Here is a 56,279-nt window from a genome sequence, read left to right as displayed (position 1 = left end):
ACGCCGAAGAGACGCTCGAGCGCCGACTCGTCTCGTTCGCAAGGACCTACATGGACTTCGCGCTCCACAACGCTGAACTGCTGGACGTGATGCAGACCCGTAAGTACGACCCGAACGCCCCGGAGGAGCTGACCGCAGCCGTCGACCGCATCATGGCGGCCTTTCTGCGGATGATCGCGGACGGACAGGACCGGGGCGAGGCCATCCCGGGGGATCCCGCCCGGGTCTCCCTCGTCGCGGTCGCCACCCTGCAAGGCCTCGCGAGCCTCGTGGCACACCGCTCATTCCCAGACGGCGCCCTGGAGGACCTCGACGAAGTCGTCCATCACCTGGTCCACGGCCTCGCCCCCCGCTGAAGTCCGGCCCGGGCCAGCAGAACCGTTCCACCACGCTTGTGCCGTTCGGGGACATGACCGGGGACAGCTGCAACGACATTCTCGTCCACAAGACCAACGGTGAACTCTGGCTGTACGAGCCGAAGTGCGGCAGCGGCGCCACCCTCCCGACGGCTCCGTCGAAGCGGATCGGCACCGGGTGGACGGGATACGCGTTCGTCAGCAGCGGCGACCTGAACGGCGACGGCATCGCCGACCTCCTCGCGCGGAAGGACGCGACGGGCGAGCTGTTCCGGTACGCGGGTACTGCGTCCGGCGGGCTCACCAAGGCCGTGAAGATCGGTTCGGGCTGGGGCGGCTGCACCCTCATCGGCACGGGCGACCTGAACGGCGACGGCAAGAACGACCTGCTGGGCCGGGACGCCTTCGGCCGCCGGTACCGGTACGACGGCACCGGCACCGGCACGCTCGGCACGCGCACCCAGATCGGCACCGGCTGGAGCGGGCACAACCTGTACTGACCGCAGCCGCGTCCGGGCCCCGCACCTCACACCGGATAGCGCCAGCCCGTGACTGCGGCATCGTTGGCGCGTCGGCGGAGGTCGACCACGTCCGCCGCCCAGAGCACCGCATGAAGGGCTGAGCGCGCCCCGGGACATCCCGGGGCGCGCGCTCGGGCACATTGACCCAACCTAGTCCGCCCAGGTCAGGCAGTACTGCAACGACTAGCCCCCGCGACACCACGAGTTCAGCCTCAGTAAAGACCGGAATTTCCGGCCGCGTGTACTAGGATCCGCAGCCAGTATCACTCGATCGACCGTTGCTCACCCAATCGATAGGAGGCCCGGTGATCGGCGTGCTCGTGACTTTCACGCAGACCGACAAGTTCGATCATTCAACTCTCGTAAAGATTGCCGGCGAACTCCGCGGACCGTTCGAAGGCATGGCCGGCCTTCGCTTCAAGAGCTTCATGGTCGACGAAGACGGAGTTCAGGCAAGGAACTTCTACCTGTGGGATAACGAGGAGAAAGGCCGCTCCTTCTTCACGGAGGAGCTCATCGGCAAGGTGACGGGGATTTATGGAGTCCCGCCCAAAATCGAATTCCTCGATATCGTGGGGTTCGTCGACAACTCTGGCACCTGATTCTCGAAGAAGGCTGTCGAACAAACCTTTGCTGTCCAGGCTGTTTTGGACCATCTGGGCATGCCACAGAACTTCCTCGCATGCGATCGAGACCAACCGCTGCTGCACAAGCCCGTGCGTGTCGCGCGGTCATCGGCGCCGTCCACGACTGACGCATTCCCGCTCGGGTGACTGTGCGGCGGGTCAGTGCTACCAGGGCGAGGAGCACGAGTGCGGCGATGACGATGTGCATGCCGGAGAGTGCGATCGTGCTGGCCGTATCGAAACCGGCGGTGAACGTCTGCGCTGTCGTGGCCAAAGCAGCACCCACCCCCACGACCTGGGCCGCCCGCAGGACGGCACGCCGTTCTCCGGCCGCCGCCAGCAGCAGCTCGGCGACCTGCAGTCCGGCGACACTCTGGTGGTCCCCGACCTGCAGGAACCTCGCGCCTCCGGGCGTGTGCCGAACCAGCTCACCGCCGGCTGACCGCTACCGCCGCACTCCGGAACATGGAGTTGATACGCCCCCGGCGACCACACACGGTCATCCAGGGGCTGGGTTCCTCGGGCACTGGCGACAGTCGAATACGAGAGCTCACCAGTACCAAGGCCGGTCTCCCGCCCGAGGCAGGACCAGCCCATGTTCGACACCCCCGCCACCGGATGCGGAGCCGGCCGGCTACGAAGACGCGACGAGTCTCCTTGAGGAGCCGGCGGTGACGATGCCGAATTGAGCATCCGCACGAAATCCACAGACGGCCTGGTCGACAAAGTGAATTGAACGACAAAGGGGAGCGAGGCTCGAAAAACCCGCCCGGATTACAATGCCGGGCACGTCATCAGGGACATGAAGGTTCACCCTGACGAGCCGAAGTCAGTGACGGCACCCGAGTTTCCCGAAGACCCTGCAGACGCTGGCGGCTTCGGTGCGGGTGGTCCCTTCGGGCTCCCGAGTGGGAAGACGGCCCAGTCGGAGTATCCGCAGCGATCAACAACACAGCGGCGTGTCCCGTTCATCTGTCTTATAGGCCTGTTGAGCTGACGACCAAGCGTGTCTCTCAATGGTCCCCCGGGCACGACCGAACCATGGCCAGGGAAGTACCCCGGGAGCCTCGCGTGCTCCATCGACGGACTCACTTGACCCAGAGAGCGGTGCACTCATGCGTCCTGACCGCGGATTCGGACCACTTCCCCAACGCGCCAAGCTGGTCACCGGCGTCTCCATGGCGGCACTGTCCCTGATGATGCTCGGCCTTGCCGCGCCCACCCTGGCCAGCGCACCCGGCCCCGTGACGGCGGGGGTGAGCAAGGCACCGGTACCGGGGAGCGACAGGTGTGACAAGTACCCGTACGGCGACCAGGCGTTCGGCGACGCGGCAGGCGACAACGGCGGAGATCGATGCAAGGGCCAGACCGGACCTACTGGACCAACCGGGCCCACTGGCGACCCGGGCCCCACCGGGTCGACGGGGCCTGCCGGCAGTACTGGTGCTACCGGGGCGACGGGCCCTGCTGGTACCACCGGTGCTACTGGGCCGACGGGGCCTGCCGGCAGTACTGGTGCCACCGGGGCGACGGGCCCGGCCGGTCCGACGACCACCTACACGCGCCCCGGGCCGGAGCAAACAGCGCCCCCGGGGGTTGCCACCCAGTCCATCATCACGTGTGACCCCGGAGACGTTGCCACCGGCGGCGGGGAGACGATCGTCGGCCCATGGCCGGGTGATTACAGCAGTCTCCCGCTCACCAGCGCCGGCGTGGCAGTCGGCTGGGTCGTGTCGATTGTCAATGGTGCCGACGAGGACGTCTTCGTCCAGGCCACTGTGGTGTGCGCCGACATCGCCCCTTAGCAAGGCCGCAGTGGTGACACCCGCCCTCCGCAGCGCGGCAGGTGATACCGGCACCCCTACTGGCGGGCTACTTGTTCCCTGTCGTCCGGGCCAGGGCTCCGGGGCCCGATCGAGGAGTCCACGGCCGGCAACTCGTCCAGCTGACCCGTCAACGGATGCCGCACCCGCTGGAACGTTTCCCGCCCGGCCTCCGCCCGAGCCCGTCCATCGGGCACGCTCACGTGCGGGAAGCAGCCGTCGACGAGGACGTCGCCGGCTCACTGGTGTACGAGGTGCACGGCGCTGGTGTGTACGGCCGGTTCAGTGTCGGGCGGGCTGTCTACCGGCCGTAGCCGCTGCCTGAAGGCATCCGGGTCGCCTGCGGGCATGCTCGACAGCGCTGCCTGCCGCACGACTTGGGATCGGCGACGAGCTCCGGCCCGGCGAGGGGCGCCCGTCCACCTTCACCCTCAGCACACCGCCCGTCGCCGCTTCGCAGGCGGCCTCGGTGCCCCCCACGGGTTCGTGGTAGGGGCGATGGGCGACGCGGGAGGTGTCGAGCAGGGAGATCAACTGCCGATAGGTGTCGTGGTCGGGCATACGGGGTCCCCTTGGGTACGGGGTACTGCGTCCGACGTGTCAGTGCCGACGGCACGAGTGCGTGCCTCGGTGCCCGGCGGGCCGGCGGACAGAGACGTGGCGCGATGGGTCCGTTCCACCGCCTGCCCCCAATAGGTCCCGGCGACCATCAGCGCCGCACCCAGACCGGTCAGCGGGCCGAAATGCTCGCCGCCGAGGGCCACGCCGACCGCCGCGGCCCATACGGGCTCCGTGCCCAGCAATAGGCTGGCGCGGCTGGCGGAGGTGCGCTGTACCGCCCAGGTCTGGGCAAGGAAGGCGAAGACGCTGCAGAACAGGGCGAGATACAGCAGCTGGGCCCAGGTCGCGGCGTGGGCGCGGACGAGGCCGGGCAGGCCGGACGCGGCCGGCCCCAGGAACAGCACCGTGCCGACCAGCGTCTGCAGCGTCGTCAGGTGCAGTGGCCGGACGGCCCGGCGCGCGGTGAGCCGGCCGACGAGTGCCACGTGCACCGCGCGGATGCCTGCCGCGGCAAGCATCAGCAGGTCGCCGAGGCGGGGCGCGTGGAAGCCGTTGCCGGACATCAGCAGGCCGACGGCCAGGACGCAGACTCCGGCGGCGACGTAGAACGCGGGGGGCAGACCACCGGGATGGCCCGAGCGATCCAGGAGAGGCGTGAGCACGATGGTCAGGCTGATGATGAGCCCCGCGTTGGCGGCACTGGTGTGGGCGACGCCGTACGTCTCCACCACCAGGACGGCCGCCTGGGTCAGGCCCAGCGGCACACCGGCGCGGACCTCGTCGCGGGTCCAGCGGCGCGGACCGCGGCGGGTGGCGCCGACCAAGCCGAGACAGGCGAGGGAGGAGAGCGCGTACCGGGCGAACAGGACGGTCAGGACGGGCAGGGCGGAGACGGCGGTCTGGGCGGACAGATAGCTGGAACCCCAGACGAGCGCGACCAGGAGGAGTACCGCATCGGTACGGCGAGCGTCGGACACCCGCCTACGGTGCACCAGACCGTCCCTGAAGCACAGAACCAGTGTCTAAAACGAACCTTTAGTATCCCTACATCATTGCGTACTCTGCGGACATGGACGAACGACAGCTGCGGATCCTGCGGGAGCTGGGCGAACTCGGCAGCGTCACCGCGGTCGCCGAGGCGCTGCTGGTGACGCCGTCGGCCATCTCGCAGCAGCTGCGGCTACTGCAGCGCTCGATCCCAGTGCCGCTGACCGAGCGCGACGGCCGGCGCCTGGTGCTCACCGACGCCGGACAGGCACTGGCGGGCGCAGCGGCCGACGTGGAGACGGCGCTGGCCAGGGCTCGGAACGCAGTGGAGGAGTTCACCGGCAGGCCGGACGGCGAGGTGTCGGTGGCCGCGTTCCACAGCGCAGGCGCAGCCTTCTTCCCGCTGCTGCTGCGCGCCCTGGCCCGGCCCGGTGCGCCCCGACTGGCGCTCGCTGACGAGGACGTACCGCAGGAGGAGTTCCCGCGGCTGACCCGGGAGTACGACCTTGTACTCGCGCACCGCCTGGACCACGCCCCGCCGTGGCCGCGCCCGGTGACCGTGACCACGCTGCTGCGCGAGCCGCTCGACGTGGCGATGCCGGCCGGCCACCGGCTGGCCCTCAGGCAGCGGGTGACACCACGGGACCTGGCCGACGAGCCGTGGATCACCGTGCACGACGGCTTCCCGGTCATGGCGACCATCGAGGCGATCTCCGCCGCGGCCGGGCGCAGGCTGCGGTTGGTCCATCGCATCAATGAGTTCGCGGTGGCCGCGGAAGCCGTTGCCGCGGGCGGAGGCCTTGCGCTGATGCCCCGCTGGACCATGCGCTCCCATCCGGCCCTCGTCCTGCGCCCCCTCAGCGGCGTCCGGGCCAGACGCCACATCGACGCCCTTTGCCGCCCCGAACGCACCGCCCGCACGGCGGTCCGCACGGTCCTCACGGAACTGCGCCACGCGGCCCGGACGATCCAGAACCATGACATCGCCGGGGATGACACCCACCCAGAACGGGCGCGGGGAGCTGGGCTACCAGCCACCTGAACTGATTGAGTCTCACCTCGGCGTGGCACCGTTGTCGTCCCGCGCGCAGGGCTTCCAGGAGCTGATCACGGTGCTCGACCGCTGCGGTTTCGGGGAGGTGCCCGTTTCGTAGGAGAGGTGTCCGGCTCAGGCGGTGGGGGTAGTCACTGTCCGGGTTGGCGTCGCTCTGAATTTCGCACACCCGCCCGATGGCGGATCGCCTAGGGTATGTGGCATGACGCTGCAGCTTGTCCAGGTGAACTTCAAGGCCCGGGACGACTCGGCGCTCGGCCGGTTCTGGGCGGAGGCGCTCGGCTGGGGTGTTTCCAGCGAAGGGCCCGGCGTCACCAACCTGGAACCCGTGGGCTTCGCCTGGCCGGACCCGTCCGCCGTCTGCATCGATCTCGTCCGCGTCCCGGACCCGGAGACGGTGAAGTACCGTGTGCACATCGAGCTCGCCACCACCTCCGACGCCCATCAGGCGGAGTTGGTCGCACGTCTGAAGGAGCTCGGGGCGACGCCCGCCGATGTGGGCCAGGGCGACGTGCCGTGGACGGTGATGGCCGACCCGGAAGGCAACGTGTTCAGCGTCCTGGAGCCCCGGGAGCTCTACCGGGACACCGGGCCGATAGCCGCCGTGGTCGTCGACTGCGCCGACCCACGGGCCATGGTCCGGTTCTGGGGCGAAGCGATCGACTGGACCGTCCACGAGCTGACCGACGACCGCGCCCTGCTGCGCTCCGTCAAGGGCGTCGGGCCGTACCTGGAGTTCCGCCGTACGCCCGACGGCGAGGTCGTATGGCACCGTGTCCATCTCGACGTGATGTCCGACCCCGTCGAGGATCAGGCGAGGGAGGTCGCCCGGCTCGAAGGCCTCGGCGCGATACGTGCCGACGTGGGTCAGGGTGATGTCTCCTGGGTCGTCCTGGCCGACCCGGAGGGCAACGAGTTCTGCGTCCTCGGCCGGGGCTGACGCGGAACTCCGTCCGCTCCCTCATGGCCGTGCGGCAGGGCGCGGCTCCAGGCCCCACCCTCCCCGGCCGCCAACTCACGACAGCCTGACCCAACGCAAGACCACGGATGGTGCCGGCGTGACGGACGTAGTCCTTCGTGGACAGGGCCGTTCGGGACCCCGAGTGGACTGTTGGGCCCTGGTGACCGGCCGGGCAGGGTGCAGGAGGCCCGCGAGGTGGATCCGGAGAAGCGGCTCAGGCGTTCACCGGACGATCGGGACCCGCGAGAAGCGGATGGGCGGCAACCCCGTCTCCGAAGAGGTCACCACGAAAAACCCCGCGTGCGCCCCGGGCCGTTCTGCGGGCCGGAGCCGTGTCGTGGGCCCGACATCACCCGTTCGCTGCCTGCAGACAGCGCGGTCGCCGTATGCGTGCTTGGGTGGCCGTACCGGCGCCCCGGACGAACTCGTCCAGTCGTCGGATTCAACCCCTGATGTCTTTCGAACAGCCGGGAGTGTCACCGACATGAAGGCAACGTTCTTGGTACGCCGCCGTGCCGCTCTGACCGTCTCCGCGGTGACGGCTGCTCTTGCGCTGACCGCGTGCGGCGGCGCGGGCACCGGCAGGACGGACACACCCGGCGGCGCCGGCGCCTCGGCCGAGATGGCGGCGCGCCATCACAACAAGACGGACGTGACGTTCGCGCAGCACATGATCATGCACCATCGCATGGCCATCGCCCTGTGCGACATGGCCACGAGCCACGGTGCCTCCAGCGCGGTCAAAGCGCTGGCCGCGGAGATCAAGAAGGCGCAGCAGTCGGAGATCGAGACCATGTCCGGCTGGCTGAAGACCTGGGGCGAGAAGCCACCCCAGGGCATGGACACGGGGCACGGGACGGACGGCTCGTCCATGGCCAAGATGATGCAGCACATGCGGATGGAGGACCTCGACGGTGCCGCCGGCAAGGCCTTCGACACCATGTTCACGACCATGATGATCATGCACCACAGGGGCGCGATCGATGTGGCCGGGACGGAGCAGAAAGAAGGAGCGCACGAGCCCGCCAAGAAGCTCGCCGAAGAGATCGCCGCTGCTCAGACTGCTGAGATCACCCGGATGGAGAGGATGCTGGCGGCAGCTGCTTCGGCCGCCGAACCGGGTGGCAAGTAGCGCCGACCGGCCGGATGCCGACCCGGCCGAGGTCGGTTCAGGCTGCCGCCCAAACCAGCCGCGGTCAGGTCCCGCTCGCGCAATGGGGTGAAATCCACGTCCGGTTCGGGTCGTACTCTCCGGCCGGATGCCGAGCTCGTGGGTGGAGTATGCGCAGAACCGCTGGATGTGTTCGGTCAAGCAGGGGGAGACCTGGGCAGGTCCTCCGGGTCGATCTCCCATGGACGCCCTCGGACTCCATTCGTTGGTGCGACAGTCGAGTCCAGCCCTGTTCCGCGGCCGCGAACGCGGCAGGCGTGTCAATGCGGCGCCTGGTCGCTCATGCCACCGACGATGGCCGGAGCAGACCACTGTTCTCCGGCACGCGGTCGTGCAGACGCCGGCCCGACCTCAGGGGCTCGCGACGAATCAGCCGCGGCGGATTCGTCGGGCGTGAGGAAGCATGTCAATGAACCCGTTCGCGCGCGCGGCCGTCATCGGGATCGGCAACGAGTTCCGGCGCGACGACGCGGTGGGATGGGCCGTTGTCGCGCTGCTGAGGGACCGCGCCGCGCAGCAAGCGCTCCCTCCGGGCACCCTTCTCGCACAGTCCGACGGAGACCCCGGTCGACTGATCGCGCTCTGGGAGAACACCGGGCTCACAGTCGTCATCGATGCGTGTTTCCCCCGTTCGGCGTCGCATCCGGGCCGAACACACCGGTGGTCCGTGTCCTCGGACGACTCCCTGTGCTCGGCCGCTCCGGGAAGACACAGCACACACGGGTTCGGCCTCGTCGAGGCGTTGCGCCTCTCCGAGAGTCTCGGGCGCTGTCCTGGCCGCGTCGTCGTGTACGCGGTGGAGGGAGCGGACCGGTCACCGGGCATCGGGCTCACTCGGGCGGTGGCGTGCGCGGTGCCCGGCGTGGCCAGGCGGATCGAGCATGATGTCGAGGCGCACAGCCGGGCGTCCGCACAAGGACTGCCGACCGCAGGCCGAATCACCTCCGGACCGGCAGGCCCGGAAGGACACACCCCACTGGCTACGGGGACTTCAACCCGCGGACCTGACACGCTGTCCGTGACCGATTGCCCACCGTACGGCCGTCGTGCGGTGAACCATGGCGGCCGCTTCCCGTCCGCCGCAGGCCTTGGAACGCGGGGACCGAAGGGCAGAGGATGACCGACCCTCAAGACGCCTACGCGGTCCCCAGCGGCCGGACCGAGGCGGTTCTCGACCGCGATGGTCTGGGAGCGCTGGTGCGTGTCCTGCAGCGCCGCGGCCGTACGGTGATCGGCCCGACCGTGCGCGACGGTGCGATCGTGCTTGACGAGCTGGACTCGGCTGAAGCGCTGCCCCATGGGTGGGGGGTCGAGCTGGAGGCGGGGCGGTACCGGCTCCGCCGACGTGCAGACGAGGCCGTATTCGCGCACAGTGCGGGGCCCCAGTCGTGGAAGTCGTTCCTGCACCCCGAACGTGTCCGTCAGTGGACCGCCGACCGCCGTTCCGACGGCGGGCTGACCGTGCGGGAGGAAAGACCGAAGAGCATCTCGTACGCGTTCCTCGGCGTGCGACCCTGCGATCTGCGGGCCATTCAGATCCTGGACCGTGTGATGGTCGGCGGCCGCTACCGGGATCCCGCCTACCACTCCCGGCGGACGGGCGCCTTCCTGATCGCGGTCGAGTGCACCGAGCCGGGTGCGACCTGCTTCTGCGTGTCCATGGGGACAGGACCGGCCGCGGACGCCGGATACGATCTCGCGCTCACCGAGGTCGCGGACGCCGCCGGCCACCGCTTCCTGTGCCGGAGCGGCACCGAGGAGGGGGCCGCGGTACTCGCGGAAGTCCCGCACCGCGGCGCCGACGAGCCCACTCGAACGGCTGCCGCCCGGGCCGTGGGCGAGGCCGCCGACCACATGGGGCGGTCCATGCCGTTGGTGGACCTGCGCGCGCTGATGCGCGACACCCTGGAGGCGGAACGCTGGGACGATGTCACAGCCCGGTGTCTGAGCTGCGGCAACTGCACCATGGTCTGCCCCACCTGCTTCTGCACCACCACCGAGGACGTCACCGACCTGACCGGTGACCACGCCGAACGCTGGCGCCGCTGGGACTCCTGCTACGACCTGGATTTCTCGCTGCTCCAAGGAGGCCCGGTCCGGGCCACCCCGCGCAGCCGCTACCGCCAGTGGCTCACCCACAAGCTGGGCACCTGGCACGACCAGTTCGACAGCTCAGGCTGCGTCGGCTGCGGCCGCTGTATCGTCTGGTGCCCCACCGGAATCGACCTCACCGAGGAAGCCCACGCCCTGCACCGGGAGGCCGAGCAGCAGGAGATTCCGCAGTGAGCCCAGGCGCCGCCCACCTGCAGCCGGACGGTCCTCCCGGCCGGCAGATGCTCGCCGCCCTGCCCACGGAACACCGCGAGCAGTTGATGTCCCTCGCCCGCGGCGTCTCCTTCCCCGGATCCACACGGATCTTCGAGGAGGGCGGGGAGGCCGACCGCTTCTGGATCATTCGCTCGGGCACCGTGGCGCTCGATGTCCAGGTGCCCGGTCGCGGGCCCGCCACTGTCGAGACGATCGGCGGCGGCGACCTGCTCGGCTGGTCGTGGCTGTGCCCGCCGCGGAAGTGGCACCTGGGGGCCGAGTCCCGGGGCCCTGTCCGAGCGTGGGAGTTCGACGCCGCCGCGGTACGCGACCTTTGCGCCGAACACCCGGCGTTCGGCCTGGCTCTGGTCATTCTTGTCGTCGACACCGTCGGGGACCGTCTCAGAGCAACCCGCACCCGGCTGCTGGATCTGTACGGTCTCCAGGAGAAGGGGACGGCATGACCCTCACTCCACGTCCCTACCGAGTGGTGGACCGCCTGGAGGAGTCCCGCGACACCGTGACGATCACGCTGGCCCCGGACGGCGAGCCGCTGAACCCCTTCACGCCAGGTCAGTTCGCAATGGTGTACGCGTTCGATGTCGGCGAGATCCCGGTGTCCGTGTCCCGGCTTCCCGACCGGCATCGGCTGACGCACACGGTACGCGCGGTCGGAGCTGTCTCGCGTGCCTTGTGCGAACTGGGAGTCGGCGCGTCGGTCGGGGTGCGCGGCCCTTTCGGCACCAGCTGGGATGCGGCAGCCGCACGCAGCCACGATGTGCTCGCCATCGCCGGGGGCATCGGACTCGCTCCGTTGCGCCCATTGATCGACGTCATCCTGGCCGAGCCGCACGCGTACGGGCGGCTGAACGTCCTCGCGGGCGCCCGGACCCCCGAAGACCTGCTGTACCAGGACGAGTTCCCGGCCTGGGGCAGACCGTTCGGCGCCGTCACGGTCGACCGGCCCACCGACGACTGGACCGGCCGGGTCGGCGTGGTCACCACCCTGCTCGGCGAAGCCAGGTTCACCCCGGCGGACACCACCGCATTCGTCTGCGGGCCCGAAGTCATGATCCGCGCGACCGCCCGCGCGCTGATCCACCACGGCGTGCGCCCCCACCGCATCCGGGTCGCGCTCGAACGCAACATGCGCTGCGCAACCGGCCACTGCGGTCACTGCCAGCTGGGACCCCTCCTCCTTTGCCGGGACGGCTCCGTGGTCGGCTACGACCAGGCCGAGCCCCTGCTCGCCGTACGGGAGCTGTGACATGAGCACCCGAACCGCACTGCCGGCCCGCCCACGGCTCGGCGTGTTCAAATTCGCCTCGTGCGACGGCTGCCAGCTCACACTCCTCGACTGCGAGGAAGAACTCCTTGGTATCGCTGCCGAGCTGGAGATCGCCTATTTCCTGGAGGCGTCCAGCGCCGAAGCGCCCGGGCCCTACGACCTGTCGCTCGTCGAGGGGTCTGTGAGCACCCCCGCCGACGCGGAACGCATCCGGCAGCTCCGTGCAGATTCCCGGCACCTCGTCACCATCGGCGCCTGCGCCACAGCAGGAGGCGTCCAGGCGCTGCGCAACCACGCCGACGTCGAGGACTACCTGGCAACCGTCTACGCCCGGCCCGACTACATCCGAACGCTCGCAACCTCCACGCCCATCTCCGCGCACGTACCCGTCGACTTCGAACTGCGCGGCTGTCCCATCGACCGCGGCCAGCTCGTGGAGGTCATCACGGCCTTCCTCGCCGGGCGGAAGCCCGACATCCCGAACCATTCCGTCTGTTTCTCCTGCAAACGGCGCGGCAACGTCTGCGTCACCGTCGCCCACGGCACTCCATGCCTCGGCCCCGTCACCCACGCCGGCTGCGGAGCCCTGTGCCCGACCTACGGACGCGGCTGCTACGGCTGCTTCGGACCGGCAGGAACCACGAACCTGCCCGCGCTCGTCCCGCTCATGCACCGCGACGGGATGAGCGACGAGGACATCGGCAGGTTCCTGCACACCTTCAACGTCACCGCCTTCAGCGCCGTGGAGGAGAAAGGACCCGGATGAGCGAGCCCGCGACCCGGTCCAGGGTCCTGCGCATCCCCGCGCTGACCCGTGTCGAGGGTGAGACCGCGCTGCACGTGCGGATCCACGCCGACACCGTCACCGAGGCCCGGCTCAGCATCTACGAGCCGCCGCGGTTCTTCGAGGCCTTCCTCCGGGGCCGAGCCCACACCGAGCCCCCCGATCTCACCTCACGCGTCTGCGGCATCTGCCCGGTCGCCTACCAGTTGAGCGCCTGCCGCGCCGTCGAGGACGCGTGCGGCGCCGTCGTCGACGGACAACTCGCCGCCCTGCGCCGCCTGCTGTACTGCGGCGAGTGGATCGAGAGTCAGACCCTGCACATCCACATGCTGCACGCCCCCGACTTCCTCGGCCTCGACGACGTCATCGCGGTGTCCCGCACGCACCGGGCGCACGTCGAGCGCGGACTGCGCTTGAAGCAGACCGGCAATGCCGTCATCGAACTGCTCGGGGGGCGCGCGATTCACCCTGTCAACGTCCGTCTCGGCGGCTTCCACCGCACCCCGACCCGCGCCGAACTCCGCCCTCTCGAGGAACGGTTGCGCATCGCGCTCGACGACGCCTGGGACACCGTGCGCTGGGTCGCGGGATTCGACTTCCCCGACGCCGAGTGCCGAGCCGACCTCCTCGCCCTGGCCGAGCCCGGCACCTACGCCATCGACTCCGGTGTACCCACCGTGGTCCCCTACGACGACGCGGGCACCCCGCGCAGCTTCCCCCTCCGTGCCTTCCTCGACCACGTGGTCGAGGATCAGGTCCCCCACTCCACCGCCCTCCACTCCTGCCTGGACGGCCGAACACACCTCACTGGATCTCTCGCCCGCTACGCCGTCAGCGGCCACCTTCTCTCCCCACTGGCCCTGGAAGCAGCCAGGGAGGCCGGACTCGGTGACCCCCCGCAGCCGACGGGCGCGAAACACGCCGGGCGGGGCGAGGCCTGCAGGAATCCCTACCGGAGCATCCTCGTCCGCGCGGTGGAGGTCGTCTACGCCGTGGAGGAGGCTCTCCGGATCGTCGCGGCCTATGAGCGACCGCCCCGTCCTCACGTGCAGGTGCCCGCCGGGGCCGGCGTCGGGCACGGTGCCACGGAGGCGCCGCGAGGCCTGCTCTACCACCGGTACGCGTTCGATGCAGAAGGCCGTGTGACCGACGCCCGTATCGTTCCGCCGACTGCCCAGAACCAAGGCGCCATCGAGCAGGACCTGCACCGGCTTGTCCAGGCCGCGCTCGACCGCGGAGAGGACTCCGATACCGAGCTCACCGAGCTGTGCGAGCGGGCCATCCGCAACCACGACCCCTGTATCTCGTGCGCGGCCCACTTCCTGGATCTGGACATCGTGCGGGCCCCGGGCATAACCATGGCCGAGCCCGACGGGTCGTAGGCACCGCTCCTGGCGGTTCTGACCTCCACCTCGCTGCCGACGGCGACCGCGCCGCCATGCTCGCGGCCATCTGCCGCGCGGAGCGAGATCTCTCCCGTGCCGACGACGACGCCCCCAGCCGTGTCGGCTTTCCGCCGCCACCGCCGCCCGGGCGGCCCGTGAACGGGGTCGCCACGCGCTCGGTTCCCGCTCCATGCGGCGGCCGCGCGTGGGGCGCGGGGTCATCGCCGACAGGAGGCGCCAGGTCCTGCCGCGCCGCCAACACCCCACCCCTGTGCGGGTGAGGCCCGCCTCGGCGCCCGTATCCTGCGTACCGTCCGGTTCGTTGCACTGCGCTCGCGTGGCAGTCTCATTGCCACCAGTTCGTCGAGCGTCTCGATGCGTGCGGGATCGCTCCCTTTCCGGACCGGGCCTGCAAGATGGCCCGTGCGCTCCTTGTCGAAGTCCCCGAAGCGGGAGTCTTCGGAGATCCGGGTGTGCTGGACGCGTGTGAGGGGTGCTCCCTCAGGGACCGGACCGGCGGGAAGGTCGTAGGTGCGGCGGAGGCGTTCGAGGACTTCTCGTACGAGCGTCTCCGCGTCTGGGCGACAAGGGCTGATTCTGGGGCCGGCGTCGGCGACGCCCCCGTCCGAGGACGACACTGGCCGCGGCTCCCAGCACTAGGTCGGCCTCAGCCCCAGTCCTGCAGCTGCTGGAGCAGGTCGGCGTCGCCCTCGATCCGCAGCGAGCCGGCCGGGATGCGCATGTACATGAGCAGGGCCATCTCGCTTGCCGTGCCGTAGATGGCGGCGGTGGGCTTGCTCTCGGCGGCCTCCGCCGCGGTGAGGCGGGTGAAGCGGGAACCGGCGGCGTCCACTGTCTGGCGCCAGGAGCCGGCCTCGGCTGCGTGGTAGTCCATGGTGGCGGGCTCGCCCGGCCACGGGACTGTGCCGGTGCAGACGGTGGCGAGGAACTCCTCGATGGCGTCGACCGCCTCGGTCGTCGGCAGCTCCTGCGGGGTACCGGAGGCCAGCTGGGCGTCGTAGGTGTGGATCAGCGATTCCGGGACGCGGCGGCGGGCCACGGCGGCCACCGTGTGCGGCGAGGCCAGCGGCTCCCACCAGGCCCAGCAGCCCCGGTCCGGGCCGGCCTCGCGCAGAGCAGTGAGCAGCTGCTCCGTCGAGTCGGCCAGCCAGGTTATGAGGGCCTCGCGCTCCCTGGGCGCCGCCAGGCCGTCCTTGCTCGGCCGCTCGTCGCCCGGCGCGGTGTTCAGCACGATGTGGGCCCAGAAGCGGTCCCCCTCACTGAGGTGGTTCGCCAGGTCGTACAGCGTCCAGCCCGGGCAGGACGGGACGTCGGCGTCGAGGCTGGGGGCCGCGGCGACGGCGGCGCGGAACGCGGTGGAACGCTCGTCAATCATCCGCAGCAGGGTGGGGAAGTAGAGATGATCAGTCACCCGGACCTTGTATCACCCGGACCGGACTCTCGCACTCGATCAAGACCGACCAACAGATGGATCACTTGAGGCGCCGGGTGGTGGGGCGGCCGTCCCAGCGGTAGCGGCTCGTCGAGCGTCGGATGAGCATGCGGAGCGTGACGAGAGTCGCGGCGAGGTGGAGGTAGAACTCGACGACCGCGCGGTTCCTCTCGGTGCAGCGCCGGAGCTTGCCGTAGCCGTTCTTCCACGAGTGCGTCCGTTCCACGGTCCACCGCTTACCGGCCTGGATCGGGGCGGGTACACCCTTGCGGGCGATCTCACCGGTGAAGCCCACCTCCCGGAGCAGAGTGCGGGACTTGTCGTTGTCGTAGCCCCGGTCGAGGTTGACGTTCACATCCTCGGGCAAGGGTCCCACCTGTCCGATGGCCGCTTCGAGGGTCGGGCCGAGGAGAGGCGAGTCGTGGCGGTTGGCCCCTGCGGCGACCAGGCCGATCGGGACGCCGCACGCGTCGGAGGCGAGCGAGCGCTTCAGGCCCTGCCTCCCGCGGTCGACCGGGGACCGGCCTGCGCACTCGCCGCCGCACGGGGCCTTGGTGATGCAGCCGTCGACGGATATCTCGGACAGCTCCAGGCCGATCATGCGGTCGTACGCCTGGAGCGCGATGGCGTGGACGGCCTCGGAAATGCCTTGCGCGGCCCACTCTTTGAGCCGTCGGCGGATGGTGCGGTCGGAGCATCCGGGACTGGACAGGCGCTCGTAACCCGAGCCGTGGACCAGCGCGAGCACCACGTGTTCGAACACGGTCCGGTCGGGGATTCTGCGGCGGTGGCAGTGGCAGCCGAACGGGTGCCCCGCGGCGAACTCCGGCCGTGTGGGTAGGAGTGCGGCGAACTGGTCCCAGAGGGGTTCGAGCAGACAAGACGGCAGCGCGGGCACGGCTGTCCTTCGTGATCACTGAGCGTAGACAACTCCATGATCACGTGGACCCGTGCCCGTTCTGCCGCCCGGGCCGACCTCGCCGACACCTATTGCCGTGCTCGCGTGACACGCGACGGGACGGCGGTCCGCCGGCGGACATCCGCCAGCGGACCGCCGTCGCTTCACGGCGCGAGGGAGAAGTAGTTTTCCTCTTCCTGGGTGAAGTGCAAGCGGAGGACGGTGTTCAGGCCGTAGAGGCAGGAGCGCAGGTCGTCGAGTTGTTCGGGGGCCAGGCCGCCGCTTGTGCGGGCGAGTTGGAGGTGGGTGGCGATGCGGCGGGAGAGTCGTTCGATCTCGGTGTGTGCGCGGCTCATGGTGGCGGTGGCCTCGGGTCCCCCGAGGGTGGGGGCCAGCGCCGGGTAGAGCTGGTGCTCTTCGGCGTATTCGTGGGGCAGGAGCCTTTCGGTCAGCAGCCGGTGTGTTTCCTCCACGGCCGTCAGGGCGGTCGGGCCGGGAGTGTCGGAGAGGCGGTCGGCGGCGTCGCGTACGGAGTCGAGGACGTGCCTCAGGTCGTCATGTTCGGCCGCGAAGCGGTGGATGAGGGCTTCGGCGGCGGGGGTGAGGGCCGGACGCGCAGCCTGGTCGACGCGCAGGGCGCGCAGGGCGTTGAGGATCACGGCGACGTCGATGCCTTCCTGGAGCAGCGCGCCGACGGCGGGCGGGAGCAGACCGGCGGCTGCCGCCGCCATGGCTGCCAGCGACATGACCATGCCGCCGAGGGCGCTCTGCACGGCGATGCGACGGGCGCGCTGGGCGACGGTGACGGCGTCGGCGAGGCGGTCGACGCGGTCGGTGGTCAGGACGATGTCGGCGGCTTCCGAGGAAGCCGTGGAACCCCGGGCGCCCATGGCGACGCCGACGTCGGCGGCGGCGAGGGCGGGGGCGTCGTTGACGCCGTCGCCGACCATCACGGTGACCGCGCGCGCACGCTCGTCGCGTACGGCGGTGACCTTACCGGCCGGGCTCAGTTCGGCGAGCACGCCGTCGAGGCCGAGGACGGCGGCGACCTCGTGGGCGGGTGCGGCGCGGTCGCCGGTGAGCATCAGGAGCCGTTGGATGCCGGCCGCACGCAGGTGGCGCAGGGCGCGCGGGGCGTCGTGCCGCAGCGGGTCGCGCAGCAGGACCGCACCGGAGAGGTGTCCGTCGACGGTGAGCCAGGCCACGGCCGCGCCGTCGAGGAGCGCCCGGTTGTCGACCGCCTTGGCCCATGGGGGCCGCGCGTCGTCGGTACCGAGGCGGCCGATGGCGACCCGGTGCCCGTTCACGCTGCCGGTGGCGCCCTCTCCGGGCTCCTCGGAGACGTCCGTCGGGACCGAGAGTTCAAGGCCGCGTTCCCGGGCGGTGTCGACGATGGCCTGTGCCAGGACGTGCGGCGAGTACTGGTCGAGTGAGGCCGCCAGACGCAGGACTTCCGAGGGTGCGGTGCCGGGTGCGGCGGTGACGTCGAGGACGCGGGGTCGGCCGCGGGTGAGGGTGCCGGTCTTGTCGAGCAGGAGGGTACGGGCGCGGCCGAGGTTCTCCAGCGCTCCACCATCGCGGATGACCACGCCGAGGCGGGAGGCGCGGGAGAGACCCGAGACGACAGCGACCGGGGCGGCCAGCAGCAGAGGGCAGGGCGTGGCGACGACGAGGACGGCGACCGCGCGTACCGCGGAGCCGCTGATCAGCCAGGCCAGCCCCGCCACCGCGAGGGACAGGGGCAGGAACCAGGCCGCGTACCGGTCGGTCAGCCGCACGACCGGCGCGGACTCGGCCCCGGCCTGGCGTGCCAGGCGCACGATCCCGGCGTACGTGCTGTCCTGCTCGGTGGCGGTGGCCCGCAGTTCGAAGGCGCCGCCCGCGTTGACCACACCGCTGCGGACCGTCTCGCCCCGGGGCCGCTCGGCCTGGAGAGACTCACCGGTGAGTACCGACTCGTCCAGGACGGCGGCCGCGCTCTCCACACGGCCGTCGACGGGTACGACCTCACCGGGGCCGACGACGAGCAGATCACCGACAGCGACCTCGGCCAGCGGCACCGTGAGCACCCCGGCGTCTGTGCGGCGGCGCGCCGAGCGCGGCGCGTGCTCCAGCAGGGCGCGCAGGTCGTGCGAGGCGCGCCGCTGGGCCGCGGCTTCGAGCGTGCGGCCGGTGGCGAGCATGAGGGCGATCAGGGCACCGGCCAGGTACTCGCCCACGGCCAGCGTGCCGCCCAGCGCGAGCACGGCGATCAGGTCCACTCCCGCGTGTCCGCGCCGCAGCGCGGCGAGCACCCACACCACCGCGGGCACGATGGCGGCGACGGTGCCCAGAGCCCAGAACAGGTCCGACAGCTCCTGCGCGCCGACGAGCCAGGCAATGCCGCCGCCGGTCAGCGCCGCCGCGGTGACGGCCAGGAGGACCGGTTCGAGCCGTACGGAGGTGATCGCTGTGGTGATGCGGCGCATCCGCGTTGCGGTGGGGTTCATGGCGCACCTCGATCCGTGCGGTGCGGCGACCGCGGGGCTCGGTCCTCTTCATCCCATCGTGGCAGTGGCCTCGGCGGCAGGGGCCGTCCGGCCCTCCTGCCGGGCCGGACGGCAGGGGCCGACGCACGCCCGTCACGTCCGGCCGGCGTCGAGGTGGAGCGCCAGGAGGGGGCAGGCCGCGGCGGCCCGCCGGGCGTGGGTGCGCAGGTGGTCGGGGACGGAAAGGTCCTTGACGATGGAGTAGCCCCATTCGTCGAGGCCGATCAGTTCGGGCAGCGGTTCCCTGCACAGGCCCTGTCCGGTGCAGGCGATGCGGTCGATGCACAGGATCTTGGCAGGGCTCATCGCCAGGTCTCCGGGGGAGTGGCGCCCGGTACGGGGAGCCGTGGAATTCGGAGGGCGGCTGGGCAGAGGCCGTGGGTGACGCGGTGGTCGACGTCGTCGGCGAACGTGCGCAGCGCGGAGGCGGCGAGGCGGGCGGCTCCGTCGGGGTGGCGGCAGGCGCCCACATACTGGGACGTCTACGACGCCGAGGGCTACGCCACCTACCGGGTGCTGCGCGGTGGTTGGCTGGTTCGACGAGCACTGGAGCTGCCGCGCCTCCGCCCGGCGCCGTCAGCCACCCGACGGTCCGGGTCGACGACGTCGGATCCCGCCTCGCGCGTACTCCGGCACGCCGACCGTGACGGACGAGCCCCCTCCCCGCCGACAGGCGCGAACGGGCCGTCCCGGCCCACTCGGCGGCGCGGGCGCGGGCGAAGTACCGCGAAAGGGCGCCGGGTTCGACGTCTCCCGTCGGCCGGCGTCCTCCTGACGGGCCGAAGGCCGGCCGGTGAACGCACCGAGGGGGCGGGAGTGGTCCTGCCACCGAGGGGGGCGGGGCTGGTCCTGCCCGTGTTCTGAGGTCGTCACAGTTCGGAAACCGCACACCCCCTTCACCGGGCCGGGCAGTACGTTCTGCCTGCGCCACGGGGGGAATCGCCGAGGACCGGGCGTTGCCGCGGCAGCATCGTGCCGCCTTCGACGCGAGGACGAAAGCATGCACGGACGACTCGGACGGCTGGCCGCCGCCGGGGGAACGGTGGCCGCACTCGTCGCCGGTTCCCTCCTCACCGCGGCCCCGGCCTTCGCGGAGGACGACTACACCTTCGAGCTCGACAGCAGCCTCTCGCTCGCCCCGGGCACGGGCTGGGTCAATCTGTATCCCAGGTACTACGCGGGAGACGCGCCCAACGGGACGCTCGTCTACGCCGTGAGCAAGAGCCCCCTCACCGACCCGACGTGGTCCCAGGCCGGGGTGCCCGCCGGCATGAGCGTCGAGACCGACGGCGATTGCAGCCGCGCCGTCGGCGTCCCGTCGGTGTACCTCTGCCCGGTGAACGGGGAGTCACCTTTCGCCGGTCCCCGGGTCAAGTCCTCGGCAGGGACGCCGGACCTCACCGTCGCCCACTACGGAGTGGCCTACGCCCCTGCGGGAGCCGACCTCGACGCCGCGGTCAAGCAGGCGCAGACCGCGGGGAGCACCCCGGCGGACGGCCGGCACGCGGCCGGTACGGTCACGGTCAAGACCGCCGAGCACGTCGCGAAGAACACCATGACGTTCTCGACGCCGAGCCTCACGCCCGGAGGCACCGCGACCCACACGCTCACCGTCCACGCCGTGGACGCGGCCGACCTCTACCTGGATCTCGTCGCCTCGGCGGGGCAACGGCAGTGGGACCCGGGCGAGCTGGACGTGAGGGTCGCCGCCGTGTCCGCCGGCCCCGGCGCCGTATGCGACCACGTCCCGGGCAGGGTCGTCAGCGGAAGCTCCATGATCCATTGTGCTGTCGTCCCCGGTGACACGACCATCACCTACACCCTGGCCGCCGGCTCCGGTGTCGAAGCCTGGAAGCTCGACGTCCTCGCGGACTACGAGGTCTACGAGTACGGCGTGGGCAACCCGTCGGCACGCAGCTCGTTCACGCTTCTCAGCACCCGCCCGGTCACCGAGCGGCACTCCCTGCTCGCCCGGGACACGAGCGGCAGGCTCTGGAAGTACTACGGAAGCGGCAAGGCCACCGCGCCGCTCAAGAACGAGCGCGAGATGGCGGGCACCGGCTGGGGCTCCTACGACAAGCTCGCCAAGCTCGCCCCGGTCACCGTGCAGAACACCGGCGGCGGCGTCGTCGCACGCGATACGGCCGGCGTCCTCTGGTACCACCGCACCACCGGCGACACGTACCCGCCGCTCGCCGCGCGTGTCAAGGTCGGCAGTGGCTGGAACGTCTACGACTCGCTCACCGGCGTCGGGGACCTCACCGGTGACGGCCGTGCCGACCTCGTCGCCCGGGACGGCAGCGGTGTGCTGTGGCTCTACCGGGGCACCGGCAGCGCCACCGCTCCCTTCGCCGCGCGTGTCAAGGTCGGCAGTGGCTGGGCCGCCTTCAACTCGCTGACCGGCACCGGGGACCTCACGTCGGACGGGAAACCGGATCTGGTGGCCCGCGACGCCTCCGGGGTCCTGTGGCTGTACCGCGGCACCGGCAGCGCCACCACCCCTCTGGCGGCCCGCGTGAAGATCGGTACCGGGTGGGGCGGCTTCACGTCGATGGCCGGCACGGGGGACCTGACCTCCGACCGCAGGTCCGATCTCGTCGCCCAGGACGGCAGCGGTGTGCTGTGGCTCTACCGGGGCACCGGCAGCGCCACCGCTCCCTTCGCGACCGGGGTCAAGATCGGCAGTGGCTGGAACATCTACAACGCCCTGCTCTGACATACCCTTCCATGACGGCGACGGCCCGGGTTCCGCCCCGGGCCGTCTCCGTTGCTCCGCGGCGGGGAAGGGCGGAATCGGGCCGGGCCGGTGCCGGACGGCACAGGGAATGCGCTGCCTTCACTGCGCTCGGCGGCAGCGAAACGCAGTTGCCGACCCGTACGGGCGAGATCGATCATCGCTGTATGCCCGAGTGGAACCCGTATCCGAAGATCGACTCCCGCGCCCGTCCGGGCGAGGCCATCGGCGTACGGGAGTGGGTCGCGGTCGAGAAGGTGCATGGTGCGAACTTCGCGATCGTGTGCGACGGGAACGGGCAGGCGCATCCCGCCAAGCGGCGGGTGATGCTGGGCGAGAGCGGGCTGGACGACTTCTTCGGCGTCGGGCGGATCTGGCCCCGGCTCGCCGTCGCCGCGGGACGGCTGGCGGACCGTTTGCGCCGGGATTACGGTCCCGGGCCCGTGACCGTGTACGGAGAGCTCGCAGGAGGCCGTTACCCGCACCCCGAGGTGCCCGCCGAGCCGGGGGCCGAACCGGTGCAGACCGGCGTCTGGTATGCGCCCGGGCTGGCCTGGCTGCCGTTCGACGCGACGGTCGGCGACGTCGGCACCGGGATCCGCTGGGTCTCCGACCGGGCCCTGCGCGAAGCCTCGGAGGCCGCGGGTCTGGAGTGTGCCCCGCTGCTGGCCCGGGGGCCGCTGACCAGGGTTCACGCGCTGCCGGCCGTGTTCCCCACCCAGGTGCCCGCCGTGCTGGGCCTTCCGCCGCTGGAGGACAACCTCGCCGAAGGCCTGGTCGTCAAACCCGCCGGTGACTGGACGGCGGACAGCACGCCGCGGCCCGTCGCCAAGATCAAACAACCGGCCTTCGCCGAGGACGAGCGCTTCGACGGTTCCCGTCCGTACCACCCGCCCTTGGAAGGTGCGGCCGGCGTCCCCGGCTGGCTGGTCGCCGGGGCCACGCCCCTCCTCACCCCGGCTCGCGCCGCGGCCGCGGTGAGTAAACTCGGCCCGAAGGCCCCGGCGCACGACGTGGCCGACGAGATCGCCGCGGACATCGTGGACGAGACCGCCGAGGCCGTGGGCGGCCTGGACGTCCGCACCCGCGAAGCCCTGCGTGACGTCCTGCGCCCGGGCGCCCTGGAACTGGCGCGTTTCGACGCGGACGACCGGTGCCGCGCCTGACTCGAGGCCTGTCCCCATGCGCAGACGACACCATGGGGGAGGGGCTCGCCGGCAGGAGCCGAGCCCCCGCCTCCGGGACGGCGAGGAAGTCGACTGCTCGGCCTGCTTCCGGCGCCTGCTCCAGGCTACGGGCGGTAGGCACCGCCGGATACACAGCCGACGGCTCCGAGCGGCTATTGCCCGCTGCGGATCTTGTCGAGCTGCTCCGCCAAGGCCTTCGTCTCTGCGATCCATTGCTGGTGCGCCTGCTCCTGCGCCTTGTCGCCCTGGCCCTTGAACGCCTCGCTGAAATGCGGCTGCAGCTGGGTCCACCAGCCGTAGTCCAGCATGGCCCAGGCCTGCGGACAAAAGGGGGCGCGGGTCTTCGGCAGGTAGCCCGCTCCGACGAGGGGCGCGTGGAACTTCTTCGGGTCGCTCCCCTCGAGGTAGCACAGGATGTGGAAGACCCGTTGCTGGGTGACGGGGTGATCGCTCGACAGCCCTTCCAGGGTCAGCTTCCCTTCCTTGCGGGCGATCGCGTCGAAGAGGATCGCGGCTGCGAGCGACGGATCCGGTCCGACCTCGTTGAGGGTGTAGAAGGACGCGAATCCGTCGGCCGCGTCCTCCTCGAGGCCGAGGTTCGCAAGCACGAGATGACGCAGCAGAGCATGGCCCATCTCGTGGCCGAAGATGAACTGGGTCGACAGCGCGGTCAGGTCGTCCGCGTTGTAGCTCGCCTCGGGGAACAGGGCAGGACGCTTGACGGTCTTGACCACCTCGCTGAGGATCCCCTCGATCTGGGTCAGAAACGCCGGGGGCACGTAGATCGTCCGGCCGTCGGGCTGGGTGACCGCATCCGTGACCCCGGGTGGGACCTTGGCGGTGACTTTCACGACCAGATCATGCGGGAGGGCGACCGACTTGCTCACCCAGTCGGCGGTCTGCTCCAGGACACGCGACTTACGGACCACGTCCACGGCATGACGGTCCGCAGGCTTGATGGTGTCGTCCTCGTAGACGACCGTGACCCTGCCGTTCGTGCCCGCCGTGTCACCGTCACACGAGGCGACCGCGAAACCGGCGACGAGCAGTGCCCCCGCGACAGCAGTCCTGCAAACGGCCGTGGACCCACCACTGTTCAGCACGCTGGTCAGCTCTTTTCCTCGGACGGGAGTCGGGCGGGGCGGTTGCCCATGCGTCTCCGGAGCCGCTTGCCGATGCCGGAGGGCCGACTCGAACCCGGTACGCGGCAACGAGCGGGCTGCGCACCACGGAGCCGCGACGAGGTCCTCCTGGGCTCCGGGCTCATGGGTGTGTTCCTTGTCCAAGCGTGTCGGGTGACTCCGGGAATCCGAGTGCGAGCTTGCCCCGAGGACGCCGACCTCCTTGGGAGATCCGGCCGGAACACGCGCACGTTCAGTGACTCGGACCTGGCGCGCGGGGACGGCACGGCTTCGCCGGTTTGCCAGGCCTCGGGTGCGAGGTGAGGCATGGGCCGGGGTGAAGCACAGCTCGACTCGGCCGTCGGAACGGACTTCACCGCCCTTCCGCCGCCCCACCCGCCGGCCCGGCGCCCCCTCCCGGTCACTGCTTCAGGGAGCCAGCACGTGCAGGACCGCGGAGGCGAGGGCGGCGTCGACTGCTCCGACGCCGGTCAGATCGGCGACCGTGATCGCGTCGTCCGGGCGGGTGAACGGCCCTTCGAGCAGCAGCCCGGCGGAGGTGTCCGCGGTGGCGCTCACGGTTCCCGCGCGGACGGCGTGACCGAAGTCGCCGTGGTCCACGCACTGTTGGTGGTCATCTGTCGCGATCAGCGCCGCGCGGCCGAAGAGAGCGGACGGCAGTTCGTTCTTGTGCGGCATATCGGTGCCGATTCCGGTCACATGCGCCCCCGGCCGGACGTCGGTGGCGTCGAGCACCGCGGTGGTGGCAGGGGTGGTGGTGACGACCATGTCTGCTCGGGTTGCTTCTTCGGCCGAAGCCGGCACGGCATGCAGTCCCCGCTCGCCGAGCTCCTCGCACAGTGCCCGCGCCCTGTCCCGGCTGCGGCCGTGCACCAGCACGGTGCCGACCGGACGAATCCCGGCGAGCCACTCGGCTTGAAGGCGGGCCTGTTCCCCGGTGCCGAACACCGCGAGGGTCTCGGCGTCCGGCCGGGCCATGGCATGGGTGATCAGGGCGCCGGCGGCCGCGGTGCGCAGGGCCGTCAGCAGGCCCCGGTCGTCCAGGATCGCGCGGATCTGCCCGGACCGGGCACTGATGACGCAGACGAGGCCGTGGTTGGACGGGAGTCCGGCCTCAGGGTTGCGGTAGAAGCCGGACGCGATCTTGACGACGAAGTCGGGGCCACCGGCGACCCAGCCCGCCTTGACGTGACAGTCACCGTCGGCGTCGGGGAAATGCAGGTGCAGGGGCGGCGGCACCGTGGTGCGGCCCTGGGCGTGTGCGATCAGCGCGTCGCGGACGGTGCCGAGGACCAGGTCCGCTGTGGCGGCCTCCGCGATGGCGGGCGCGTCGACGACGGGCAGGGTCATCGTCGCGTCCGCAGCCACTCGGTGAGGGCGGCGAGGCCCTCTTCGGGGTTGGCACGGCCGATGCCGATGCGGAAACGGTCCGCCGGGGTGGGGGTGAGCTCGGAGTGGAAGATACCGGCGGGCAGCAGCAGGACGCCGGTCTCCTCCACCAGACGGGTGCAGAACTCCTCGACGCCCTCCGGGCCGAGGTAGCGGGGATAGGCGACACAGCCGCCGTCCGGCGCCTGCCAGCGGAAGGCTTCGGGGAACTCGGCGAAGAAGGCGTCGAACAGCGGCAGGTTCCGTGCGATGAGTGCCCTGTTACGGTCCAGGATGGTGGTCCGGGCCTTGAGCGCGATCCGGGCGAGGACCTCGCTGGGCGCGGAGTTGCAGATGGTCGTGTAGTGCTTGGCCCGCTCCAGCCGGCTGAGCAGGTCCCGGTCCCGGCAGGTGATCCAGCCGATCCTCAGACCGGGCAGCCCCAGGGACTTCGAGGTCACGTTCAGGGACAGGGCACGCTCGGACAGGTCGGCGGCCTGCGGCAGAGTACGGCCCGGATCGCGCTCCAGGCCGCGGTAGACCTCGTCGCTGAACAGGTGGATCCCGTGCTCGTCGCACAGCCGGGCCAGCTCGGTGAAGTCGGCGGCGCTGATGACCTTGCCGGTGGGGTTGTTGGGGAAGTTCACCGAAACGACACGGGTGTCGGGGCGGATCGCCGCCTTCACCCGGTCGAGGTCCAGCGCCCAGTCCTGGTCCGGGGCGAGGGCGACGCCGGTGACCTCGCACAGCGCCAGCGGTACGGTTTCCGCCGCCTGGTAGTTGGGGGTCACCACGATCGCGTGGTCGCCGGCGTCCAGCAGGACGTTCATCGCCAGGTACAGCGCCTCCTCGGCGCCTGCGAAGCAGATGACGTCGGCTGCGTCCGCATGTTCGTACATCTCGGCGATCACCTCGCGCAGGGCCGGATCGCCGTGGGTCGTCGTGTAGCCCAGAGACAGGTTCTCGAACGCGGCACGGTCCTGGTCGTCCGCCAGGGCGAGCAGCTCGCCCAGCGTCATGGTCTGCGCGTCGGAGGCCGTCATGTGGTGGCGCGCGGTGAACTCCCACTGCGAGAAGTAGGTCTCCAGGCGGAAGTCGGGCAGACGGGTCATGGTGTCGGGTCCTTCGTGCTCGATGCTCTGAGGTCGGCCAGCAGGCCGTAGAGCGTGGAACGGGAGATGCGCAGGACACCGGCCACGACGGGAGCGGCCCGGCGCACGGTGAAGATCCGGGCCTCGTCCAGCCGGGTGAGGACCGCCAGCCGGTCCTGGCGGGTGAGCCTTTCCACCGGACGGCCGCACTCGCGTACGTACGCGCCGACGATGTGCTGGACGCGCTCGTTCCAGTCCTGCTCGAACAACGGCTCCGGGCGGGACACCGTCGGGGCACCGAACGCCGACAACACGGCTGAGGCCTGCTCCAGCGGCGTACGGTCGAGGTTCACGCACAGGACCGCCGAGGGCTTTCCCTCCGGGTCGCGCAGGACGGCGCTGACCGAGGACAGGCGTCGGCCGTCCGCGAGCAGCTTCTCGTACGGCCCGAAGACGTCGCGTCCCGACGGGGCGAGCGAGTCCAGCTCACCGAGCAGTGACGGGTCGCCCGGCCCACGGGAGGTCATCGGATTCCAGATGGCCAGAACGGAGTCCGTGTCCGGGTCGTGCAGTACCACCTCGGCGTAGGGGCCGAGCAGCAGGGCGACGGCCTGGCACGCCGGTGCCCACAGTCGGACCCGGGGGTCGGAGCCCTCATCCACAGTTCCCATGTCTGGACTATAAGTCCAAACTGGAATGAGAGTCCAGGGTGCGGTCGGTGTGCGGACGGAGGTGTACCGGCGGAGCCCGGCAAGCGTGACGGTCACGGAAAGTGACTTTCGGTATCTCCGGCGCGAGGTCCACCCGGCCGGCCCCGGCAACGATTAACCTCTCCCGGTCGAACCATTGACGGCCATGCGTGCCGTGGGTGCCATGCATGTCAGGTGTGAGGGACGGTGTCATGCGCGAGATGAGCGGTCACGAATGGCGATCCTTCGTCCTCACGGACACCCGCACCGGCAAGCTGGCCACGAACCGAGCCGACGGCCGGCCGCACGTCACCCCCGTCTGGTTCCTCCTGGACGAACCGGAGGACGGGTCAGAGGACCCGCCCGCCCTGGTCTTCACCACCTGGCACGAGTCACTCAAGTACAAATCGCTGCGCCGGGATCCCCGGTTCTCGCTCTGCGTCGACGACCAGGAGCCCCCGTTCTCGTACGTCACGCTGGAATGCACCGCCGATCTCACCGACGATCCCCGGGAGCTGGCCACCTGGGCCGAGCGGATCGGTGCTCGCTACATGGGGGAGGAGCAGGGCAGGGCGTACGGCGAACGCAACTCGGTGCCGGGGGAGTTCCTGGTGAGGGGGAGGGTCGACAGGGTGATCGCCTACCGAGGCATCGCCGAGTGAACCTTCGGTGGTTCGCGGCGACTCGGCCCCCGATATGCACGGCCACGCCCAGTCCCGTACGGACGACTTCCAGGCCACCCGTGCACCGTCGACTCGTGGGCGATCCAACCCCTTCACCGATCATGCCGTCGGACGGACCAAGGCGACGGTGATCGAGCGGACCTTCGGCCGGCCGTTGCCTCGATGCTCCGCCGACACCTGCGCGATCCCGCGGTCCATCGGGTACGACACCAGCCGAGGATGGGCCCCGGGCCGGGAACCCGCGTGTTCCGTTCCCGCCACCGACGAGGACGCGGGCGCGGGCGGCCGCATCAGTCCTGCCAGTAGAAGAGCAGGTTCCACACGTCCAGCGGTGCGCGGCGGCCGAAGAAGTAGACGCAGAGCCCGGTCACGGTGATCGCGCCGGTCGGTTCGTCGATCCAACGGAAGCCCGCCGCTTCGAGCACTGCCCGGGCCGGCGCATCCGCGTCGTCGGCGGTGGCGAACCGCCCGAGCGTACTGATCAGGACGCGGCCGCCATCGTGCTCGATCACGTGGTAGGTGCCGTCGCCCTGGTTGTGCGCCAGGCCGCATGGGATCGGCGGCTTCGGGGCGAGGCCGGCCGCTGTGAGGGCGTCCGTGGCCCGCCGGAGCCGGCCGTCCTCGTCGGGTGGTGGCGGGGCTTCACCGCAGATGCCCTCGACCAGCCAACGAGGGTCGGTGCGCTCGCGGCAGTCCGGTACGTACTCACGGAGGATCGCGCCCCGGATCTCCTCGTCGAGTCCGGCGACCTCGACGCGCGGGCGCCCGAGCGCGTCGTAGGCCGCGCGGATCCCGGCGAGGTCACCGGTGACGCGGTGCAGCGCGCACAGGGCCCACAACGCCGCATCGGTCGTCGGAGCCCGGTCCAGATACCGGCGGAGGGCCGCCTCGTCGTCGACGAGCCGGTGCGCGAGACAGGCTACGCCGACGTCGGGGTCGGCCAGCGCCCCGGTCACGTCGTCGCCGGCCCGGTGTCGCATGCGTACGCGGAACGCCCGGTACTCCGGTCGTTCCTCCCCGAGGTCGGCGACGACCGTGTCGAGGCCGTACCGCTCGACGAGCGCCTCCAGTCCGGCCTCGCCCGGAGCACGGCGATGCGGCCGCGGATCGTTCGCGAGCGTCGCCAACTCGCGCGCTGCCGTCCGGTCGCCGAGCAGCCCACGAGTCCTCAGGAACGACTCGGCCATCCCGTACGACGCGTCGGCCGCCCGGTCCTGGTGCCGGAGCCACGGCAGGAGCTCTTCACGGTCCGCGAGGACGTCCAGCAGCGCGATGCGCACCTCTGCCACATCGCGGGGATCACGGACGCGCGCCATCAGGGCAGCCACGCGCGGTGCCGGAACACGTCCGGCGAGCGCGATCGCACAGGGTCTGCGTCGCCACCATGGGTGCGACTTCTTGATCACGTATCGTGCGAGCTTGTCCGCGTCGGCCTCGCGCAACCCGGCGGTGTCCGCCTGCCCCGCGGCCGGGATGAGCTTGTTGATGGTCCCCACCGGTACATGCTAGAGCCGGGTCGCGCCCCGGACGGCGCACGTGCCCGCCCGGCTGCGGCGCAGCAGCGCCAGTGACGACGGGACGGGCCGGGCTGTCGGGGCCACGATCAGCTCGGGTCGAGCCGGTCCTTCCACACCTCCCGCTCGTCGCGGCGCGGGTCGAAGACCAGTTCGTCGACCGGGGTGTTGTCGCGGTGGAAGGTGATGACGGGGCGGCTGGAGGTGTCGTAGGACGGCCAGTCGGTGAGCTCGACCATCCGAACCCCACCCAACGCGTTCCGCTTTCCGGGATCGTGGAGAACGGCATCGCCCGCTTCCTCGGCATCCCTACGCCGCGGCGCCCATCGGGCCCAAGCGGTTCGGGCCGCCCATTCCGCCCCAGCCGTGGCACGAGGTCCGCAGCGCCCACGCCTTCGGGGCGACGCCGCCGCAGGCGCCCCTCAAGGGATGCTACGAGATTATGACGCGTCGAATTCGGAGAGTGACGATTCTCCTGAGTGCGCGTCGCCTGGTTTCGACGGGCCCGGCCAGGGCAACCGCGCCGGTGAAGGATTACGGAGGAACAGATCATGAGTGCCGCGGAGAAGGCCAAGGCCAAGGCCGAGCAAGTCGTCGGAAAGGCTGTGAGGAAGGGCGCCCACGCGATGGGGAAGCGGGACCTCGAGGCGAAGGGTGCCGCCCTCCAGGCGCGGGGTGAGATGCGCTATGCGAAGGAACAGACGAAGGGCACCTTCAAGCGCTGATCACACGTTGCGGTGAATCCGGGCGCGGTGTTTCCGCGTCCGGTTTTCCTCCGTACGGCGTTCGCCGTGGGCGCCTGGCAGCGCTCGTACGCCGTTTCCCCGCGTCTCCGTGGCCGCCCCCCGACCGTTCGACGCCGGTGGAGATGCGGTGCGGTTGTGTCCGTTCGCCTGTGCACACGGTGTCGCAGCGGCTACGGTCTAACCGGCCGGGTGGCAACCAGGCCGGAGCTACAGCACTGTCCGTCCGTCATCCGGGCGGACACCGGCGAGACGGGGGGCCGATCATCGTGCTGACCGAAGAACTCCTCGCGCTGGCCGCAGCGGCCGGGACCGCGGTGGCGCAGGGCATCGGCACGGACGCCTGGGAGGCCCTACGGGCCGGTCTCGGAAGCTGGTTCGGCCGCGGCGATGCACGCCGGGAACGCGGAGCGCTGGCCGAACTGGACGCCGCCGCAGACGAGTTGGCGGAGTCCGGAGGAGCGGGCGAGGCGGCGCTCACCCGACAGCAAGGGCTCTGGCAGGATCGTGTCCGTGTGTTGCTGGAGGGCCTGGACGATGCCGAGCGGGACCAGGCGGTCCAAGCGCTTCGTCAACTGGTCGGCGAGGGACGGGAAGAGACTCCGGTCGGCGACCGGTCGGGGGCCGGCGGCCTCCACGTCCAAGGTGACATGACCGTCCGCGCCGATCGGGGATCGGTGGCCGCGGCAGTGCTGCACGGGGACGTGAACGTCGGACACCCTCAGCCGCCGGTTCGGACGCAGGCCTAGCCGAACCGGGTACCGACGGCCCCACCCCCGAACGCTCCGGCGCCGCCCCTGAACACCCGGGCGACGGTGCCCCCCACCGGGCACACCCCGACCCGACCGCATTACGGACGGAAGCCGGTGCGACCACGCCCTCGACGGACACTCCCGGTGCGTCGGACACTCCCGGGTTGCGCGTCCACGCCGACCGTCACGCACTTGCCGTCGGCTCGGCGCACAACGTCTTCGTCGACCGGCGCCCGTACGAGCGGACACCCGCCCGGGGCCGCGCCGTCGGCGTCCGCGCCGCCGTGCTCTGTCTGGTCGCCGTCGCCGCCGTCACCGTCGGCGCCACCCTGGCCCTTCACACCTGGAACCCCGACGACGGGAACCGGCGTCTGCGTGCCACCGACACCCGTCCGAGGCCCGCGCCGTCCGCCTCGCCCCCGGTTCTCGTGGAAGGAGTCACCGGTCCTGTCGGGGACCCTTCCGGGTACGATTTCGTACTGCCCGATGCACTACGCATGACCACTGCGGAGCTGGAGCGGTTCAGCAGGCGGATCGCGCCGAATTCCGAGGCGTTCGCACAGTGGTACGCCGACCACGACGGGACCGTCGTGGGGTCCGGCACGATCACGGTGACGCTGCGCGGCAACGACGCGGAAGAGGTACGCATCAGCGACATCGACGTCGACAAGGAGTGCCGCTCGCCCTTCGACGGCACCTACTTCGAGATCTACACGCAGGGAACCGGCGACACGGTGCCGGTGCGCTTCGACCTGGACTCCGCCGATCCGTTCCCGGAGCGGATGGCACGTACCGCGGTGGGGCTGAAGCCCACCGGACGGAACTTCTTCGAGGAGAAGACCGTGTCGCTGAAACCCGGCGAACGGGAGACGCTCAGCATCGGGGTCTCCAGCGAACGGTACTACTGCAAGTTCACCCTGGAACTCCTCGTCACGACGTCCCACGGCGTTTTCACGCAGCGGATGGACCGCCAGGGCCACCCGTTCGAGCTGACGGCCAATGCCCGGCCCTCTGCCGGGCAGCCGGGTGCGGGCTACCGTGCGGTGTACCGGGAGGGCCCCGACGGCTGGCACCCCGCCGGCCCGGCGGACGGGTCGTCCCGGTGAGCGGGCGGCAGCGGCAGGCATCCGGCGTGTCGGCCGGCCGGCTGCTGATCCTGGTCGCGCTGGTGGCTGCTTGCTCGCTGATCGCGACACTGCTCGCGTTGTGGCACTCCACCGATGGCGGAACGGACGCGCGTTCCGCCGGCCCGCCGGGGCAGGGGCCTTCGTATGCGTACATCACGGAGAAGGAATTCGTGCTGATGCGCGCCGACCGGCCGCCGGCCCGCGTGGCACGGGTCTTCGACCTCGTGGACGAGCAGCACAACAAGGTGGTCTGGACTCGCAGCGGTGCCCATGTGGCGTTCCTTTCCGATGACGCGCTCCTGGAACGCCCGGAGGACACCCGCCTGATCACGGTGGACACCGGGACCGGCAGGGTGCGGCGTCTGCCCTGCCCGGGCTGCCACGATCTCGCCCCGGTGGGCGAGAACGGAGTCGTGGTCCTCGCCTGGTCCGCTCCCGGGGACGCCGGCTCAGGCGCCCTCCGCTTCGACCTCGGCGGTCGGGCCACCGGCACCCGGGTGGAAGCGCCCCGGGGCAACGGCAGCAGTTGGCAGCTCGCCCTTCTAGCCGGCACACGGAACCACCTGCTCACCGGTCAGTACACGGTCGCCGGCAGTGGTACGGCCATGGAACTGCGGCTGTTCGGCGTGGACGGCGGCGAACCTGCGGCCTTCTACCCGGACTTCGAGTCGAACGCCTACATGCCGGTGGCGGCCGCCGACATCGGCGGCGAGGAGCGGATCGCGGTGGGGGCGCGCTCCAACCCCGGGGCGTGCGCGGCACCCTTCCCCATCCACCTCCTGGACTCCAGGGGCGGAGTCTCGGCCACCGACGTGTCCGCGGCGCTCCCGCCCGGTTTCGTGCCGCGCGTCACCGGAGGCATCGAGGTCCACGACCTGTGGTGGGGCCGGGACGGCCACTTGTACGCCACCATCACCTCCTGGACGTGCGACGCCACCCAGCGCGCCGAGGACCGGAAGAAGGTGCTGCACCGCCCCTCCTCGCTGTGGCGCCTCGACGGTACGAAGTGGGTGGGCGCCGGAGGAGAGCCGGCCACCCAGGTGCGCCGACTCGACGGCCACACCTCGGTGGTCCTCCGTATCCCCGACTGCATCGGGCCGGTCCGCCAGAAGGACCGTACGACGTACTGCAACACGGGCGTGCTGTACAGGGAGCACGACGGCAGGCGGACGACGGTGGCCGAGGGCGTCCTGTCGGTCTTCGCGCCACCCGCGCGGTAGCCCCTGCCGCATACTGCCTGCCGTTGTGTCATGTCACGGGTACGTGTCGGTTCCGATCCGGCCTTCCCGTTCCGGAAGGAGACGTACCGATGTCCGTGCCGAGCTTGATGGCGGTTTTCGCCCACCCGGACGACGAGTCCCTGTGGGCGGGCGGGGTACTCGCCCGTCATGCGTCCGCGGGTGCCCGGACCGCAGTCGTCACGGCGACCTGGGCCGCCGGCACGCAGCGCGCCGCAGAACTGACCGAGGCCCTCCGGGTCCTCGGTGCCGGCGAGCCGCGGATGCTGGGCTACGGCGACGCCCGCGTACCCCAGTCGGCCCCGGGCGGGCAGCGGTTCTGCGATGCGCCGCTCGACGAGACGGTACGCCGAGTGGTGGCCTACCTCCGCGAGTTCCGGCCGGAGATCGTGGTCACCCATGACGCCTACGGCGGGCTGACGGGCCATCCGGACCATGTCCACACGCACCGGGTGACCATGCTCGCGGTCCAGGCGGCCGGGCTCGACGGGCTCTATCCGGACGCCGGCGCCCCATGGCAGCCGAGTGCCCTCTACCTGGCCACGCACCCGCACTCGGCCGCTCGGCTGCTGGGCGGGCATCCGGCCCGCGCCGGCAAGGCGGCGTACACCGTTCCGGACGAGCGGATCACTGCGGCCGTCGACGTCAGCCCCTGGCTGGAACAGAAATGGGCCGCCGTGCTGGCCCACCGCACCGAGCTGGAGCGTGGAGCCGCCCCAGCCATGCTCGCCGGCCTCCCGGCGGAGGTCCGTGGGCAAGCACTGTCCACGGAGTGGTACATCCGCCACGACCCCGTGCCCAAGACGACGCCTCAAACGGAACTGACGGCCTGAGCAGAAGACCCGCTGGGCGCCGGACCCGACTTCGTCAATCTGGGTTGACGTGGCTCGTTCGTCAGCGAGACATGACGGGGTCCCCGGTCCCCGCCTTGCTCCGGGACCGACGCAGGTGCACCAGGGCCGGCAGGCCGGCCACGGTCACGGCGACCGGAATCAACCGGAGCGGGGACGGATACCTCACCACGTCCGCACCCGGTACGGCATCCAGGTGGTACGTGCACACCGTGCCGGGGGGAAGCCAGCCGCGACTCACCTCACCGTAGAGGGAACTCGAAGGCTTCAGCTCGCACGCGAGGGGACTCCGGAACGACGGAGCGGCCAGACACGCGACGACGTACAGCGCCGAAAGGGCCCAGATGGCGAAACACACGTTCACGAACCATCGGCGGGGAGAGGCGATCATGTCGATCAGGATGCCTGAGTACCGCGGAGCCGACCATTCCCGCCCGAGTCGCCGTCAGCAGCGGTCCGTTGCTCGGCTCCGCACCAACGCCGCCCCGGCCGTCGCCGTCAGGGCTCCCGCCGCCAGGAGCGCGCCGCGGGAGCGCCAGGAGAGGGCAGACCAGCGGGACTGTGCCGACAGGACGGAACCCAGGCTGAGCCAGGAGCCCACGGAGATCAGGGAGAGGGCGGAGCCGATCGAGCCGACGGAGAGGACGCTGCCGACGGATCCGACGGACAGCACCGAGCCCACCGATCCGATGGACAGCACCGACCCTACGGATCCGATGGAGAGGGCCGAGTCCATGGAGCCGAAGGACAGCACGGAGTCCTTCGACCACCGCGAGAGGGGAGAGCCGTCGGAGCGGGAGGCTGGTGTGGTCATATGGTCATCCTCGCAGGGATGGCTCCCATACGGGTGGTCCCGCTGGTCCACCTCCTGGAGCTCGAGGACCTGGCCCCGAAGTCCTGCAGCGCTCGCCCCCGCCCGCGAGCCGGTCGTCTCCCTCGTCCCCCCGCGACTGGCCGATCGTGTCCCTGCGCGAGCCGGACGTGGAGGAGCGCGTCGAGGCGGCGGGGCGGCTGGACGCGGCTGACGCCCTGACGCCGGATCAGCGCTGCGCGCCCTTCTCGACGACGACGGGAGCGCCTTCGAGCAGGCCCTCGTGGCCCGGCTCGTCGAGCACCGGGAGAGTGTGGGCGCGGGGACCCGCCCCGCGGACGCTGCTGCCGCTCGACACCGTGCCCTGGCCGTCCTCGCGGTCCAGGCGCAAGGGTGGGAGCTGGAGTCCGCTCCGGCTGCCTGCCGTACGGCATTCCGGGCCGCACGGACGCGCTCCAGCGCGCCGCGGACGCAGGGGAGTACAACCTGGCCTGGCCAGTCCGGTGCTCTATGGTCAGGGCCATGACCAGGACCACGCCGCCCCGACCGCTGGATGTCGAAGAGCTCTTCCCGAAGCTGTCCGACTACCGTGGGGTGACGACCCGCCTGCACCCGCGGGCCGGGTGCCCGGACGTCTCGACCAGCTCGGTCGGTGGTCCGCTGCTCTGGCCCGCGGACGAGCCGTGGCCGATGTGCACCGAGCCGCACCGACGAGGCCGCGGCTACCGGATCGCGGACATCCGCCGACGGCGTCGGTTGCTCACGGAGGCCTGGGCGCGGGACACGGCTCCGGGGCCGACCGACGACGAGCGGGTCCTGCTGAAGGAGCTGGAGCGGAAGCACCGCCTGCCGGACGTCGCGGACACCGATCCGGTCCCACTGATCGGCCTGGCCCAGCTGTACCGGCGGGACGTGCACGGCCTGTCGGCCGGGCCGGACGACTGCGACCTGCTGCAGGTGCTCTGGTGTCCGTTCGAGGCGCACGGCCCGAGCGGTTACGGCCTGGCGCTGTACCTGGTCTGGCGTCGGTCCGAGCAGGTGGGCGAGCCGCTGCGGGTCGCCCCCGAGCCGTTGCTGGTCGGCTTCGAGGGTGCGGTGCCCGACCCGTGTGTGCTGCATCCCGAGCAGGTGACCACCTATCCCCATGTCGGCACGCTGCCGGTGCGCCTGCAGTCCAGGATCGAGGCCTGGGAGGAGAAGCAGGAGCGGAAGGCGGACAAGGACCCGGACGCCGACGTGCTCACCTACCAGCACGACCTGTCGATCCCGCCCGGCTACCGCGTCGGCGGCTTCGCCTCCTGGCACAGCACCGACCCGCACGCCATGACCTGCGCGGCCTGCAGCACACCCATGACCCTGCTGCTCACCCTGGACAGCCGCGAATGGGACGGCTGCATCAGCTGGATGCCGGTCGAGGACCACTGTCTCCCCGAACACCTACGGGATCCTTGCCCCACCCGACTCGCCTTCGGCAGGTACGGGCTGCTGAACGTCTTTACCTGCCCCGCCGAGCCGGAGCATCCGCACCAGTGGAGCATCCAGTAGGCAGCGCCGGCTTCCGCCGACAGCCGAGGGCCCCACAGCGGCATCGTGATCTTTCATGGGTGGGGATCCGTCACAGCGGCTCGTGCCGGATGATCTGTGGGCAATGGTCGGGCTTGCCTCGTGCGGACGTCCGGCACTTGGCGCGCCGGCCGGGTGTGCGTCATGCCGCGGGCCGGGTGCGCAGGTTCGGACCGGGGAGCTCGCGGCCGCGACGACGGTCGCACCGGCTGCGGCGACGTCCGGCCTCACTTCCCGGTCGCAGCTCCGGCGTCCTCGGCCGGAGAGGCCGGTCGGAGGCCCCGACGGCCAGGTCAGCCGTGGCATGAGTCGTAACCCTTGCGGGCATGTGTGTCCGGTCGCCGCCAAGCGCACCCCGGCGACCTTCACCAGCAGGTTCCGGACGCGTCCGTCCGGCCGCGGTGTTCGGCCCGCTGCCGGGGGCGTGGCGCGGCTCCGCCCTCTCCCTGATCTGCCCGGGCTCCTGGCTCAGCCTGGGTTCCGTCCTGTCGGCGACGGCCTTGGGGAGGAATGGGTTGACGAACGTCACATAACAAGAAAATGCACAAATCGACCATAGGGTGCCTTCGCCCTGTAGCGTCGCTGTCATTCGAGGACCTGGCCGGCTCGTCGGGCCGCCGCAGGACGAGGGCAGGACGGATCCTTCATGCTCGCAAGCCGCATATCCCGCCGCGCCGTGCGCGGCGCGACCACGGTCGTCGCCGCCGGAGCCGCACTCGCGTCGCTCACGCCGCTCGCCGCAGCCGCGCCGACCGGCGGGGCGAAGAGCGCCACCGCCAGCGCTCCCGTCGGCGAGGCGCAGGTCACCTGCACCTCCACGCGGCCGGGGCTGGCGAGCCGGCTGTCACGGGACATCGCCGCCGCACTGCGCGGACGCCCGGGCTCCTCCGCGCTCGCGCTCTACGACCGGCGCTCGGCGACTACGTGCACCTACCGGGCGGAGGCGAGGTTCGACTCGGCGAGCGTGGTCAAGGTCCTGGTGCTCGGCACCCTCCTGCGTCACGCCGCCGAGGAGCGCCGCAGCCTGACCCCACGCGAGGCCGACCAGGCCAAAGCCATGATCACCACCTCGGACAACGCCGCGACGTCCGCCCTGTGGCAGCAACTGGGCCGCAAGAACGTCCAGCGCTTCCTGTCCCTGGCGGGCATGACGGCGACCGCCCTGGATCCGGAGGGGCACTGGGGGCGCACCCAGATCACCGCCGCCGACCAGCTCAGGCTGATGCGCCTGCTCACCTCTGACAACTCCGTCCTCAAGCCGGACGCCCGCGCCTACGCCTTGGGTCTGATGCGGCACGTGGCGCCCGACCAGCGGTGGGGGGTGTCGGCCGGGGCGCCGGGCACGGCCACCATCGGGTTGAAGAACGGGTGGCTGCCGCTGGCCACTGACGGCTGGCGGGTGCACAGCGTCGGCGTGTTCACCGGCGGCGGCCACGACTACGGGATCGTCGCGCTCTCCCAAGGCAACCGCTCGATGAAGAACGGCATCGCCACGATCGAGAGCGCCGCGAGTGTCATCAACCGAGACCTCCCGGCACCAGCTGCGTCGGCCGGCTCGTAGCGCCGCCGAACGGCGATTCTCAGCCGCTGTGCCTGCCCCTGAAACCGTGACGTTGCGGCGGGCGTGCATGATCCGGCCCGGCGTTCGTTCCACTTTCCAACGGCGGGAAAGGGCGACGAGCCCTTTGGCTTCCTTGGGCCGCGAGACGGTCCTCGACGTCGGATCGAGACGGCGTTCGGCCCGGCCGACGAGCTGGAAGTCCTCGACCGTCGACGCGCGCGTCAGCCACGGCCGCGACCTGTGACGCCCGGGGTACGACCGGGGGGACTGGGTGAGGGACTCCCTGTGGGCGAGGCGCCGGCGCTTTCGGAAGGGCTTGCGGAGACGCTCGGCGTCGGCGAGGCCGTCTGGCTGGGGCGGCCGGTGGACGGGCGGGGCGTCGGTTCGGCCGTCGCGGGCGGGCGGGTCGTGCTCGCGGCGGGGGACGGGGAAGCCGGTGTCTCCCGGGGGGTGGGCGTCACGGCAGGCTGCCGGGTGGCACCGCCGTTCTGACCGCGGACACCCTTTCTGGCCGGGTGCGTGGTGGCGCGTTCCGGCGGACGCGAGGCTTTCGGCGATTCGGTGACGTCGGCCTGGGGCGCGTCGGGCAACGCCTGCTCAGGGGGTGGCGCCGCATGGGGGAGTTCGGCCGACGCCTGGGGCAGCAGCGAGGTGGCGGCGAGGCCGCCGAACACTGCCATGGTGGCCGCGACGAGGGTGCGGCCCCCGTACCTCTTCAGGCGCGACGTGTTGCGGCGTGGGGCCGACGGCGGAGGTGCCGCGCGGGTGGGAGGCGGGAGAAGACCAGGGGACTCGACGGAGCCGGGTGCCTCGGCGAAGAGGACCTCCGGCATCGTCGTCTCCACCGTCGGGGCGTCATCGCCCCGGTCGCTCGGCGGAGCCATGCGGGCGTCGTACGCCCCGCATTCCGGGCACGTCACGGCGCCGTTCAGGGAGCGGCGGCAGGGATGGCAGTAGTCCATGGGCGCGACCGCTCAATGCGTGGGGCACGGGCGGAGACCGTGCGCGGCGGCGGGCCCTGAAGGCCGGCAGCCCACAGCCGGAAGGCGGTGCTCGGCGTTGTGGAGAAGGACCTTGGACATCTGCGAACCTCACTCACTGACCGGTCTGTTGGTGGTTCACCGGTTACCGAGATAGACGGGACCGGGCCGTATCAGCGTTCAAGCAAGGCTTGAAACGTGGGATAGGTAACATCTTGAAAACGATCGACGGGCTTCAGTCGGAGACCGAGTCCAGTGCCACGATGACGGTCAACGCGATCACGAAGAACGCTGCCACTCCCGCACAGCCGCCCAGCGCGACGGTGCGCACCGGCCGGAGTGGACGGCCCTGCGCGGCGCGACGGCGGGCGAATCTGCCCAGGACGCCGGCCGGGACCACGAACACCGCGACCGCGAGCCACCACCACAGGTAGGCGGAAGGGGCTGCCGGTCCGCCATGGAGGAGCGCGAGAGCCAGTCCGGCGACGGTCACCACCGTCGCCGAAACGGCGACGGCCGCGAGCGGGGTCCACAAGGCCGAGTCGCTCCCGAACCAGGCCGATTCCCTCCCGAACCGCGCGCCGGCCCGGTCGGCGAGCCACAGCGAAGGTAGGACCAGGGCCGATGCGATGACCAAGGAGACGGCCGTCACGACCACGAGGAGCACCGGAAGGACGAGGACCAGGAGGGCGGGGCTGTCGTCCCGGGGCCCCGGGTGAGTGATCCCCCAGAGGAAGAGGAGCATCCCCACGAACACCATCTCGATCAGCAGGCCGGCCGTCGTCACGGCGACCGTGGAGAGCAGCAGACTCCCTCGACCCCGACGCTCTGTCTGTGTATTCACACCTTGATCATCCACGGTGCCGGCGGGGTGCACGCGCTCGGGTCGGCGGGGCGCAGGCCCCCGGGTCTCCGGGCCCACCCATGACAGCCGACTGACGCACCGACGAGTGGTTGACGGATCTGTCGACGGGGCGTCGCCCCGCCCGCCCGGTGGTGAACGCCGACCTGCCCTCCGCGCCCGCAGGTGCAGCGGAGATCAGTCCGGGTCGGCGGCCCCGGACGGCGCACCGCGAGGTTTCGCGCGGACGTGCAGTCGTTCGCCCTGCGGTCCGAACAGGCTGAGGATCTCCACCGGCGCGTCACCCGTGCTGCCGAACCAGTGCGGCAGCCGGGTGTCGAACTCGGCGGCCTCTCCGGCCCTGAGCACGATGTCGCGCTCGGCCAGTACCAGCCGCAGCCTGCCGTTGAGCACGTACAGCCACTCGTAGCCCTGGTGCGTCCGCAGATCGGGCACACAGCGGTCCGCGCCCATGACCATCTTGAACGCCTGCACCCCGCCGGGGTGCTGGGTCAGCGGCACGATCGTGGAGTCATGGCGCCTGATCGGCTTCAGCCGCACCCGTGGATCCCCGACCGGTGGTGCGCCGACCAGCTCGTCGAGCGGCACCTGATAGGTGCGTGCGAGCGGCAGCAGCAATTCCAGATTGGGTCTGCGCTCGCCGGATTCGAGGCGGGACAGGGTGCTGGCCGAGATGCCGGTGGTCTCCGCGAGCTGTGCCAGGGTGATGCCCCGCTGCTTGCGCAGGGCACGCAGCCGCGGGCCCATGGAAGCCAGGACCGCTGCGTCGCCGTATGCCATATCGGCAAGAATACTTTGCCGTTCCGGCCGGCCGGACATGGCCGACGTGACGGCCCAGGTGATCGCGGCGGCCGCCGGTCTGAAAACGGCACCGCGATCGACGCCGACCTATTCACCGAGGACACCGACAACGCCGTGGAGAGCCATCGGCACCGCGTCCGGACCACGCACGCGTCGCGGGACGCCGCCCAAGGGCCCTCCTGTCATGCTCCGTCGTGCCCGGATGCCATGATCGGTACATGAGCAGTGAACGCGCCCGGTCCGGCCGCCCGCGCTACGTCCTCTTCGACGTCGACGGCACCCTGATCGACGCCGTGGAGAATCAGCGCCGCGTCTGGCGGACGTGGGCGGAGCGTTACGGGCTGGACTCCGACGAGGTCTACGCGGTCGCGTTGCGGACGCGCCCCCTGGAGACCTTCGCCCAGGTCGCTCCGGACCGCGATCCGCAGGAGTGCCTGGCCGTGCTGCACGAACTGGAGGACGAGGACGTCCGGTCCGGTGTCTACGCGGCGTTCGACGGCGCGGTCGAGGTGCTGTCCGGACTGCGGCCGGGATCCTGGGCGCTCGTGACCTCGAACTACGAACACCGGGTGCGCGGACGGTTCGCCCGGACCGGCCTGCCCGTGCCGGACCTGATCGTTGACGCCGCGGCAGTGGAGGAGGGCAAGCCTTCACCCGTGCCCTACCTCCACGCCGCCGCACACCTCGGCGCGCAGCCGGAGGACTGCCTGGTCATCGAGGACGCCCCGTCCGGCGTGCGGTCCGCGCTGGGCGCCGGCATGACGGTGTGGGGCGTCAACGCCCCCGCGGCGGTGGACGGCGTCCACCGTCACTTCGGCCATCTGCGCGACGCCGTCCACCACATCCTCGCCTTCGCTTCCGGAACCCTTCCTCGCTGAGGCGAGGCAACAGACCGTTTTCGGCGGCACCTTGACGTACCTTCAGCCGAAAGGACGTGCAGCGGCCGGCGGGGTGCGCACGGGCTGCCGCAGCAGCCCGGTGTCAGGGCCGTGTGCGGTGCGCCGCAGATCCCGTGTCGTTCGTCACCTGGAGACCGTCGTCTCGGGTGGCTCCGGTCCCGGCGGACGGCCCCCCGAGACCGGAAGCGTACGGCCGTGGTCGGCCTGCCCTGCGGCTCCTCCGCCGATATCCTGGTGGTCCGACATCGGGGGCTTTTCTCTCATGAAGGGCAGCACGATGAACCGGCAGACCGCCTGGCATCGGCGGCTCGTGCTTCTGGCGGCCCCGCTCCTCGCCTCATCGATCGCCTTCACCCCTGCCTTCGCGGCCCAGGGACGCTCGGCCGAGGCCGGCGTCGCACCGGCCGGTGCCTCCTGCGAGCTGATTCCGGGCACGACCGGCAAGCCGGGCGGGCGCATGGCCTACGACCTCAGCCTCAGCGGGTTCCCCGCGAACCAGTCGGTGCGGGTCCAGGGGCCGAGGACGTCCTTCACGGCCGCGGTGGACGGCCAGGGCGAGCTCGACCGGCAGGGAGTCCGCTACGGCACGTACAGCGTCAGCTACAAGGACGCCGGTCAGCAGAAGCACGTCAGGTGCGCCACGCCGCCGCGGCAGAAGCCGGACGGCGGCAAGCAGAACGTGAAGGTCACCAAGGTCGAAGTGATCACCCTGACCAAGTCCGGGACCATTGTCGACTGCACCAAGCCGACCGTCGAGATCGCGTTCGACGGCAAGATCACGGCTACCGGGCAGGGGAAGGTCCGCTACTTCTGGACGTTTGCGTCCAGCGCCGACCCGGTCTCCTCGGGAGAGGTCGATTTCACCCCCGGCACCATGAGCCACTCCATCCTCAAGGTGCTGAAACTGCCGCCGATGGCGAACGCCTCGTCGGTGAGCACATTCGTCACCCTGCACGTGCCGGATCACAACATGAGCGCGCGGAGCGAGCAGGTGACGCTCCCCTGCGCGAAGCCGTGAAGACGCGAGGCACCTGCACGACCTTGCCGGGCGACCGGGAGCGGACCTTCCTGGCCGTCGGACCACGCTGACACGAGCCACTGGTGGACACGAACCGGTGCCGGCGCACCACACCCCACCAGTGGTGTCAGGGTTCGAGGAGTCATGGTTCGATGAGCCCGACTCGGATCGCGTAGCGGGTCAGTTCGTGGCACCCGCGTCAGGCGGCCCTCCCGTGGGCCGGGCCTACGAGCTCCTCGAGGACGTCCTCCATGGTGACGAAGCCCATGACCGTTCCCTTGCCGCCGGTGACGGCGGCCAGATGGGTGCCCGCCGCGCGCATGGCGGTCATGGTGTCGTCCAGGGGCGTGTCGATGGCGACCTTGGTGATCGGGTGCAGGGCGGTGCGGGGGAAAGGCCGGGTGCGCTCGCCCGCGGCAAGCGAGTCCTTGATGTGGAGGTAGCCCAGGATCGCTCCACCGGGGCCGGTGACCGGGAACCGTGAGAAGCCGGAGGCCGCAGCGGCCCGTTCCAGCCCCTCCGGGGTGATGTCGTGGCCGACGGTGATCGTCCTGTTCAACGACACCATCACCTCGCCGACCGGCCGGGTGCCGAGTTCGAGGGCGTCCTGCAGCCGTTCTCCGTCCTCGGGGCCGAGGAGTCCGGCCTCACTCGAATCCTTGACCAGCCGGGCGAGTTCGTCGTCGGTGAAGACCGAGGCGACCTCGTCCTTCGGCTCGACCTTCAGCAGCCGCAGCAGCGCGTTGGCGAAGGCGTTGATGCCGAACACGACCGGGCGCAGGGCCCGCGTCACGGCGACCAGGGGAGGTCCCAGCAGCAAGGCGGTGGGTACCGGCGCGGCGAGCGCGATGTTCTTGGGCACCATCTCGCCGATCAGCATGTGCAGGTACGTCGCGAGGGTCAGTGCGATGACGAACGCGATGGGGTGGATGAGCGCGTCGGGCACACCGATGGCGTCGAAGGGCGGTTCCAGCAGGTGTGCGATGGCCGGCTCGGCGACCGCGCCCAGGACCAGGGACGAGACCGTGATACCGAGCTGGGCCGTGGCCATCATCGCCGAGAGACGCTCCAGACCCCACAGGGTGATCCTGGCACGCGTGTCGCCGGCATCGGCCCGTGGCTCGATCTGGCTGCGGCGTACGGAGATCAGTGCGAACTCGGCCGCGACGAAGAACGCGTTGGTGATCAGGGTCAGGGCGCCGATGAGGAGCTGCACCGTGGTCATCGCGCGGCCTCCCCTGCCGGGGTATCCCGTGCCGGGGTCTCCTGTGCCCCGCCTGCCCGGTCCCCCTGTGCGGGCGGTGCGGTGAGGGCGAGGCGGTCGGCGCGGTGATGGTCGACGTCGAGGACGGTGATGTCCCATCCGTCGAGGTGCACGGTGTCTCCAGGTTCGGGGATGCGTTCCAGCCGGGTGGCCACCAGGCCGGCGAGGGTCTCGTACGGGCCGTTCGGGGCGGTGAGGCCGATGGCGGTCAACTGACCGATGCGGATGCTGCCGTCGGCTTCCCAGACGTGGCGGCCGTCGTCGGTGCCGGGGGCGGGCAGCAGGTCGGGGACCTCCAGCGGGTCGTGTTCGTCGCGGACCTCGCCGACGACCTCTTCGACGATGTCCTCCACGGTCGCGACGCCGGCGGTGCCGCCGTACTCGTCGATTACCACGGCCATGGTGCGTTCGGCGCGCAGCCGGGCGAGGAGGGTGTCGACGGGCAGACTGTCGGGCACCAGCAGCGGCGGGGCGAGCAGGTCGGTCACCGGGGTGCCGGCGCGTTCGTCCTCGTCCAGCGCGAGGACATCCCGGATGTGGATGGTGCCGATGACCTCGTCCAGGCTGTCCCGGTACACGGGGAAACGGGACAGACCCGTGGCGAGGGTCAGCTTCACGGCGTCCGCGGCGGTGGCACGGGCCTCGAGCGCCTGCATGTCCACGCGGGGCGTCATGACGTTCTCGGCGGTCAGCTCGCCCAGGTGCAGGGTGCGCACGAAGAGCTCGGCCTGGTCGGCCTCCAGCGCACCCTGCGCGGCGGAATGCCGGGCGAGCGCCACCAGTTCCTCCGGGGTACGGGCGTGGGCGAGCTCCTCGGCGGGTTCGAGCCCGAAGCGCCGCACGAAGCGGTTGGCGGTCTCGTTGAGGTGCCCGATGAACGGTCCGAAGACCGCGGTGAAGCCCCGCTGCGGGGTCGCCACGACCTTGGCCACGGCCAGCGGGCGCGAGATCGCCCAGTTCTTCGGTACGAGCTCACCGACCACCATCAGCAGCACGGTGGAGACCGCGACGCCCAGGACCGTCGCCACCGTGGGGGCGGCCGCACCCAGACCGAGTGCCTCCAGGGGGCCGCGCAGCAGCGAGGCGAGAGACGGCTCGGCGAGCATGCCGATGACCAGCGAGGTCACGGTGATGCCCAGCTGGGCGCCGGAAAGCTGGAAGGTGAGGCGCCTGGCCGCCTCGAGGGCGCTCTCGGCGCCCCGCTCGCCGGCTTCGGCGGCCCGCTCCAGTTCACCGCGCTCGACGGTGGTCAGGGAGAACTCGGCCGCGACGAAGACCGCACAGGCCAGGGTCAGGACCAGGGCGAGCAGGAGCAGCAGGAACTCGGTCACCGTGCCACCTCCGGTCCCGGGCTCGCCGTCGGGCGGGCTGTGGCACGGCTGGTACTGGGAGGTTCACCCATTGCGGGTCTGCTGCTCCTTCGCTGTGAGGGCGTCCGGTATCCGGGAGGCTAGTCTCCCGGGGCCCTATGGTAAAGGACCGGTAAAGCTGTCGGAGCCGGGGGAGTCCTGGAGAGGTTTGCCGGGGCGGCCCGGATTCTTCCCGGCCGCCTCCGGGTCGATACCCGTCACGGGAAGGACGCGGCACGACGAGTGGTCACCGGGCCACCCTTCCCGGGGCGCACGGTCGACGCACGGCGGCCCGGGCCGGTCCCCCCGCACGGTGGCCACCGCTTCAGAGACCGCTCGTGTCGAGGCCGATGCCGAAGGGATCGGGCAGGTGGACCCTCGTACCGAAGGGGTGCGGGCCCAGCGTCCTTCCCTTCTCGCGGTCGACGGCAGAATCGGCGCCGGCCGTTGCGGAGGCCCGCCACCGCTCGGGCCGGCCGCGGTCTCGATCAGCCGCTGCCGTGCCCTCCCCGTACCGGGCGCCCGAGCGGCAGCAGGTACTGGAGCGGCTGTTCCATGTCGTCCAGGCCGAACAGTTCGTGGGCCAGGTCGTCGTGGAAGCCGCTCACCGGGGTCCCCGCCAGCCCCAGGGCCGTCGCCGTCAGAAGGAGCGTCTGGGCGAGGTGACCGGTCTCCAGAAGAGCGAGACGCAAGGCGCGGAGCCCGTAACGCCGACGTAGCAGCCCGAGGTTCGCATACAGGCCGAGCACGACCGGCGCTCGGCCGATACCGATCCGGTCGGGGTCCTCGGACGGTCGGGTGAAGTACGTGGAAAGCGGCTCGACCTCCGACACCGGCGGCACAGGGCCGATGGGGAGGAGCGTCCGGCGCTCCGGCAGACAGTCGTAGGTCCCCGCCGGGAGTCCGGCGACGTCGAGGACCAGCAGACGCACACGGGCGGTGTAGAGCGCGCCGGCGCTCGGATAGGGACGGTGGGCCAGGGACCGCACCGAGCCGTCCGGCAGGCGCTGTTCGGAGCGGCTGCTCTCGGACAGCGCGGTCCACAGCAATGTGCCCAGTGCCGCGGCGTCGAGCGGCCCTTCGAGCGGGCCCCGCGCGGACGCCCGGCTCGTCAGTACGGTGTGCAGGGACACCTCGGGCAAAGGCGCCGCCGACAGGGCGATCTCCGCCGGGTCCGTCTCAGGTCCCCGCACCGCAACCGCGGACGGTGAAGGCAGCGGCCGCAGTGCCGTGTCCTGGTTGCGGCCGATCTGGAACTTGCTGCGCTCCAGGTACTGCACGTCGGCCGCCCGATACCCCTCGGGGAAGAACGACGGCGGCTCCTCCTCGTCCAGCAGCGTCCGGGCGGTGAGGCGGCACACCGCTCGCTCCTCGTCCGGGGTGACGCCGAGCCGGTTGAGGATCATGTGGAGCTGCGACGCCCATACCCACGGCAGCGCCGTCTCCGCCCGGCTCCCGTCGGCCGGGCGCAGGGCCTCGTCGGCGGCCCGGACCTCGCGCACCCACTCCACGAGCCAGGGGGCTGCGGCATCGCCGTCCAGCCGCGCCTGCAGGGTCCGCGCCCGCCGTGCCAGAGCCGAGCGCTGCGCCGCGTAGACGGAGTTGACCCGTATGTGCACCGCGGCGCCCGGCAGCAACTCCACCTCGGTGACCCACCGCCAGCCCGCCGCGTGCCGCCGCAGCCACCGCGCCGCCGCGAGCCGGTCCATACCGAGGGCGTACGCCGTGGCATGGGCCAGATCCGCCGCCAACGCGAGGCGCGCCGGTCCGCCCGGGCCCGCGTGGATCTCGCGCAGGGCCTCCACCGCCACCCGCGAGGACACGACGAAGACCCGCTCGGCCGTCGGCAGGGCACGCGGCCCGCCGTAACGGCTCGTCTCCGGGACGTACGGCACCTCGCGCACCTCACCGTGGCGGGACGGCCAGGGCCCGGTCACCGCGGGCCGCTCGGCGGCCGCATCGGCCAGGGCAACGGGTAGTTCGGCGGCGGCTTCCGCGGTGAGTCCGCGGACCCGTATCCGCAGGTGCGGACCGCCCTCTCCGTACCTGATGAAGAACCAATGCGCCGCCTCGCCGGACGCCACCAGCCGGTCGAGGAGCGGGGCCGCGTCCTCGGTCAGGAAGCGGTCGGTGTCCTCGGTGCCGGAGTGCAGGAAGACGTGGTAGCCGTGCCAGGTGTCGGCGGTCACGGTGCCGGGGGTGGGGGTGCCGGTCACGGTCTCGGTGGTCACGGTGTCGGTCCTCACGTGGAAGTCCTCGTTCGCGGCAGGAAGTCGGCAGAGGGGAAGCAGGCAGGGAAGGCGTCGGCAGGGAGGGGCCGGCAGAGGCCGGGCCGGCAGGGACCTGACGGCACGCCGGGCATCGATGCGCCGACAGGTCCCTGCCTCGGTTCGCGCGCATCGGCGGGCGAGCCCGTCAGGGAAAGGGGTGCGGATGGATCGCCAGGTCCGCGTAGCGCAGCGGGCGGTCCGTGCGTCCCAGCCGGTAGGGGACATCGAGCAGCCGGGGCAGGCCCCTGGTGCGGTGGTTCACATGGCCGAAGGTCATCGGCAGCGAGCCGGGCACGATCACCTTCGCGCAGTGGAGGCCGAGCCGGTCGCGCAGACCCGGCTCGGTCTGGTCGACGGTGATCACCTCCAGCCCCGCACCGGCCAGCCGGCTCACGGTCGCATCGAGGAAGGCGGCGAGATCGGTCACCGGCTCCGGAGCGCCGGGCCACGCCTCGGAGACGGGCAGGGCGGGCGTCCCGGCGAACAGGAACTCCAGGCGCGGGGCCGCCTCGGGGAGCGTGCCCAGCCCCACGTGGTCGTCGAGGGTCACGACGAGCTCGGGCCGGTCCAGCATCGGGCGGAGCCGTTCCGGATCGCGTGCCCCCTCGCCCGCCAAGGCGCGGTGCACGCACTCCAGGACGTTCGTGACGACTTCGGCGACCGCCGAGCGTATCGCTGCGCGCGGGTCGTGGTGTGCCCCGGCCGCCAGGAACATCCGGGGTGCCTCCGGGTGGGAGCCTTCGTAGCGGCAGACGGCCACGACCGCCGGGATCCCGAAGTCGTTCGTCGCGTCGAGGAGGACGAGCCGGTAGCCGGCCACCGCCGCCCGGTCGGCGAGCAGGGCCGTTCCGGGATCGTCGGACGGCAGTACCAGCCGGGTCAGCGGTGTGGCCGCGTACCACGCCATCAGGAACGCATCGCGCTCGGCGACCTCGAACAGGCCGTACAGGGCGGCCTCTTCGAGGCTGTTGCCGAGCCCGCAGCCGTTGGACGACTCGTACACCACGCGCGGCCGGCCGGTGTCCGGCACGTCCCAGTACGCCACGTGCTCGGGGACGGCGACGGCCCGGCGCCGGGTCAGCGACCAGCCGTGCACCCAGTCCAGCTCCAGTTCCGGGGTGTACGCCACCGTCCGTGATGCCGGATGCCCGTGGTAGGCGGGATCCGGCAGGCCGAGCCGCTCCGGGTCGACCGCCAGATCCGGACCCAACTCGGCGAATGGGATGCGCAGTTCGGTGCGTCGGCCCGTGGGGCGCATCCCCGCGTACCGTTCGACGCTCTCGAAAAGGGCCACCCGCTCGCTGCTGTCGAAATCGTGGGCGCGGCCGTATCCGCCGTCGTCCAGCAGCCGCCCGTCCGTCACGAACGCCGTCGTCAGACAGAACGCCGAGTCCTCCGACCGGAACAGGCTGCGCACCGGCCCGAACCGCTCGTCGTGCAGGGTTTCCCGTAACTCGGCTTTGCCGGTACGGGGGTTGGCCCCGCGCAGCACCGCCGGGTCGGGCAGCGGCCGTGGCCCGGACGGCAGGGGTGCGACGGCGGCAGCCGAGTCCGCGGGCAGCGGACGGCACACCGCGCAGCCGCCGATCGCCCGGACCTCGTGGGTGGACCAAGTGGCCCGTCCCTGGTGCACCACGTGCACCGTGGCCGCCCCGGTCCGCGGGGGCGCCTCCAGCAACTCCCGTGCGAGGGAGCCGATGGCTCCGCCGAGCGCCGGAACGGGCACCCCGGCCAGCGTCATCCCGGGGCTCTGCCACGGCACCCGGCCACCCGCCGTGGCCAGCCGCTGGTACTCCGCACAGGACAAGCATGCGGGCGCGCCCGGCCGCAGGACCGGACCGACCACGGCCAGCGCCCCGTCGAGACGTACCGGAACCAGCGTCACCGGGTGGCGGAGCGCATGCCGGCTGAGTTCCTCGGCGAGCCCGAGCGTCCATTCCGTCAGCAGGACGACAGCCGGGCCGTCCGTGACGGCGCGCGCAGACGGGGCATCGAGCACGGGCACGGGCAGCGGCCCGAGAAAATGGGAATCCGATCCCATCGCTGTCATCGCACGTCCTCCCTGGTGGACAGAACCGTGAAGCCGAACGCCGCCAACTGCGAGGCGAGCCGCCCTGCTGTGGCAGGGGGCGTTCCCCCGCCACGGGCCCCGGTCAGCCGGTGCAGAGCGGTGTGCAGTGCCGGCTCCCGCCGGGCCACGTCCGCGAGCCAGCCGGCCGTCCATCCGACGTCCTCCCAGGCGGCCGTGCGCGTGTCCGCGACGGCCAGGGGAGTGACGGCTCCGTCGGCAGCGCCCACTCCACCGATCGCCTTGCTTCCGTCCGCCGTGCCGACCGCCGCGGCGGCAGCCATGAGGGACGCGAACGCGGCCGCATCCGCGGGACTCGCCTCGACGGCCCGGCCCAGAACCGGTCCGGAGCCGGGCTCGTCCGGTGCCCGGCGGACGACCGCGCGGTACACCTCCTCGTCCGGATGCACCCGGACCACCTCCACGCGAGCCCGGACTCCCAGGCGTTCGGTGAGCGTCCTCCACCAGTGCCGGGCCTGCGGATGGCCGGACCAGGCCGCTGCGGACAGCGGAGCAACCCCGGGGGACGGCGCCGGAAGACGGGCGGCTGCCCGGCGCAGCGCTCTGCCGCGGGCGTGGGCGGGGTCCGCCCCCACCACGAATCGTGCCTCGCCCAGCCGGAGTTCGGCCGCTCGGCAGAACGCCTCGAGCCGTGCCAGATCGAGCCGGGGCGCGCCGACGAGCACCGGTCCCTCCGACAGGTCGCAGGCGGCGATCGGCACGGGCAGCTGCCGGAGGGCTCCCGGGGCCGGAGCGGGGAGCACCCCGGTCCGCTCGTCGCCCAGCGCCGCCACCCGCTGCAGCGCTTCGGCGAGGGTCCCTGCGGGGGCGATGGCCACCCGGCGGTCCGTGTCGAGCCGGTCGGGCCCGAGCCAGGTGCGGTAGTCGGCCCGCGGCGGCCGGGCGGCGGCCACCAGTACGGCGGGCAGTCCCGGCAGCAACCGCTGGTCGTCGCCCTCGTCGGCGGGGTCCGGCAGTCCGCCGACTGCGCACAGCAGACGGTGGGCGGCGACCCCCGCAAGCAGTGATTCGAGAGGGCCCGAGGGCGCCGGGGCCCCGCCGGAGCCGGCACCTCCGGGCGTCGCCGGGCGGAGGGCCGGGCGGATCGACGTCGGGGGGCCGCTCGCGAGACGCACGGAGAGTGCCGCCGCGTCCGCCCGGACCTGCGCAGAACTGCCCGGAGCGGTGACGAAGCCGCCGCCGCCGCACAGGCCGGCGGCGACCGCCTGCTGCTGTCCCGTGCCGCTGGTGCGCAGGAGGATCCGGCCCTCGGGCACCGCCGTGTCGACGGTGTACGAGAAGGACGCCCCGCCCTGGGCCAGTGCCCGCACGGCAGCCTCGGCCAGCGGGCTGCCTGCTGTTCCGGCGACGACCTCGCCTCGTGCCGCCGCGATCGCGGCCGCCGCCGCGGCGGGCTGCTCGGCCGTCGCCGCCGTCCAGTCAGCCGCCGTACGGTCCGCCCCCGTCCCCCCCGTCCCCGCCGCCGCCGTCCGGTCCGCGGCCGGCCCGGAGGGCACCGCCACGAGGAGATCGTGTGCGTGCAATTCCGCGAACAGGGTGTCCAGCGCCTTCCGCAGAGCGGACCCCGGCTCCGCCCGCCGCAGGAGTTCCGTGGGCTCGCCCGCGCGCAGCGGCCCTTCGAGGAGCCGCCAGAGGGAGGGCAGCGCCGTGCTGCCCTCCAGGGTGACACTGCCACACCGGCCCCGCAGATGGAGGCCGTTGCGCAAGGGGGTGACGGCGACGCCCGGACGCAGCCGCCACACTGCCGCCGACACGGCCGAGGCTGCGGTCCCCGGTGCGGTGGTCCCGGTCGTCATGAGCTTCCCTCCACCGCTTCGATGACGGCGCCCACTTCCGTCCGCCAGTCACACCCCGTCAGCTCCGGCACCGTGCGGACCACCAGGGAAGCGGCGAGATAGCGCTCCAGCGGACGGATGTCGCAGACGGCGAAGAGCCGGTACAGGGCGTTGGTGCACGCCCGGTACACCAGATAGTCGGGGCGGCTCCACATCAGGCCCTGCGGGTCGGAGCGCCGGAGCAGCCGGTGGAACTCGCTGTACCGGGTGCGGATGTCCTGGTTCCAGCGTTCCATCGCGTCCGCGTCCCCGGTGGCGGCCGCCCGGACGCGGTATTCGAGCGGGAAGCCCTCGAGATCGGCCCCCGCGTCGTGGCGGGTCTGCACGTGCCGCCAGGCGGCGGCGGACCAGTCGGCCCAGTCCCGTTCCCAGCCGCGTGCCCCGCCCTCCGCTGCTATCCGGCCCACGAGCCGGGTCACCGCCCGGCCCGCGCTCTCCCAGCGGCGCTCGAAGCCCTCACGGAGCCGCCCGTCCGGGTCGTCGTGGACCAGGAAGTCCTCCAGATGGGAGACGTACGAGTAGTGGCCCCCGGCGAGCCCCCCGGGGTGGGCGGACGCGTGCACGGCCAGTGCGGCCACGGCGAGCTGGACCCGTGCCTGCGCGCTGTCGCCGTGGGCACCGAGGAACCGGGCACCCGCGGTGAGCGCGGGCAGACCCCGGCGCAGCAGGTCGTCGCGCAGGGCCACACCGTCGGCACCGAGGAGTCCGTGCAGCGAGGTACGGTCGACCGGCTCGATCCGCACCGTGTTGTCGGGCACGATCGGCCCGTAGGGCGGAGCGACCAGCTCCGCGCGACCGGTCTCCGCAGCCCGGTCGAGGAGCTCGGCCTCGGTGAGATCGCTGTGCGAGGGGTGCGTACGGAGCCATCCGCGCACCCTGCGTACGGCGTCCTCGACGGCCGGACCCAGTCGTCCGGGCGGGCCCTCGACGCGGAGCCGGAGGTGGGGGCCGCGCAGCCAGTGCCGCTCGACATGAGCGGCCAGGCCCTGTGCCGTGTACGACTCGGCGAGCGGGAGCAGGACTTCGCGCAGCAGCGGTGCCTTGACCGGCTGGTGGTAGTACACGACCACGTCACGGGCAGCGGCGTGCTCGGGATCCACGGGCGGCACCGTCCCTTCCCGGAGTCTCCGGTCGATGGTCAACACGTCGGCCGCCCGGCCCGGTAGGTCTCCACGACCAGTTCCACCGCCCGGTTCGCCGCGGCGCGTCCGCCGGGGGCGGGAAGGGCCTCCTCGAGGACGACGCCGTCGGCGTGGCGGGACAGCCATCTGGCCAGGCACCGCAGATGAAGTGCGTTGCCGAGGTCCACGAACTGCGGCTTGGGGAGACGCAGCCCGGCCAGGAAGTCCTCGGCCGCACTACCGGTCGGTGTGGTCGCGGCCGGACGCAGGAAGACCTGCTCGGGGAGCGCGAGCAGCGCTCTCCACCGGGCGACGGCTGCCACCGGAAGCCCCTCGGCGGCGGCCAGGTCGGCGCCCAGCGCACGGACCACGGCGGGCGGCATCAGCCAGCGGCGGCGCAGCAGCACGATGTGCCGGTGGCGCAGCCGGGGCGTACGGACCATCCGACCGCCCGGGGCCGGGACGGTGAACCGGGGGACCAGCGTGCGGAAGTCGACCACTCCGTGGGGCTGGTCGGACAGGTGGGCGCCGATCCGGCGCGGCAGCATGACCGGTGCCAGGAAGCCCGGGTACAGCACTTCGAGCAGTTCACCGGTGGCCCGCAGCCGGAACCGCACCTGGTCGGTGGGCTCGTCGTGGACGAGATCCACCTCGTGTTCGCCGACCGAGGCCCAGCGGCGGTCGGGGCCGATCTCGTCCGGGACGAGCAGGGGATGGAGATTGGCGTTGAATCCGCCGACCGGCCGGAGCTGGACGGCCCGCACGCCCGTGCCCAGGGTCCGCCGGATCCGGCGGACCACCTCGCCGGCGGCGCGGGGATCCAAGTCGTCCAGGAACCTGCTGGTGAAGCGGCCCCAGCCCCCGTACATCTGGTTCACACAGAGCAGACCCCCGGCCGGGTCGCGCTGGACGAAGCAGGAATAGCCGACCGGGCGTTCGACAGCCCAGCGCGGCAGCCGCTCGCCCAGTCCCTCGACCAGGCCCGGGGGCAGGACGACATCGATGTCGGCATTCGGCTCGTACCCGGTCGACGGGGTTCGGAGAGCGTCGGCGACGTCCTGGCGCAGGGTCGCCAGCTCCTCGACGCCGGTGGGGAGCCCGGCGCGGTCCGCGGACGCCGTCGCCGCGATCCGCCCGGCCTCCTCCCAGGCCTCGGCGACATCGGCGCCGAACTCCCACGGGTGGCGGCAGCAGCCACCGCTGCCGTACCGCGCGACGAAGCGGTCCCGCACGATCCGGCGCATCGGATGGCCCAGGTCGAAGAGCTCGGCCAGGGCGGTGACCTCTGCGAGCGCCTGGTGATCGGAACCGTCGAGGAAACCGTCGAGCCGCAGCGGTCGGGGAGCGACGACGTCCTCGGACAGGACGGTGAGCGGAGCCGAACCGCTCGGGACGGCACGCCCCGCGTCGGCGAGCAGACCGGTCCAGCGCTGCGACAGTGCGGCAAGGACCGACGGGCGTTCCACTGCGGAGACGGAGGCGAACGCCGTGGTCGTACGGGAGAGCTCTTCGAGACGGTCCGCGAGGGCCTTGTCGTCGGCACGCGCCCCGCCGAGAGTCCGCAGCCACTCGGCGATCCGGCCCAGCGGATCGCCGTCCTGCGGAGCAACCGGGCTGGAGGGGACCAGCAGACCTGCCTGGCCGAGGCGGTCCAGGAACGCCACGGCCGCCGCACGGCTCCCTTGCCTCCCGGGCAGGGCACGGACGAGGGAGTCCGCCAACGCGTCGAGGTACACGGGCGTTTCGGCATGCTCGCTGACGAGCCGCAGCGGAGCGCCGTACGCCAGTTCCACCTCGTCCTCGTCGACGACGAGGTAGCGGCCGCCGGCGAAGGCCGCCCGGCTGCGCGCGTACGTCGCCCGGCCGTCCACGATCCGTGCGGTGCTGGTGATGCGGTGGGGAACTCCGGTGCGGCGGTGCGGAGCCTCAAGGAGGGCAGCGGTCAAAGCCTCGGTCAGCGTACGGCTGACCCTCACGCTGGAGGTCAACGGACCTTCCCACAGGTCCTGTTCACCCCAGGCCGGAACGGGCAGGTGCGAGCCGTCCGGCTGCGGCAGCGGGCCCCAGCCGACCGCGGTGAACCAGGACAGCGGACTGGTCTTGGTACTGGCCCGTAGGGCGTACCGCAGCACATTGGCCTCTTCCTTGCGCGACCTCCGGTCGTCCGCACCGGCTGCCGCACGCATCACGGCCCGCAGCAGATCGGCGCTGGTGAGCGCAACGGCCCGGACGAGAGCCGGCTCCCGGCACAGGGCGGCGAGAGCCGTCCGCTCGACGGCGAGGGCGGGGCCGACGGCGCGTTCGGTCCCGGCGAGGAGCGTCCTGCGCCGTTCCCGCAGGGCGAGCCAGGACGCCAGCCGGGGCACCCGGTCGGTGAGGTCACCGAGCCGGCCCAGCAGCTCGGGCCGCGGCTCACGTCCGTTGTGCAGGGCGCGGCGCAGGGGAAGGACGACCGCGCGGTGGAATTCCTCCGGATGCCCGCCCCGGCTCGCGTACAGGTCGTCGCACAGCGCTCGGGTGACGGCCGCGAGCTCGCTCTCCACGCCGGTCAGCCGGCCGAGCGCCGTCCGGAACTCCCTCGCGGCCGGGTCCTGCGGCGGATGCGCGAGCACGGTCGCGCGCACGAGTGCGTACGGCGCCGACTGCACGAGGTAGCCGAAGGCTTCGGTGCTGCCGGAGTTCTTCATGCGGGTCGCCCCCGTCCCTTTCGTGGTGCCGTACCCGCCGCGGGCCGGACCCGGTGGGGTGGGTCCGCGGCGGGTGTCGGTCGATCACCTGCGTCGGGCACGCGTCACGGGACGCGCACCGGAACTACAGCGGGAGGTCCGGCATTTGCGGGTGCGCGCAGGAGGACGACCCGCAGGAACAGGAGCTGCCGCCATTGGAGGCGCCGCCCTCGGGGAGAGCGACGGTGTCCCGCATGGAGGTCACGGTGAGCTCACCGAGATCGAGGTCCTCGAGTTCGAAGCTCAGGGCACCGGTGGTGTCGGACATGCATGTCTCCCTTTGTGGTGTGCCGGTTGAGAGCGAGGCTCGTACCGGGGCGGTCAGCCCGCGTCGGGCACGACGACGTCCACCTGCGGCTGCGCGCAGGACGACGAGCCCTGACAGGAGCACGCACCCCACGACGCGCCGCCTTCGGGAAGTGCGGCGGTGTCGCGCATCGAGGTCACGGTGAGGTCCGCGAGGTCGACCTCGAGTTCCTCGAGGTCGAATTCGGCATTGCGCGCAATATCTGGCATGCGGTCTCCCTGTTGGTGAGGAAACGAAACCGGGAACGAACGGGATGAGCGGTGTTCCATGGATCCCTGCGGTTCGCGGAGAGCGCGTCATAGGGCCGCCCTCTCGGGAACCGGCCTGTTCGACTGGGAGCTTCCTCGGATGAACTGTCATATTCCTCCGCCGGTTGTACAAAAGAAATACACAGCAAGGTCCCTGACATGCGTAGCGGCCACTGCCGCCCGGCTCCCGGAGGTGTCAGGTGGCAGTGGCCGCATGACGCCGGACTCCGCAACAGGACCGAGCGTGTCGCTCAGGTCCCGGAGCCCGATGTGTGGATCGTCCTTGTCGGATCAGGGCTTGGCCGGCTTGCCCTTGCCGAACAGCCAGACATCGAATATCTTCCGCGTCTTCTTGCCGGACTTCTTCTCCGTCAGGGCGATGAACTGCTCGATCGTCGCGGTGCGGTTCCTGTTCTCGGTCGTCCACGTCTTCAGGATCTCGAAGAAGACCTTGTCGCCGACCGCCTGGCGCACCTTGTGCAGCACCATGGCTCCGCGGTAGTAGACCGGGTCGCCGAAGAGCTCTTCTGCCCCGCTGGGCTTCCCGGGCGCGGACGTCCAGAACTTGTCGCCCGCGGGCACCTGGTAGACGGAGTCGAACCACTTCTGCGTGGACGCCGTTCCCTGTTCCTCGTCCCACATCCACATGGCGTACGTGGCGAAGCCCTCGTTCAGCCAGATCTGCGACCAGTCGGAGAACCGGACCGAGTTGCCGAACCACTGATGGGCGTACTCATGGGCCATCACCGTACT

At 71.4% G+C, this 56,279-nt stretch carries 51 protein-coding genes and 2 pseudogenes (2 of these 53 cut by a window edge); 27 read left to right on the top strand and 26 right to left on the bottom strand.

What is annotated here, in order from left to right:
* From ACZ4Z5_RS18460 to ACZ4Z5_RS18445, 4 genes are all read left to right on the top strand, one after another.
* Positions 1–356, top strand: partial view of a TetR/AcrR family transcriptional regulator gene (locus ACZ4Z5_RS18460; protein WP_468263738.1) — the 3' portion only. Its footprint begins 232 nt before the window's first position; the window shows 356 of its 588 coding nt (coding positions 233–588); the start codon falls outside the window, past its left edge; the stop codon is at positions 354–356.
* 53 nt (positions 357–409) lie between these two features.
* The gene (locus ACZ4Z5_RS18455; protein ID WP_468263736.1) at positions 410–856 is read left to right on the top strand and encodes an FG-GAP repeat domain-containing protein; all 447 of its coding nucleotides are present in this window, start codon (positions 410–412) and stop codon (positions 854–856) included.
* Positions 857–1,182: 326 nt separating this feature from the next.
* Positions 1,183–1,479, top strand: coding sequence for a hypothetical protein (locus tag ACZ4Z5_RS18450; RefSeq protein ID WP_468263733.1), 297 nt, complete (start codon positions 1,183–1,185; stop codon positions 1,477–1,479).
* Positions 1,480–1,705: 226 nt separating this feature from the next.
* Positions 1,706–1,945: a hypothetical protein gene (locus ACZ4Z5_RS18445; RefSeq protein WP_468263730.1), complete on the top strand. Its 240-nt coding sequence runs from the start codon at positions 1,706–1,708 to the stop codon at positions 1,943–1,945.
* 1,911 nt (positions 1,946–3,856) lie between these two features.
* Here ACZ4Z5_RS18445 and ACZ4Z5_RS18440 read toward each other — a convergent pair.
* Entirely contained in the window at positions 3,857–4,864 is a 1,008-nt protein-coding gene (locus tag ACZ4Z5_RS18440) for a DMT family transporter (protein ID WP_468263728.1), read from the bottom strand.
* Between the two features lie 92 nt (positions 4,865–4,956).
* On the opposite strand from ACZ4Z5_RS18440, the gene ACZ4Z5_RS18435 reads away from it, so the two are divergent.
* The 9 genes from ACZ4Z5_RS18435 to ACZ4Z5_RS18395 all read left to right on the top strand — a co-directional run bounded on the left by ACZ4Z5_RS18435 (position 4,957) and on the right by ACZ4Z5_RS18395 (position 13,821).
* The gene (locus ACZ4Z5_RS18435; RefSeq protein WP_468263725.1) at positions 4,957–5,916 is read left to right on the top strand and encodes a LysR family transcriptional regulator; all 960 of its coding nucleotides are present in this window, start codon (positions 4,957–4,959) and stop codon (positions 5,914–5,916) included.
* Between the two features lie 214 nt (positions 5,917–6,130).
* Positions 6,131–6,868: a VOC family protein gene (locus ACZ4Z5_RS18430; RefSeq protein ID WP_468263722.1), complete on the top strand. Its 738-nt coding sequence runs from the start codon at positions 6,131–6,133 to the stop codon at positions 6,866–6,868.
* Between the two features lie 505 nt (positions 6,869–7,373).
* The gene (locus ACZ4Z5_RS18425) at positions 7,374–8,021 is read left to right on the top strand and encodes a DUF305 domain-containing protein (RefSeq protein ID WP_468263718.1); all 648 of its coding nucleotides are present in this window, start codon (positions 7,374–7,376) and stop codon (positions 8,019–8,021) included.
* Positions 8,022–8,463: 442 nt separating this feature from the next.
* Positions 8,464–9,180, top strand: coding sequence for a hydrogenase maturation protease (locus ACZ4Z5_RS18420; protein ID WP_468263714.1), 717 nt, complete (start codon positions 8,464–8,466; stop codon positions 9,178–9,180).
* Positions 9,177–10,346, top strand: coding sequence for a 4Fe-4S dicluster domain-containing protein (locus ACZ4Z5_RS18415; protein WP_468263711.1), 1,170 nt, complete (start codon positions 9,177–9,179; stop codon positions 10,344–10,346). Before ACZ4Z5_RS18420 ends, ACZ4Z5_RS18415 begins: the two co-directional genes overlap by 4 nt.
* Positions 10,347–10,393: 47 nt before the next feature.
* Positions 10,394–10,831 carry a cyclic nucleotide-binding domain-containing protein gene (locus ACZ4Z5_RS18410; protein ID WP_468263816.1) on the top strand — a complete coding sequence of 146 codons (438 nt, stop codon included), beginning with the start codon at positions 10,394–10,396 and terminating at the stop codon, positions 10,829–10,831.
* The gene (locus ACZ4Z5_RS18405) at positions 10,828–11,634 is read left to right on the top strand and encodes an FAD/NAD(P)-binding protein (RefSeq protein WP_468263709.1); all 807 of its coding nucleotides are present in this window, start codon (positions 10,828–10,830) and stop codon (positions 11,632–11,634) included. The genes ACZ4Z5_RS18410 and ACZ4Z5_RS18405 overlap by 4 nt, the downstream gene beginning before the upstream one ends.
* A 1-nt stretch (position 11,635) precedes the next feature.
* Positions 11,636–12,421: an NADH-quinone oxidoreductase subunit B family protein gene (locus ACZ4Z5_RS18400; RefSeq protein ID WP_468263706.1), complete on the top strand. Its 786-nt coding sequence runs from the start codon at positions 11,636–11,638 to the stop codon at positions 12,419–12,421.
* Positions 12,418–13,821, top strand: coding sequence for a Ni/Fe hydrogenase subunit alpha (locus ACZ4Z5_RS18395; RefSeq protein ID WP_468263704.1), 1,404 nt, complete (start codon positions 12,418–12,420; stop codon positions 13,819–13,821). Before ACZ4Z5_RS18400 ends, ACZ4Z5_RS18395 begins: the two co-directional genes overlap by 4 nt.
* A gap of 670 nt (positions 13,822–14,491) precedes the next feature.
* Here ACZ4Z5_RS18395 and ACZ4Z5_RS18390 read toward each other — a convergent pair.
* The 4 genes from ACZ4Z5_RS18390 to ACZ4Z5_RS18375 all read right to left on the bottom strand — a co-directional run bounded on the left by ACZ4Z5_RS18390 (position 14,492) and on the right by ACZ4Z5_RS18375 (position 19,009).
* Entirely contained in the window at positions 14,492–15,256 is a 765-nt protein-coding gene (locus ACZ4Z5_RS18390) for a maleylpyruvate isomerase family mycothiol-dependent enzyme (protein ID WP_468263701.1), read from the bottom strand.
* Positions 15,257–15,317: 61 nt separating this feature from the next.
* Positions 15,318–16,175 (bottom strand): IS5 family transposase, encoded by an 858-nt coding sequence (locus ACZ4Z5_RS18385; protein ID WP_468263698.1) that lies wholly within the window; start codon positions 16,173–16,175, stop codon positions 15,318–15,320.
* A 164-nt stretch (positions 16,176–16,339) separates the two neighbouring features.
* Positions 16,340–18,664 (bottom strand): heavy metal translocating P-type ATPase, encoded by a 2,325-nt coding sequence (locus ACZ4Z5_RS18380; protein ID WP_468263696.1) that lies wholly within the window; start codon positions 18,662–18,664, stop codon positions 16,340–16,342.
* Between the two features lie 132 nt (positions 18,665–18,796).
* Entirely contained in the window at positions 18,797–19,009 is a 213-nt protein-coding gene (locus ACZ4Z5_RS18375) for a ferredoxin (protein ID WP_468263694.1), read from the bottom strand.
* A gap of 168 nt (positions 19,010–19,177) precedes the next feature.
* Here ACZ4Z5_RS18375 and ACZ4Z5_RS18370 point away from each other — a divergent pair.
* From ACZ4Z5_RS18370 to ACZ4Z5_RS18360, 3 genes and pseudogenes are all read left to right on the top strand, one after another.
* Positions 19,178–19,350, top strand: a pseudogene (locus ACZ4Z5_RS18370) (SUMF1/EgtB/PvdO family nonheme iron enzyme); the annotation flags it as partial.
* Positions 19,351–19,703: 353 nt separating this feature from the next.
* Positions 19,704–21,419, top strand: coding sequence for an FG-GAP repeat domain-containing protein (locus ACZ4Z5_RS18365; protein WP_468263691.1), 1,716 nt, complete (start codon positions 19,704–19,706; stop codon positions 21,417–21,419).
* Between the two features lie 185 nt (positions 21,420–21,604).
* Positions 21,605–22,603 carry an RNA ligase family protein gene (locus ACZ4Z5_RS18360; RefSeq protein WP_468263688.1) on the top strand — a complete coding sequence of 333 codons (999 nt, stop codon included), beginning with the start codon at positions 21,605–21,607 and terminating at the stop codon, positions 22,601–22,603.
* A gap of 173 nt (positions 22,604–22,776) precedes the next feature.
* Here ACZ4Z5_RS18360 and ACZ4Z5_RS18355 read toward each other — a convergent pair whose 3' ends face one another.
* The 4 genes from ACZ4Z5_RS18355 to ACZ4Z5_RS18340 all read right to left on the bottom strand — a co-directional run bounded on the left by ACZ4Z5_RS18355 (position 22,777) and on the right by ACZ4Z5_RS18340 (position 26,896).
* Positions 22,777–23,727 carry a DUF4344 domain-containing metallopeptidase gene (locus ACZ4Z5_RS18355; protein ID WP_468263685.1) on the bottom strand — a complete coding sequence of 317 codons (951 nt, stop codon included), beginning with the start codon at positions 23,725–23,727 and terminating at the stop codon, positions 22,777–22,779.
* 447 nt (positions 23,728–24,174) lie between these two features.
* On the bottom strand, positions 24,175–25,116 hold the full coding sequence (locus ACZ4Z5_RS18350; protein ID WP_468263682.1) for an ornithine cyclodeaminase family protein: 942 nt from the start codon (positions 25,114–25,116) through the stop codon (positions 24,175–24,177).
* Positions 25,113–26,246, bottom strand: coding sequence for an aminotransferase class I/II-fold pyridoxal phosphate-dependent enzyme (locus ACZ4Z5_RS18345; protein WP_468263679.1), 1,134 nt, complete (start codon positions 26,244–26,246; stop codon positions 25,113–25,115). Before ACZ4Z5_RS18345 ends, ACZ4Z5_RS18350 begins: the two co-directional genes overlap by 4 nt.
* Positions 26,243–26,896, bottom strand: a complete 654-nt coding sequence (locus tag ACZ4Z5_RS18340) for a helix-turn-helix transcriptional regulator (RefSeq protein WP_468263676.1) — start codon at positions 26,894–26,896, stop codon at positions 26,243–26,245. The genes ACZ4Z5_RS18345 and ACZ4Z5_RS18340 overlap by 4 nt, the downstream gene beginning before the upstream one ends.
* Before the next feature lie 230 nt (positions 26,897–27,126).
* Between ACZ4Z5_RS18340 and ACZ4Z5_RS18335 the strand changes: the two genes are divergently transcribed.
* Entirely contained in the window at positions 27,127–27,576 is a 450-nt protein-coding gene (locus ACZ4Z5_RS18335; RefSeq protein WP_468263673.1) for a PPOX class F420-dependent oxidoreductase, read from the top strand.
* A 311-nt stretch (positions 27,577–27,887) separates the two neighbouring features.
* On the opposite strand, the gene ACZ4Z5_RS18330 is transcribed toward ACZ4Z5_RS18335, so the two are convergent.
* Together ACZ4Z5_RS18330 and ACZ4Z5_RS18325 are read right to left on the bottom strand one after the other, a co-directional pair.
* A complete protein-coding gene (locus tag ACZ4Z5_RS18330; protein ID WP_468263670.1) occupies positions 27,888–29,093 on the bottom strand; it encodes a hypothetical protein in 1,206 nt (401 codons plus the stop codon).
* A 107-nt stretch (positions 29,094–29,200) separates the two neighbouring features.
* Positions 29,201–29,350, bottom strand: a complete 150-nt coding sequence (locus tag ACZ4Z5_RS18325; protein WP_468263668.1) for a hypothetical protein — start codon at positions 29,348–29,350, stop codon at positions 29,201–29,203.
* Between the two features lie 312 nt (positions 29,351–29,662).
* Here ACZ4Z5_RS18325 and ACZ4Z5_RS18320 point away from each other — a divergent pair, with 312 nt between their 5' ends.
* The 5 genes from ACZ4Z5_RS18320 (at position 29,663) to ACZ4Z5_RS18300 (ending at position 33,804) form a co-directional block, all read left to right on the top strand.
* Positions 29,663–29,836 (top strand): hypothetical protein, encoded by a 174-nt coding sequence (locus ACZ4Z5_RS18320; RefSeq protein ID WP_468263665.1) that lies wholly within the window; start codon positions 29,663–29,665, stop codon positions 29,834–29,836.
* A 287-nt stretch (positions 29,837–30,123) separates the two neighbouring features.
* Positions 30,124–30,603 carry a hypothetical protein gene (locus tag ACZ4Z5_RS18315; protein WP_468263662.1) on the top strand — a complete coding sequence of 160 codons (480 nt, stop codon included), beginning with the start codon at positions 30,124–30,126 and terminating at the stop codon, positions 30,601–30,603.
* A 167-nt stretch (positions 30,604–30,770) separates the two neighbouring features.
* Positions 30,771–31,712, top strand: coding sequence for a hypothetical protein (locus ACZ4Z5_RS18310; RefSeq protein WP_468263659.1), 942 nt, complete (start codon positions 30,771–30,773; stop codon positions 31,710–31,712).
* A complete protein-coding gene (locus ACZ4Z5_RS18305; protein ID WP_468263656.1) occupies positions 31,709–32,953 on the top strand; it encodes a hypothetical protein in 1,245 nt (414 codons plus the stop codon). The genes ACZ4Z5_RS18310 and ACZ4Z5_RS18305 overlap by 4 nt, the downstream gene beginning before the upstream one ends.
* An 89-nt stretch (positions 32,954–33,042) precedes the next feature.
* Entirely contained in the window at positions 33,043–33,804 is a 762-nt protein-coding gene (locus ACZ4Z5_RS18300) for a PIG-L deacetylase family protein (protein ID WP_468263653.1), read from the top strand.
* Between the two features lie 463 nt (positions 33,805–34,267).
* On the opposite strand, the gene ACZ4Z5_RS18295 is transcribed toward ACZ4Z5_RS18300, so the two are convergent.
* Positions 34,268–34,636 carry a hypothetical protein gene (locus tag ACZ4Z5_RS18295; RefSeq protein WP_468263650.1) on the bottom strand — a complete coding sequence of 123 codons (369 nt, stop codon included), beginning with the start codon at positions 34,634–34,636 and terminating at the stop codon, positions 34,268–34,270.
* Positions 34,637–34,862: 226 nt separating this feature from the next.
* The gene (locus ACZ4Z5_RS18290) at positions 34,863–35,024 is read right to left on the bottom strand and encodes a hypothetical protein (protein WP_468263647.1); all 162 of its coding nucleotides are present in this window, start codon (positions 35,022–35,024) and stop codon (positions 34,863–34,865) included.
* A gap of 131 nt (positions 35,025–35,155) precedes the next feature.
* Here ACZ4Z5_RS18290 and ACZ4Z5_RS18285 point away from each other — a divergent pair, with 131 nt between their 5' ends.
* The 3 genes from ACZ4Z5_RS18285 to ACZ4Z5_RS18275 all read left to right on the top strand — a co-directional run bounded on the left by ACZ4Z5_RS18285 (position 35,156) and on the right by ACZ4Z5_RS18275 (position 38,249).
* Positions 35,156–36,178 carry a hypothetical protein gene (locus ACZ4Z5_RS18285; RefSeq protein ID WP_468263644.1) on the top strand — a complete coding sequence of 341 codons (1,023 nt, stop codon included), beginning with the start codon at positions 35,156–35,158 and terminating at the stop codon, positions 36,176–36,178.
* A gap of 664 nt (positions 36,179–36,842) precedes the next feature.
* A complete protein-coding gene (locus ACZ4Z5_RS18280; RefSeq protein WP_468263641.1) occupies positions 36,843–37,757 on the top strand; it encodes a serine hydrolase in 915 nt (304 codons plus the stop codon).
* 285 nt (positions 37,758–38,042) lie between these two features.
* Positions 38,043–38,249 carry a hypothetical protein gene (locus ACZ4Z5_RS18275; protein WP_468263827.1) on the top strand — a complete coding sequence of 69 codons (207 nt, stop codon included), beginning with the start codon at positions 38,043–38,045 and terminating at the stop codon, positions 38,247–38,249.
* Positions 38,250–38,368: 119 nt separating this feature from the next.
* On the opposite strand, the pseudogene ACZ4Z5_RS18270 reads toward ACZ4Z5_RS18275, so the two are convergent.
* The 3 genes and pseudogenes from ACZ4Z5_RS18270 to ACZ4Z5_RS18260 all read right to left on the bottom strand — a co-directional run.
* Positions 38,369–38,719: pseudogene (locus ACZ4Z5_RS18270) on the bottom strand (SCO2400 family protein); the annotation flags it as partial.
* Between the two features lie 253 nt (positions 38,720–38,972).
* A complete protein-coding gene (locus ACZ4Z5_RS18265; protein WP_468263639.1) occupies positions 38,973–39,581 on the bottom strand; it encodes a hypothetical protein in 609 nt (202 codons plus the stop codon).
* A gap of 195 nt (positions 39,582–39,776) precedes the next feature.
* Positions 39,777–40,379, bottom strand: a complete 603-nt coding sequence (locus tag ACZ4Z5_RS18260; RefSeq protein WP_468263636.1) for a helix-turn-helix domain-containing protein — start codon at positions 40,377–40,379, stop codon at positions 39,777–39,779.
* A 239-nt stretch (positions 40,380–40,618) separates the two neighbouring features.
* Between ACZ4Z5_RS18260 and ACZ4Z5_RS18255 the strand changes: the two genes are divergently transcribed.
* Positions 40,619–41,278, top strand: coding sequence for an HAD family hydrolase (locus tag ACZ4Z5_RS18255; RefSeq protein ID WP_468263633.1), 660 nt, complete (start codon positions 40,619–40,621; stop codon positions 41,276–41,278).
* Positions 41,279–41,576: 298 nt separating this feature from the next.
* Complete coding sequence (locus ACZ4Z5_RS18250) at positions 41,577–42,317, top strand: hypothetical protein (RefSeq protein WP_468263630.1); 741 nt, start codon at positions 41,577–41,579, stop codon at positions 42,315–42,317.
* Between the two features lie 199 nt (positions 42,318–42,516).
* Here ACZ4Z5_RS18250 and ACZ4Z5_RS18245 read toward each other — a convergent pair whose 3' ends face one another.
* The 10 genes from ACZ4Z5_RS18245 to ACZ4Z5_RS18200 form a co-directional block, all read right to left on the bottom strand.
* Complete coding sequence (locus tag ACZ4Z5_RS18245; protein WP_468263627.1) at positions 42,517–43,542, bottom strand: hemolysin family protein; 1,026 nt, start codon at positions 43,540–43,542, stop codon at positions 42,517–42,519.
* Complete coding sequence (locus ACZ4Z5_RS18240) at positions 43,539–44,912, bottom strand: hemolysin family protein (RefSeq protein WP_468263624.1); 1,374 nt, start codon at positions 44,910–44,912, stop codon at positions 43,539–43,541. Before ACZ4Z5_RS18240 ends, ACZ4Z5_RS18245 begins: the two co-directional genes overlap by 4 nt.
* Before the next feature lie 506 nt (positions 44,913–45,418).
* Positions 45,419–47,176, bottom strand: a complete 1,758-nt coding sequence (locus ACZ4Z5_RS18235) for a thiopeptide-type bacteriocin biosynthesis protein (protein ID WP_468263621.1) — start codon at positions 47,174–47,176, stop codon at positions 45,419–45,421.
* A gap of 169 nt (positions 47,177–47,345) precedes the next feature.
* A complete protein-coding gene (locus tag ACZ4Z5_RS18230) occupies positions 47,346–49,250 on the bottom strand; it encodes a TOMM precursor leader peptide-binding protein (protein ID WP_468263618.1) in 1,905 nt (634 codons plus the stop codon).
* A complete protein-coding gene (locus ACZ4Z5_RS18225) occupies positions 49,247–51,085 on the bottom strand; it encodes a hypothetical protein (RefSeq protein ID WP_468263615.1) in 1,839 nt (612 codons plus the stop codon). The genes ACZ4Z5_RS18230 and ACZ4Z5_RS18225 overlap by 4 nt, the downstream gene beginning before the upstream one ends.
* Positions 51,082–52,224, bottom strand: a complete 1,143-nt coding sequence (locus ACZ4Z5_RS18220; protein ID WP_468263613.1) for a lantibiotic dehydratase C-terminal domain-containing protein — start codon at positions 52,222–52,224, stop codon at positions 51,082–51,084. The genes ACZ4Z5_RS18225 and ACZ4Z5_RS18220 overlap by 4 nt, the downstream gene beginning before the upstream one ends.
* Positions 52,225–52,262: 38 nt before the next feature.
* The gene (locus tag ACZ4Z5_RS18215) at positions 52,263–54,932 is read right to left on the bottom strand and encodes a lantibiotic dehydratase (protein WP_468263610.1); all 2,670 of its coding nucleotides are present in this window, start codon (positions 54,930–54,932) and stop codon (positions 52,263–52,265) included.
* 124 nt (positions 54,933–55,056) lie between these two features.
* Entirely contained in the window at positions 55,057–55,239 is a 183-nt protein-coding gene (locus ACZ4Z5_RS18210) for a thiazolylpeptide-type bacteriocin (protein ID WP_468263607.1), read from the bottom strand.
* Between the two features lie 53 nt (positions 55,240–55,292).
* On the bottom strand, positions 55,293–55,487 hold the full coding sequence (locus ACZ4Z5_RS18205; protein WP_468263604.1) for a thiazolylpeptide-type bacteriocin: 195 nt from the start codon (positions 55,485–55,487) through the stop codon (positions 55,293–55,295).
* Between the two features lie 330 nt (positions 55,488–55,817).
* Positions 55,818–56,279 carry the 3' end of a M1 family metallopeptidase gene (locus ACZ4Z5_RS18200; RefSeq protein WP_468263601.1) on the bottom strand. Its footprint extends 1,002 nt past the window's final position, so the window shows 462 of its 1,464 coding nt (coding positions 1,003–1,464); the start codon falls outside the window, past its right edge; it ends in the stop codon at positions 55,818–55,820.

Source organism: Streptomyces sp. NPDC030222 (genome assembly GCF_055573115.1).
The sequence above is the reverse complement of the archived record's forward strand: the minus strand, read 5'-3'. Positions and strand labels throughout refer to the sequence as shown.

Excerpts from the sequence above, each read along its gene's own strand:
- ACZ4Z5_RS18360 (WP_468263688.1), top strand. The coding sequence starts at position 21,605 with ATGCCCGAGTGGAACCCGTATCCGAAGATCGACTCCCGCGCCCGTCCG.
- ACZ4Z5_RS18325 (WP_468263668.1), bottom strand. The coding sequence starts at position 29,350 with ATGGTCGAGCTCACCGACTGGCCGTCCTACGACACCTCCAGCCGCCCC.
- ACZ4Z5_RS18210 (WP_468263607.1), bottom strand. The coding sequence starts at position 55,239 with ATGTCCGACACCACCGGTGCCCTGAGCTTCGAACTCGAGGACCTCGAT.
- ACZ4Z5_RS18345 (WP_468263679.1), bottom strand. The coding sequence starts at position 26,246 with ATGACCCGTCTGCCCGACTTCCGCCTGGAGACCTACTTCTCGCAGTGG.
- ACZ4Z5_RS18365 (WP_468263691.1), top strand. The coding sequence starts at position 19,704 with ATGCACGGACGACTCGGACGGCTGGCCGCCGCCGGGGGAACGGTGGCC.
- ACZ4Z5_RS18395 (WP_468263704.1), top strand. The coding sequence starts at position 12,418 with ATGAGCGAGCCCGCGACCCGGTCCAGGGTCCTGCGCATCCCCGCGCTG.
- ACZ4Z5_RS18405 (WP_468263709.1), top strand. The coding sequence starts at position 10,828 with ATGACCCTCACTCCACGTCCCTACCGAGTGGTGGACCGCCTGGAGGAG.
- ACZ4Z5_RS18430 (WP_468263722.1), top strand. The coding sequence starts at position 6,131 with ATGACGCTGCAGCTTGTCCAGGTGAACTTCAAGGCCCGGGACGACTCG.
- ACZ4Z5_RS18350 (WP_468263682.1), bottom strand. The coding sequence starts at position 25,116 with ATGACCCTGCCCGTCGTCGACGCGCCCGCCATCGCGGAGGCCGCCACA.
- ACZ4Z5_RS18320 (WP_468263665.1), top strand. The coding sequence starts at position 29,663 with ATGAGTGCCGCGGAGAAGGCCAAGGCCAAGGCCGAGCAAGTCGTCGGA.
- ACZ4Z5_RS18400 (WP_468263706.1), top strand. The coding sequence starts at position 11,636 with ATGAGCACCCGAACCGCACTGCCGGCCCGCCCACGGCTCGGCGTGTTC.
- ACZ4Z5_RS18420 (WP_468263714.1), top strand. The coding sequence starts at position 8,464 with ATGTCAATGAACCCGTTCGCGCGCGCGGCCGTCATCGGGATCGGCAAC.
- ACZ4Z5_RS18250 (WP_468263630.1), top strand. The coding sequence starts at position 41,577 with ATGAACCGGCAGACCGCCTGGCATCGGCGGCTCGTGCTTCTGGCGGCC.
- ACZ4Z5_RS18300 (WP_468263653.1), top strand. The coding sequence starts at position 33,043 with ATGTCCGTGCCGAGCTTGATGGCGGTTTTCGCCCACCCGGACGACGAG.
- ACZ4Z5_RS18340 (WP_468263676.1), bottom strand. The coding sequence starts at position 26,896 with ATGGGAACTGTGGATGAGGGCTCCGACCCCCGGGTCCGACTGTGGGCA.
- ACZ4Z5_RS18425 (WP_468263718.1), top strand. The coding sequence starts at position 7,374 with ATGAAGGCAACGTTCTTGGTACGCCGCCGTGCCGCTCTGACCGTCTCC.
- ACZ4Z5_RS18415 (WP_468263711.1), top strand. The coding sequence starts at position 9,177 with ATGACCGACCCTCAAGACGCCTACGCGGTCCCCAGCGGCCGGACCGAG.
- ACZ4Z5_RS18225 (WP_468263615.1), bottom strand. The coding sequence starts at position 51,085 with ATGACGACCGGGACCACCGCACCGGGGACCGCAGCCTCGGCCGTGTCG.
- ACZ4Z5_RS18295 (WP_468263650.1), bottom strand. The coding sequence starts at position 34,636 with ATGACCACACCAGCCTCCCGCTCCGACGGCTCTCCCCTCTCGCGGTGG.
- ACZ4Z5_RS18260 (WP_468263636.1), bottom strand. The coding sequence starts at position 40,379 with ATGGCATACGGCGACGCAGCGGTCCTGGCTTCCATGGGCCCGCGGCTG.
- ACZ4Z5_RS18215 (WP_468263610.1), bottom strand. The coding sequence starts at position 54,932 with ATGAAGAACTCCGGCAGCACCGAAGCCTTCGGCTACCTCGTGCAGTCG.
- ACZ4Z5_RS18335 (WP_468263673.1), top strand. The coding sequence starts at position 27,127 with ATGCGCGAGATGAGCGGTCACGAATGGCGATCCTTCGTCCTCACGGAC.
- ACZ4Z5_RS18245 (WP_468263627.1), bottom strand. The coding sequence starts at position 43,542 with ATGACCACGGTGCAGCTCCTCATCGGCGCCCTGACCCTGATCACCAAC.
- ACZ4Z5_RS18230 (WP_468263618.1), bottom strand. The coding sequence starts at position 49,250 with ATGACAGCGATGGGATCGGATTCCCATTTTCTCGGGCCGCTGCCCGTG.
- ACZ4Z5_RS18375 (WP_468263694.1), bottom strand. The coding sequence starts at position 19,009 with ATGAGCCCTGCCAAGATCCTGTGCATCGACCGCATCGCCTGCACCGGA.
- ACZ4Z5_RS18255 (WP_468263633.1), top strand. The coding sequence starts at position 40,619 with ATGAGCAGTGAACGCGCCCGGTCCGGCCGCCCGCGCTACGTCCTCTTC.
- ACZ4Z5_RS18285 (WP_468263644.1), top strand. The coding sequence starts at position 35,156 with ATGACCAGGACCACGCCGCCCCGACCGCTGGATGTCGAAGAGCTCTTC.
- ACZ4Z5_RS18205 (WP_468263604.1), bottom strand. The coding sequence starts at position 55,487 with ATGCCAGATATTGCGCGCAATGCCGAATTCGACCTCGAGGAACTCGAG.
- ACZ4Z5_RS18380 (WP_468263696.1), bottom strand. The coding sequence starts at position 18,664 with ATGAACCCCACCGCAACGCGGATGCGCCGCATCACCACAGCGATCACC.
- ACZ4Z5_RS18435 (WP_468263725.1), top strand. The coding sequence starts at position 4,957 with ATGGACGAACGACAGCTGCGGATCCTGCGGGAGCTGGGCGAACTCGGC.
- ACZ4Z5_RS18410 (WP_468263816.1), top strand. The coding sequence starts at position 10,394 with ATGCTCGCCGCCCTGCCCACGGAACACCGCGAGCAGTTGATGTCCCTC.
- ACZ4Z5_RS18280 (WP_468263641.1), top strand. The coding sequence starts at position 36,843 with ATGCTCGCAAGCCGCATATCCCGCCGCGCCGTGCGCGGCGCGACCACG.
- ACZ4Z5_RS18455 (WP_468263736.1), top strand. The coding sequence starts at position 410 with ATGACCGGGGACAGCTGCAACGACATTCTCGTCCACAAGACCAACGGT.